The organism is Paenibacillus sp. cl141a (assembly GCF_900109305.1).
Classification (GTDB): Bacteria; Bacillota; Bacilli; order Paenibacillales; family Paenibacillaceae; genus Paenibacillus_AQ; species Paenibacillus_AQ lautus_A.
Window position 1 is genome coordinate 57672 of record NZ_FNZO01000009.1, and the last position, 57671, is coordinate 115342.

Sequence of the window (57671 nt, forward strand, 5' to 3'; positions counted from 1 at the left end):
GTCGTAGCCTTCATTCTTGAAGTATTGCCAGATGGCCTCGGTATCGTAAAAATTGACTTTGCAACCCAACGTATAAAACGCTACGGATGGCATGTTCAAACGCCCCCCATTTCTCCAGATTCGTATAGTGCGCAGGCCAGCGCCGTCATGCCGGCGGTTTCGCAGCGAAGGATCCGCCTTCCGAGTCCCACGGCTACGGCTCCCGCAGCTTCGGCCGCTCGGCATTCCTCTTCCGTAAAGCCGCCCTCGGGCCCAACGACCAGCAGCAAGCTGGCAGGCTTGGCCGATTCACGCAGCGCCTGCTCTGCAAAAGGCTTCATCACGTCCCTCAGCTGGGACCCCTGCTCTTTTTCATAACAAAAATATACGGCATCATAGCCGGAAAACGCTGCAAGCAGATTTTTCCACGTCAGAGGCTGTTCAACCGACGGAATCCGGTTGCGATGCGCCTGTTCAGCCGCCTCCTTCGCGATTTTGCGCCAGCGCTCCAGCCGCTTTCCTTCCTTTTTGGCATCGTATTGAACGATCGTTCTTTCCGACAGGAAGGGAACAAAGGACACCGCGCCGATCTCGGTGCACTTTTGGATGACGGTCTCCATCTTGTCGCCTTTCGGCAAACTCTGGGCAATGCTCACTTGCAGACGCGGTTCCTGCGACATCTCCATGGGTTCAATCACGACGGCAAGCACGCTGCCTGCATCGATGCGTTCAATCTCCATCAAGGCCTCGCGGGATACCCCGTCGCTCACGATCAATTTATCGCCAAGCCTGCCACGCATGACCTTGGCAATATGACGGGCATCGTCGCCCGTAATCTCAACACGATCTCCCTCGAATTGCGCGGGAGCCACAAAATATCGCTGCATCTCTATCCTCACCTAACTCAAAAATCGCCAAACCCCATCATACAACTTTTCGCGCAAACTGACCAGAGTAAATCAGAGCCGGTAACCGCCGGTCATCATAATGAACATGTCCAAAAATTTGGAAGACAGCGCATGTGCCGCATCGTACAGGGGGTTGATCGTATAATCCTGGAACACAGGCAACAGTATGATCAACAGGAAGAAAAGGATCGACCATTGCTCAAACTTCTGAATCCTCGCGCTAAGACGCGGCGGCAGCGCATTCTCTAGAATCCGGTAGCCGTCGAGCGGAGGCAATGGAACCAGATTGAACAGGCATAGAAAGAAATTGAGCAATATAAAGATATTAAAGAACAAATGCACCGCTTGATCCGTCTTGGTTAATCCGACAGGAGGAATCACTCCTGTTTGATACAGAACGGCATAAATGAGCGCCCCCAGTATCCCCAGCAGAAGGTTGCTCAGCGGACCGACCGCCGCCACGATGATGCTCATGCGGCGCGGGTTGCTGAAGTTCTCCCGGTTGACCGGTACGGGGCGTGCCCAGCCAAAACCTGCAATCAGCAGGAGAAGAATCCCCAGAAAATCGAAATGCACCGCCGGATTGAGCGTGACCCTGCCCAGCAGCTTGGCCGTCGGGTCTCCGAATTTATTGGCAAAATAGGCATGCGAGAACTCATGCACGGTAAATGCAATAATTAAAGCAATCAAGTAAAAAGGAAGCTGCTCCAACGGGTAAAATAGCAGTTGGTCCAAAAAATCCATAATCAGTTCTTCCTCGCCACGAATGCAACCCAATCATCCTCGCGGCAAATATCCGCAATTTCAAAACCGGAAGCAATCAAAGCCTTCTCCACGATCTCTTCCTTGTTCTTGTAAATGCCCGAAGCGATATAAGCGCCTCCCGGCTGAAGAGCCTGGTATACGTCGTCCACGAACAGCAGAATAACCTCGGCCAAGATGTTGGCCACCACGATTTGTACCGGCAGTCTCACGCCTAGATCCGAGTCATCGGACGAATCCGTGAGTACGGAGAGCAGATCGCTCTCCTTTACCGTAATCCGGTCTTCCAGGCCGTTCAGGCGGGTGTTCTCCGTCGCGCTGGATACCGCGACCGGATCCAGGTCGAGAGCCAGAATTCGTGAAGCGCCCAGATGCGCTGCGCCGATGGAGAGAATGCCTGAGCCAGTCCCGACATCGATGACTTCCTCTCCGCCCTTGATCACCATCTCCAATGTACGCAAGCATAACGAAGTCGTCGGATGCGTTCCTGTGCCGAAGGCCATGCCCGGGTCCAGCTCGATGATGGACTCGTGCTCGGATTCCGGGGTGTACTCTTCCCACGTCGGTTTGATGGTCAGCCTGTCGGAAACGCGGATCGGTTTGAAATACTGCTTCCAGGCCGTAGCCCAATCATTCTCGTCCACCGTCTTCATATCATACTGAACTTCGCCGGTTTCGATACCGAATTCCTTCAGCTCGTTGACGCGCGGCGTTATTTCATCGAGGATCGCTTCCAGCGTCACCGTTTCGTCGAAGTAACCTTTGATGACGGCCTGGCCTTCAGGAATATCGTTAAACGGAACGATCTCGTCAAACCACTGTCCCAGAGAGGTGTCCCGCTTTTTGTTCGTAGTACCGGACTCCTCGATCGAAACGCCTCCGGCTCCCGCTTCATGCAGGAAATTCGTAATCATCTCCACGGCTTCCTCCGTGGTATGTATCGTTAATTCACGCCATAACATGTGCAATTGTTCCTCCTCATTCATACGTAAGTATCATTGTACTATATTGAGGACCCCGGATACAAAGTTTGCACTAAAATACCATGATAACTTTTCAAAGACATTCATCAAACTCAAAAAAGCCCTGCTGCACCTCCATTAAAAGAAGGCAAGCGGGCTTTTCCACATTCCACATCGGTAGCGATTAATCTACATTTTTGCTGGTTTCATCCAAAATTATCTTCAATTGGCGTTCATCCGCTGCCTCGCTTCGGCGCAGCGCTTCCACATCATCGTGATCGGCTTCCATCGCCGAAAACTCAACATCCTCCGCCTTGGCGGACTGCAGCGCAATCATCTTCTCGGTTTTGCTCGAGATCTTCCCTTTTTTTACGCGTCTCATCATGGGTGTTATTCTCCTTTCCGATATCAACACTCAGAGCGGTGACTGGAACCTTAAATCATGCCGCCGGATTCTTCGATTAACCGCATGGCTTGCGGGAAGACGTTTTCGTCCAGCACAACCGTCAGCAAAATATCCCGGCCTTCGGTTCCATCCTCGCCGCCGGTGCTCATCCCGCTGGCCGATGGGTCCGCAGCTCCGAGAATTCCGGCCCCCGGCCCTGAAATATCCGCATTTAAGGTCATCGTTGTTAAGCTTGCGATGTTGCCTGTCAATGGATTCATCGGATTGTTGAGCTCCCCGCCGGGATCGGCGCTAAAACGGTCGATGGACATATCGGCAACGCGCAGCGACTGCAATTTGCGGGCCGCATGCCGGGCTTCTTCCGGACTTTTGAAATAGGCCAAAATGTTTTTCTCTGCCACTTCATTCACCTGCATTTCCTATTCAAGATTGCATCTTCCGAGATGGAACTATCCTAGGTTGCTTCATTGTCAAACCTTTTATTCTTGAGCGATACGAACCTGTTAAGCAGCGGGACATCCCTGCTGCTTCTTCTGCCACAAACCAAAAAGCAGCAGGCCAAAGGTAGGGAAACCTTTAGAGCCTGCTGCTTTTTGTTATTTTGCTATGCTATGAGGGAATTACCCCTATCGTGAATTAATCTCCGCGGAAAGCTTTTTTTACACGGTCAAAAAAAGACTGTTCCTGTTCATGGGTCTGTTCGCCATCAAGCGAAGCGAATTGACGAAGCAGCTCTTTCTGTTCATCGCTGAGCTTGCTAGGCGTAATGACCACAACCTTGACATGCTGGTCACCCTGTCCCATGCCGCGCAGCCGTGGCACCCCTTTGCCTTTCAAGCGGAAGAACGTCCCCGTCTGCGTGCCGGCCGGAATCTTCAGCTTCACTTTCTCGGTGAGCGTCGGAATCTCGATCTCGTCGCCAAGCGCGGCTTGGGCAAAGGTAAGCGGCACTTCGCAATAAATGTCGTCCCCTTCGCGTTCAAAGAAGTCATGCGGCTTCACGCGGATTACGATATACAGGTCGCCGGCCGGACCGCCGCGGAATCCGCCTTCGCCTTCGCCCGTCATGCGCAGCTGAGCTCCGTCATCCACGCCTGCAGGCACACGAACATGAATCTTGCGCTGTTTCTTCACCTTGCCGTTGCCGTTACAAGTCGAGCAGCGGTCTTTGATGATCTTCCCGGTTCCGTTACAGTTCGAGCAGGCGCGGCGGTTCACCATACGTCCAAACGGCGTATTTTGCACGACCTCCTGCTGCCCGCTTCCGTTACACACCGAGCAGGTATGCGGCTGCGTGCCCGGCTTCGCTCCTGAGCCGTGACATGTATCGCATGTCTCCGTTCTCGGAATGGTAATGTCCGTTTCCTTGCCGAATACGGCTTCCTTGAATTCAACCGTCATCGTGTATTGCAGATCGTTCCCCCGCTGAGGCGCGTTCGGATCACGGCGTCCATTGCCGCCAAAGAACATATCGAATATATCTCCAAAACCGCCGAAATCACCGGAGAAACCGCCTCCGCCCATGCCTTGGTTCGGATCTATATGACCGTACTGGTCATAACGCGCACGCTTCTGACCATCGCTCAATACATCGTAAGCCTCTTTCACTTCCTTGAATTTGGCTTCCGCGTCCGCCGCTTTGTTCACGTCCGGATGATACTGGCGGGCCATTTTGCGGTACGCCTTCTTGATCTCATCGTCCGATGCATCCTTGCCGACACCGAGCACCTCATAATAATCACGCTTATCAGCCACGGTTTCACCCCAATCTCTTTATTACTCTTTACATAAGGAAAGCCAAAGTGCGAAGATGCGCAGCTTTGACCTTCCCATACAATCTATTCAGATTAACCTTTGTTTTTATCTTCGTCAACAACCTCGTAATCTGCATCCACGACGTTGTCTTTCTTAGGAGCGCCGGACTCGGCACCTTCAGCACCTTGTTGTTCTTGTGCCGCTTGCTCATACAGCTTCACGGACAGCTGCTGTACGATTTGAGTAAGCTCCTCTACCGAAGCGTTAATCTCTTCCAGGTTATCGGATTCAAGCGCCTTCTTCACTTTGTCTTTCGCTTCGTTTGCTTTTTCCACTTCGGAAGCATCGACTTTGTCGCCCAGGTCCTTGAGTGTTTTCTCGGTCGTGTACACGAGTTGGTCGGCATTGTTGCGAGCCTCCACCAGCTCTTTGCGTTTACGGTCTTCTTCGGCATGAAGCTCAGCGTCTTTCATCATTTGTTCAACTTCAGCGTCGCTCAGGCCGCTGGAGGACGTGATGGTGATCTTCTGGCTCTTGCCGGTGCCTTTATCCGTTGCCGACACGTTTACGATCCCGTTGGCATCGATATCGAAGGTAACTTCGATTTGCGGAACGCCGCGCGGTGCAGGAGGAATGTCTCCGAGCATGAAGCGTCCAAGCGTTTTGTTGCCGGCTGCCATTTCGCGCTCGCCTTGCAGCACGTGAATTTCCACGCTCGGCTGGTTATCCGCATAAGTGGAGAACACTTGGGATTTGCTTGTAGGAATCGTCGTGTTGCGGTCGATCATTTTGGTGAATACGCCGCCTGCGGTTTCGATACCGAGGGACAGCGGGGTCACGTCGAGCAATACGACGTCTTTAACGTCACCAGTCAATACGCCGGCTTGAACCGCTGCTCCAAGCGCAACCACTTCGTCCGGGTTAACGCCTTTATGAGGCTCTTTGCCCGTCAATTTTTTGATCGCTTCCTGTACGGCAGGAATACGAGTGGAACCGCCGACAAGGACGATTTTATGAATATCGTTCGCTGTCAAACCTGCATCGCTGAGCGCTTGACGAGTCGGTCCAAGCGTGCGCTCTACAAGGGAAGCGGACAATTCTTCGAATTTAGCGCGAGTCAGGTTGATCTCAAGGTGCTGAGGAACGCCGTCTGCAACCGTGATAAACGGCAGCGAGATTGTTGTTGTCAGTACGCCGGACAATTCCTTTTTCGCTTTTTCCGCTGCGTCTTTCAGACGTTGAACGGCTGCTTTGTCTTTGCTCAGATCGATGCCTTGCTCTTTCTTGAATTCGGCTACCAGATAGTCGATGATCACTTGGTCGAAGTCGTCGCCGCCCAGTTGGTTGTCCCCGCTGGTCGCTTTTACTTCGAAGAAGCCGTCGCCCAGTTCCAGAATGGAAACATCGAATGTACCGCCGCCAAGGTCATATACCAGGATGGTTTGGTCTTCGGATTTCTCCATGCCGTAAGCCAATGCCGCAGCCGTCGGCTCGTTGACGATACGCAGAACTTCAAGACCTGCGATTTTGCCGGCATCCTTGGTCGCCTGACGCTGGCTGTCATTAAAGTATGCGGGAACCGTAATAACCGCTTGGGTTACAGGCTGGCCCAGGTATGCTTCCGCATCGGATTTCAGCTTCTGCAGAATGATGGCGGAAATTTCTTGCGGCGTGTAGTCTTTGCCGTCGATGGATTCTTTGTGATTCGTGCCCATATGGCGCTTAATGGAAATGATGGTGCGATCCGGGTTGGTGATCGCTTGGCGTTTGGCCGTATCCCCAACGATGCGCTCGCCGTCTTTCTTAAATCCGACAACCGACGGGGTTGTGCGGGCACCCTCCGGATTCGGGATAACTACCGCTTCCCCACCCTCCATGACGGCTACGCAGGAGTTGGTTGTTCCTAAGTCGATACCAATAACTTTGCTCATGTAAAATTTTCCTCCTTATTCATTCATGCGAATCCCCGCATGACATTCATCATTTTTATATGATAAACGACTATCGAAAGTCGTTTACATGCTCACTTTAACCATGGCAGGTCTCAATACTTTATCTTTTAACATGTACCCTTTCTGCACTTCCTCAACCACGATGCCTTCCTCGTACTCATCGCTCTCCACCTGCATGATCGCTTGGTGGTACTCCGGATTGAACGGCTCGCCCACACTCTTCATTGCGCTCAAGCCTTCGGTAGCAAGAACGGATTCCAATTGACGGAAGATCATGCTGACGCCCTTGGAGAAGGATTCAAATTCCGGGTTCTCCTCGGATGCCTGGAGGGCACGCTCAAAGTTGTCGATGACGGGCAGAAGCTCCGTAATCAGCTTGGAGGAAGCATATTTGCCCAGATCCTCTTTTTCCTTCTGCGTGCGGCGGCGGAAATTATCGAAATCCGCCTGTACCCGCAGGGTACGCTGCTGCTGCTCCTGCAGCTCGGCCTGAAGCTTCTCAAGCTCGGCCGAACCTGCGGCTTCATCAGCCGATTCCGTTACGGGAATCTCCTGCTCGGGATTCACGGCCTCCTCCGAAGACCCGCTCTCATCCGTGTTTGGCGTGTTTTCCAAAGTTTCATCGATCGTTTCTTCTGTAACTGTATCTTGAACGGCATCCTTGTGCTCATTATTCAAGACGCCTTCACCTCCTTCATATTCTAAACCAGACGGTCTATAACTCATCTATCATAGCGTTATTCGCCTATTTCCTTCATCTTGATCACATGATGAATCCGCAGCACGGCAGCCGCAACCTCGCCGGCTGCCCGCAGGCCGTGAAGTTTGACCGGGGCCGGATCCAGCACGCCCAGCTCTTCATAGTCGACAACCCGCCCACTGTCGCAGTCAATGCCCATGCAGTCGGAGTCGGCTCGGATTTGTGCGGCTCGGACCTCCTCCATCTTCTCAAGCGGATTATAACCGGCGTTCAGAAGAATCTGCGACATCGGCTTTCGCAGCGCGGCGGAAACTGCCTCCATGCCGAAGGCTTCCATGCCTTTCTGGGCTTCCCGGATTCGTTCCAGCTCATAAGACACGGCCAGTTCGCTTGTCCCGCCGCCTGGAAGCACCCCGCCCGATACGGCAGCCTGCAGTGCCGAAGCGGCATCGCCCGCAATCCTAGCGGCCTCCCCTACCACTTCCGAAGTGCTTGCCCCGACGATCACCGTCACAATGCGGTCCTTGCTGCCGCAGGACAGGCGGATTTTTTCGATGCCTTCATCATAAGCGACGCGCGGGGTATGACCCAGAAGGGCCGCAAGCTCTTTCGAGTCTTTATGTAACGCCTTGCGGCGTATCGGTGTAGCTCCCGTCATGTCGCTTACCTTGCGGAGATCCGCACGCGATACGCGCGGTACCACCATCATCCCGTGATCCAGGCAAAACTGCTCCGCATCCGGATGAATGCCCTTTTCGAGGAGGATGAGTTTTACGGATAGTTCGGACAATCTGTCCAAATCCGACGCGAACACTTTTCGCAGATCCATATACTGCGCAAATCCGGCTTCGGTTGTAAGCGCCTCTTCGTCGATGTCGTCGGGCTCCAGGGAATCATACAGCACCAGCACTCTGGCATCGTCGTATGACTTGGACTCCCTGGCGAAGATCGGCCGCTGCCGGAGCAGAACCCCCTCGAACACTTCATTCTCGGCATTCTCCAGGGCAATTATACTGTCTGCGAGCGAGTAGGAAGGATCTTGCAGACGGTCGATTCCGGCTTTGCGCGCGGCTTGCATAACCAGCTCCACGATGTCCTTCCGTTCACGCCCGGCGACATGCACCGTCCGTTCCAGCAGCGGATCATCCAATCCGCCGATCAGCCGGACACGCTTCGACAAGAGCTGCATCGACTTCTCGATTCCCTGGCGCAGGCCCTCAACCACCTTGGAAGCGGGCACCCCGCGCGTGATGCGGGATACCCCTTCCTGCACGAGGGCGCCCGCAAGCACGGTTGCCGTTGTGGTACCGTCGCCGATTTTCTCCTGCTGCGCCCGAGCCACCTGAATCAGAAGGCGCGCGGCGGGATGGGTGACATCCATTTTGTCCAGAATCGTCACTCCGTCATTGGTGATGACCACTTCGCCGCGCGGGCCAACCAGCATGACGTCGAGCCCCTTGGGGCCAAGCGTGCCTTCTACGGCGGACGTAACTGCGCGGACGGCATTGCTGTTGTTCAGCAGCGTGGAATAGCGCTCGTCTCCGTCCACTTGGCTATGTTGTCCTTGGCTCATCTGTCTCACTCCTTTATTTGTACCAGTGTGACAGCAGCTTCGTCAGGTCATGGGATAACACATTCAAGATGCCGATCACCCGTGCATATTCCATTCTTGTAGGACCGAGAATGCCGATCGAACCAAGCGCTTTGCCGTCGATCGAATACGTCGCAGTGATCAAACTGCAGTTCGAAATGGCCTCATGCGTATTCTCCGTGCCGATCTTCACTTGGACACCATGCTCCCCGGGAGCAGGTGCCATGAGTTTCATCAGTGCGGGAGTCTGCTCCAGAAGCTCGAATATTTCCCTTACCTTATCAACATCCTTGAACTCCGGCTGGTTCAGCATGTGGGTCGTGCCGCTCAGATATACCCCCCGGTGATCCGGTTCGTTGTTGAGAGCGATATCCAGCATACTCATCAGATCCTCATAATGTGAAATATGCCGCTGCATTTCCTCGGCAATTTCCGAATACAAACGAGTCTTGAGTTTATATAGAGGCACATTGACCAGCTTCTTGTTCAGAAGATTTACCACTTGCTCCAGTTCCGTTACGGACACGCCCTGCGGAATCGAAACAACCTTGTTCTCGACTTGCCCTGTGCTGGTAACGATGATGGCCACCGCTTGATCCTCATGGAGAGGAAGAATCTGGAAATGGCGCAAAGACGTATGAAAAACTTCCGGTCCCAGCAGGATGGAAGTGTAATTAGTCATTTGAGACAGAATGCCGGCTGTATGCTGTATCATCTGCTCCATCACGTTCAGCTTTTCTGCAAAAAATGATTTCATCATATGCAGTTCCGCAGGGTTCAAGGAAAACGACGACGTGAGATGATCAACATAATATCGATATCCTTTATGCGACGGTATTCGTCCGGCTGAAGTATGGGGCTGCTCCAGAAACCCGAGCTCCTCCAGATCAGCCATCTCGTTACGAATGGTTGCCGGGCTGTAGCCGACGTCCCCTCGCTTGGAAATGCTTCTTGAACCAACCGGCTCGGCAGAACGGATATAGTCATCCACAATGGCATTCAAAATCATGCGCTGACGATCTGTTAACATGTCGCTTCCCTCCTTGCTGACTGCTCATTTTCGCTTTCGTTAGCACTCATCGTCATCGAGTGCTAACCGATATAACAAAAATACCAAACCGACCTGAGGATTGTCAAGTCAGTTCAGTACTTTAAGAACAGCTATTTCGTCACAAGCATGCTGCTTCTTGCAGTGGATGCAGTCGGTCCATACCTTCTCCGGAAAAATCTCCTTCTCTACGACGGCAAAGCCGTTTTTGATGAAAAAGGATACCTCATACGTCAAGGCCATCACTTTCGGAAGCTCGCGGCGTTTCGCTTCTTCCAGAAGGGTATCCACCAGCATGGAGCCGATGCCTTGCCCTTTATATCCTTCCGAGATGCCGAGCGAACGGATCTCGACCAAATCGCTTCCCAGCTGACACAATGAACCGCAGCCAATGACGTGCCCTTCGGATTCAGCTACAACGAATTCTCCGATTTGTTTCTCCAGCACTTTTTTGGACCGGGGGAGCATAATCCCCTTCTCGGCATAACCCTGAATCATCTGATACAGCGGCTCGACATCCTCTAACTTTGCTTTTCTGCATACCGCCGACATGTTGTCCGTCTCCCCTTTACACGCTCCGTCATGTTATGAATAAATATACAACAGAGCGCATATAAGTTCAATAGATTAATTTGTCGTCAGGCTTCCTATGAATTCGCCAAACACATCGTTGCCAAACAAAATGCCTTTGCTGCTCAGCTTATACCCGTCTTCGGTGGCATCGAGTAGGCCCGCGCCTACCATTTTATTCAGCGGACCGGCAAAAACCTCCTCCATGGAGATCCCGAACTGCTCCCGAAACCGGCTGCGCGAGACGCCGTCCAGCACGCGGAGCCCGACCATCAGGAAATCCTCCATCGCTTCTTCCCTTGATATCTCAAAGCTCTCCAATCTGGGAAGGCCTTTATTGGCTGCCTCATTATAGGGATTGACCCCTTTGATGTTCACATGGCGCTGACGGCCGACATATCCGTGCGCTCCCGCGCCAAGGCCGTAATAATCTTCGTTCCGCCAATACGTCATATTATGCCGGCTCTCGAAGCCTGGTTTCGCAAAATTGCTGATTTCGTACTGTTTATATCCGGCAGCCTTCATCCGTTCCATTAAAAGAAGGTACATATTCAGCTCGTCCTCCTCGTCCGGAAGCGGAAGCTGGTTTCGCTGGTACATCGTATGGAACAGCGTATTCTCTTCAACCTTCAGGCTGTAGATTGAATAATGCGGCAGTTCGAGCTCCAATGCCTTATCCACGCTTTCCGCAAGCATGTCCAAAGTTTGATTGGGGAGACCGAACATCAGATCGATGGACATGTTGTCAAAGCCTGCTTTTCTGGCGTTATCGAGACTCCGGTATACGTCATCCGTATCGTGAATTCTGCCGATGCCGGTCAGCAATGTGTTCTGGAAGGCCTGTACCCCGAAGCTGATCCGGTTCACCCCGCCTTGGCGCATGACGGACAGCTTCTCCAGATCCGTGGTGCCGGGATTCGCCTCCATTGAAAATTCGATGTTATCGGACCATTCCGGAAAATGGCGCTTTACGCTCTGCAAAAAGTATTCCATTTCGTTCGGCTTCAGCACGGTTGGAGTCCCGCCGCCTACAAAGATGCTTTTGATTCGTCCCGGCGGATTAGCCTGAACGGTCAGCTCCATTTCCTTATCCAGCGCTCGCAGATAATCCATTACCGGCTGATCCTTTAACACGTAGGAATTGAAGTCGCAGTAAAAACATTTATTGGTACAGAACGGAATGTGGATGTACACCGCTTCCGTCCGTTGATCGTTTGCCGTCATTCTTCTCTTGCCCCCTCATATACCGCTCTGGCATGACTTACTTTAAGTAACTCTTGAAAGTTCCTTCTCTACTATAACGCTATGCCTCTTGGAATGAAAGAAAGGAAAGCCGTGAATCGGCTTTCCCATCATTTACATCGTAAAGGCTATACACGCTAGGAGCGGCTCTTTAACTCAAAGCCTTCCCCTGCATTGGTTCCTATTACTTGTCGTCGATTTTCAGAACGGCCATGAAGGCTTCCTGCGGCACTTCGACACTGCCCACCTGCTTCATCCGTTTCTTACCTTCCTTCTGCTTCTCCAGAAGTTTCCGTTTACGGGAGATGTCGCCGCCGTAACATTTGGCAAGCACGTTCTTGCGCATCGCTTTAACCGTTTCGCGGGCCACAACCTTGGTACCGACCGATGCCTGAATCGGCACCTCGAACATTTGGCGAGGAATCAGCTCGCGCAGCTTCTCGCAAATCGCCCGGCCGCGGTGGTAGGCGCGGTCCTTGTGCACGATAAAGGACAGGGCATCCACCTGCTCGGCATTAAGCAGAATGTCCATTTTGACCAGATTGGACCGGCGGTATCCGGACAGCTCATAATCGAATGAAGCATATCCTTTGGTGCTCGATTTCAACTGATCGAAGAAATCGTACACGATTTCCGACAGCGGAATTTCATAGGTAATGGTGACGCGCGTCGTGTCCAGGTATTCCATGTTGACGAATTCGCCGCGTTTGTTTTGGCAAAGCTCCATGATCGCTCCGACATAATCATTCGGCACGATAATGGCTGCTTTAACATAAGGCTCTTCGACATAATCGACCTTGCCGACCTCGGGATAATGGGAAGGGTTATCGATTTGAATCTGCTCTCCGTTCGTCTGCGTGATGCGGTAAATCACGCTCGGCGCGGTCGTAATCAGCGGTATGTTAAACTCGCGTTCGATCCGCTCCTGAATGACGTCCATGTGAAGGAGGCCCAGGAATCCGCAGCGGAAGCCGAATCCGAGCGCGCTGGACGTCTCCGGCTCAAAGCTGAGCGATGCATCGTTCAGCTGCAGCTTCTCGAGCGCCTCGCGCAGATCGTTGTAGTCCGATGTCTCGATTGGATACAATCCGCAGAACACCATCGGATTGATTTTGCGGTAACCCGGGAGCGGCTCGGCCGTCGGACGCTTGGCATCCGTTACCGTATCCCCGACCTGCGTATCGCCAACGCTCTTGATGCCCGCCACGATGAAACCGACATCGCCGACGTTAAGCTCGTCCACGATGGACATGCGCGGCTTAAAGGCACCCACCTCGATCACCTCGAAGGTTTTGCCGGTGGCCATCATCTTGATCTTGGAGCCGGCCTTGATGCTGCCGTCAATGACGCGAACATATACGATAACGCCCTTGTAAGGATCATAATGGGAGTCGAAAATCAGCGCTTTCAGCGGTTCTTCGGAATTACCCGTTGGCGCAGGCACTTTCTGAACCACCTGCTCCAGGATTTCCTTGATTCCGATGCCCGCTTTCGCGGAAGCCAAAACGGCATCGCTGGCATCGAGCCCGATGACATCCTCGACCTCCTGCTTCACCCGTTCGGGATCGGCGCTCGGCAGGTCGATTTTGTTAATGACAGGCAAAATTTCAAGATTGTTATCCAATGCCAGATATACGTTGGCCAATGTCTGCGCTTCGATTCCCTGCGCGGCATCGACAACGAGCAGCGCGCCTTCGCAAGCGGCCAGGCTTCGGGATACCTCATACGTGAAGTCGACGTGTCCCGGAGTATCGATCAGGTTCAATATATACTCCTCGCCGTCATCGGCTTTGTAATTCAGGCGAACCGCCTGCAGCTTGATGGTAATTCCGCGCTCTCGCTCCAGATCCATCTGATCCAGTACCTGCTCCTGCATTTCACGCGAAGTTAATGCGCCCGTAAATTCCAAAATACGGTCGGCAAGCGTCGATTTCCCATGGTCTATATGTGCAATGATACAGAAATTGCGAATTTTTTGTTGTCTTACTTGTACGTCTGTCATGCCTAACCCCCAACAACCACCAGATGTTTGAATCAACTTATTATACCAGTTGAGGGGATGCACAGCAATGCTGAGAATAAAGGCGAAATTTATTCCGTGATCGATCCGAACATCGACACGACCCAGCGGATGCTTTGGTCGGAGAGCTGCTGAAGCAGTCCGGCCGTTTTGTCGGCTAGCACATCGGCAGGCGGTTGGGAGCGTTCGGGGAGCAGGATGTCGCTGGGCGACGGCTCGTATTCGGGCACTGCCGTCTTGCGGGCGTCCGGTTCCTGGTCGACGGATTCAGGGGCGGGAGGATGCTTGCGCGTCCCTCCCCATCCATTCCCCTGGGCCGTTCCGCCTTGCGGATCCTGAACATGGCCTTGCACCACGGTCTGCGTTCCCCCGGTACCGTCGGCAGGCACTGGCCCTTTGGCCCCTCCAAGCTGCATGCCGACCAATATGCCGATGCCTGTCCATATGATAAGCGCCACAAACCGTTTTCCCAATCTCGACATCATAAGCCCCTCCTTGATTTACCCCTTCATTCCTGCTCCGTTCATGACCCTTTCCTTCAACCTTCAACCTGCTTTGGACGCTTTATCCTACGCGCCTTTTTCGCTGCCGTCCTTGGCTGCTGAAGCCGACTGCTTCTTCGCTGGATCACTCTCTTTTTTCACACTGGCCTTCTCGGCTTCTTGTTCCTGCCAGTAAACTTCGGCGATGATGTCGGCCAGCGCTTCTGCCGTTCGCTGCAATTCTTCCTTCGTATTGTCGATGCCGCCGATTTCGATCAGGATGCTGTTCGGGGACAAGGATTGGTTGTACTCTCCGTTCCCTTGGTCCGCCGATTTGCCCCACACGCCCCGGGAAACGCCGGGATAGGACTTCTCCAGCTTGGCATTGATTTTGCTTGCAAACGCCTCGTTCTGTCTCCAGTTCTCGTTCGCATGTCCGATGATAAAGTACACCTTGGCGTAATTGACGCCGTTTACGGCAGCCGTCGTTTTGTTGTAGCGCTGCGAATCCCGGTGGATATCGATCAGATAGTTGATGCCGTCGTTCTGGGACATGGCCTCCACGACCATCTGGCGCGAGTATTTATAAGAATAGTTATAGTTATATCCTTCAACGATAGATTGATAGTCGCTCTTGTCGTGAAGGGTGCCGATTCCGTTGGCTTCAAGCCTTTTGCTCAGGAAGCTGCCCACCAGCATGACGTTCTTGGTCGGTGATACCGCCCCCGGATTATCGGATGGATGCGAGAGCAGCGGGTTATAGGCTTCCTGCGGGTGGGAATGGTAGATGAGCACGGATTTCTTCCCGTTCGTTGTCTTTCCGTCCTTGGAGGTGCTTCCGGGTTCATTCTTGCTGCCGGGCTCGTCCTTCGCGCCCTGATCCGGAGCATCCTCGCCCTTTCCTTCATTGCCGCTGTTCCCTTGTTCGCCTTGCGTCGGCTCTTCCCTGGTCTCCGCGGGCTCTCCCTCCGCCTGCTCTTCTGCCGGATCCGGCCGGTAATCGGCCGGCGCCTCGCCATCCTCGTTACCGGAGCCGTGCGACAGCTGAACCGGTTGATTAGCCTTCATGCCAGGAAGCTCTCCCGCAAGGAGGCTCTTCGGATCCTTCGGGTTTACGCTCGTCAGGAGCTCAAAGACGAACGTGGACATTTTCTCGCCGGAGAAGCTCGAGGTCTCTTTGGAAGCCGTCATATGCGGCATCTCCATGCCGATCATATCGATGAAAAAATGGCTGGATAACGAAGCGGCCAATCCTTTCATCGATGACACGGGCGAGGAATTCATCCGCTGTTCCGCCATTCCCCCGAGCCCTAGCAAAATAAAAAATATAAGAGAGCCTAGCATCAGTATAACTAACGTACGTCCCATGCTCAGACCTTCCATGACCTTCCGTTTCATTCTGGCGATATTCCAGATGCGAAACTTGCGATTGTTCATAGCGATGTCCTCCTCGGTTCGACGGGAGATGCCGACCTCATTCAGCCGTTCCCGCGACTCTGTAATCTCTTATACTTCAAATCTATGAACCGGGGAGATTCGATAGAACTAGATCCTGGAAAAATATAAAAGCTCCGATAGATTCGGAGCTTTTACTATGGGTCAGTGGGTATACGCGCCTACATTGCCTGGATCCACGGCTTCATGGAGCGCCGCGTTCAGGCCGGTCGCCACGATGTTGGCGATATCTTCTATAAATTCGTCAATTTCCTTAGGCGTTACGATAAGGTCATGGCCCAGCGGCTCCAGAACCTCCTTCACCAGGGCGAGGCGCTCGCCTTCGGGGATATCGTGCAGCATCCCCATAATCTTGCCCGTTTCCGGCGCGCCTTCCCCAAAGTGGGATTTCATCAGCTCAATCGCATTATTGACGATGGTGGAAGCGTAGCAGACGGTCGGAACGCCGATCGCAATGCAAGGGACTCCAAGAATCTCCTGAGTCAGTCCCTTCCGCTTGTTGCCAACGCCGGAGCCGGGATGGATGCCGATATCCGCGATCTGAATGGTCGTATTCACCCGCTCCAGCGAACGCGAAGCCAGTGCGTCGATGGCGATGATCAACTCGGGGCGCGTTTGTTCCACGATGCCTTGGACCGTTTCGCTCGACTCAATCCCCGTCAGGCCGAGCACACCAGGTGCCACAGCGCTTACTTGGCGATAGCCCGGGGCCACCCGATCCGGCATGAGCTCGAAATACTGGCGGGTCACCATCACGTTCTCCACCACCAGCGGTCCCAGCGAATCCGGCGTCACGTTCCAGTTGCCGAGCCCGACAATAAGCACGCTTGCCTTGGGTCCAATCCCGATTCGGGACATGAACGCTTCAAACTCGCGGGCGAAGACAACGGACACCTGATCCTGAAGCCCCGTATCGCCCTTGCGAAGATCGGGAACCTCCAACGTGACGTAATGCCCCTTCACCCTTCCGATCTGCTGAGAGGCGGCATCATTCTCCACATCCAGCCTTGTAATCTTGATTCCGTCCTCCTGCACCACATCCTCCATAACCCCGGGAATGGGCGCGCTTCCTGTACCTCCAGCCAGTTCTCTTGATTCCACGGCCAGATCCGTTCGGACCGAGTATTTTTGCAGATCCAGATCCATCTAAATTCACACTCCTCCTCATATTGTTAGTAGTGTGCGAGAGTATGGGAGAGATTATGCAGAAGTCCGAATGAGTATTGCTTTTTGTCCACCCCCATGCTAAAATATTTTAAGTTGTGAATCATTTCGCTCTATTGAAATGCCTTACAGGAGGTGAATGTAATGCCAAACATCAAATCCGCGATTAAACGTGTAAAGACAAATGACAAACGCCACGCGCTTAACATTTCTCAAAAATCCGCGCTTCGCACAGCTGTTAAAACTGCTGACGTAGCGTTGAACGGTACAGAAATCGAAGCTGCTAAAGTAGCTTTCCAAGCTGCTTCCAAGAAGCTTGATAAAGCCGTAACGAAGGGCCTGATCCATAAGAACGCAGCTGCCCGCAAGAAATCCCGTCTGGCGAAAAGACTAAACGCTCTTACATCCCAAGCGTAAGAAACGTTTGTTGAATACGACATGGAAAAAGCCCTGAACAGTTCACGCTGCTCAGGGCTTTTTGTGATTAGAAAAACGTTCATCGATGCACACTCTTCGGAGGATTGACCGCTTATGGCGGATGTTTTTCTTGCGAGATCAAGTTGGTTGACCTCCCCAGGTCATACTTTCTGATCTCTAGATGAAAAAGAGCGTACGGCCGCTCGCGCGTCCCTGTACGCTCTTGAGTTATTTTGGTTCGCTTACGCGCCAAGCCGCAGCAGAAACAACTCGATTCCGAGCACCTTATCCACGGCCCCGGTCTTCATCTGGTAATCCAGATTGGCGAGATGGTTCAATATGCCTTCAAGACGTGCCGTCTGAAACTTTCGGGCCTGCTCGCCAGCAATCTTCACAGCATAAGGATGCACCCCGATTTGGGAAGCAATCTGCTGCTGCGAGTAGCTCTGGGTGGATAACGTCTTCACCTGCAGAATGATTCGGAACTGTCTGGTAATCAGGGCCGCAATCTTGATGGGCTCCTCACGCTGCTTCAGCAGCTCATAATAGATCCCCAGCGCCTTGTCCAATCGGAGATTGGCGATATCCTCCACGAGCGCAAACACATTCTGTTCCGTGCTGCGCGCCACCAGCATATCCACGGTTGCAACATCAATGGCTCCGTCGGCTCCCGCATACAAACACAGCTTCTCGATTTCACCCGATAAAGCCTGAAGGCTGGTTCCCGCATTCCGAACAAGCGCTTCCGCCGCGCCTGCGCGCAGCGTGCAGCCGCCTTTCTTCACCTGCTTGTCCACCCAGCGAAGAAGTTCATCCCCGCCCAAAGGCATGAAGGAGAGGGCAACCCCCGACTTCTTGACCGCCTTGACTACCTTCTTGCGCTCATCCAGCTTTTCCTGCCCCACCATAAAGACAATCACGCTATAATCTGCGGGATCGGTCAAATAATCCAGCAAAGCCTCTGGACGATGATCCACTTTCCCGTTATCTTTTGCAGCCGTAAAAAAAGCCGTATCCCGGACGAATATCAGTTTTTTCTGAACCATAAAAGGAACCGTCTCCGCTTCCTCCACCACGGTTTGTATCGGAACTTCCCCTAAATCCATGTGAACCAGCGCAAAATCCCGGTCTTCTTTCGGGATCAGCTGGGCTTCCAGAAATTCCGCGAACTCCTTCATCTGAAATTTCTCGCTGCCGTACAGCAAATAGACGGAAGACACGTCTCCCTGCTTGACTGCCTTGGCCGCCGCTTTGGCATCCATCGGCGTCCCCCCTTTCTACTCTGTACACTATACCAAAAAACATTGCCCGAATGCGATAGACGTCAATCATAAAAAACGAAATCGCCCACGCGAAAACAAAGAGACCTCGGCTTAGGCAGCGGCAAGGTCCCTTCGTCCCAACACATCTATATAAACGCCGGCAAGCATGCTCTAGAAACACCTCGCCGCCGGTCATACGACGGTAGTTGGTATAATGCTCTCTCTAATATATTGTATTCATATCTCCCGGCATTGGTGCGCCGAATGTATTTATATCTGTATAATTCTATGGTTTAGGCTGTTTCTGCCCCGCAGACGCCGGTGGCTGAGCCTTCTCTATGGAGTAGACGGATTCAACCAGCTCTTTGTTCGTCTGTACCTTGTACTTGAATGTTAAGCCGTCCTCGGACCATTGACCGGATACCCAGCTTCCGCCAAGCGGAATCCTCTCGACCGTTTCCACTGCTTCAGCTGAGGTCTGGTCTCCCGACGGCAGGCGATAAATCACCAGATATTCGGCCTCCAAAGAGGCTCTGTACAGACCATCCGGGGACGGCCATTGTTCCGGCACCATCGCCAGCCCTTGGTACGATCCCGTGGAACGGTCGGAAGATTCCGCGCTTCCAGCGCCTGCATCGCCCGCAGGGTCGCTGATCGGAGGCAACTTCTCGGTTTGGACGTCCATGGCTTCATAATCATTAGGCGAAGTCTGGATGCTCATGCTCTCCGAGTTCTGCCCAGGCTCGTCGACCGGAGGGTTCGACTGGCTTGCGTCATTTTTTTTGGGTACCTCATTGCTGCTTCTTGCAGGTTGGTCTGGCACTTGAGGCTCCCCGTCATTGTTCTTCTGAACCGGAGTATTAGAGGCTGCTGCATCTTCCCTGGTGTCTTTAGCCCCATCCGATGGATCTGTCTTCTCCTTCGATTCGTCGTTCGGGCCCGGACTCGGATCGGATTCCGACGATTCCGGCGGCGAACCCCACAAACCTGCGGAAGGATCGCTCCCCTCGTTCGCCGTACTGCCAGTCTCCGCGCCGCCATCGGCGGCAAACGGCTGAACCATATCCTGAATCTCCGTCTCGGCCGAATCCTCGTTTGCTCCCGCGCTGGTCGTGCTCGCCTCTTCATACGGAATCTCCGCATCGGACAACATCTTCGGTTCATAATTAAAAATTGCGACGCCGAGAATCAGTACAGCGGCGGCAGCCCCGATCGCCGTTCTTCCGCCAACCGTGCTCCACCAGCTGCCCGCACGCCGCGGACGCCGAATGTCCGGCATCATTTCGGCAGGCTCCTGGCTTTTCACGGCCGGAGGTGCGACAAGGCTCTCGCGATCACGGTCGATGGCATCCAGTTTAGGCATGATAGCGTCTACCAGACTGACAGGCGGGGTAACGGCCGGAAGATCTTCAAGCTCTCTGTTTAATGACTTTAATATGTTAAAGGTCTCCGCACACTCGGGACACACGGCAATATGCTGATACATTTGGGCCGTCTCATCGGTAGTAAGGTCTCGGTCCAAATAGCGGTGCATGCGTTCCACCACCTCTTGGCAATTCATCCTGATACACCACCTTTCTGATGCTCTTGGAGCATATTCTGCAGCTGCTGCCTGGCCCTGAACAAATAGGATTTCACCGTATTGAGCGGAAGGTTCAGACAATCAGCGATTTCGTTGTAGGACAGGTCCTGCAAATACCTTAAGACAATGACCGTGCGATGATGATCCGGCAATTGGTTAATGGCCTCCTGGATATCCTGGGCCAGATAGCCCGACATCACTTCCCTTTCCACGTCGAGATGATCCCGAAACACCATGTCATGCTCATCGATGGAAACCGTCGGCTTCGTTCTGCGGAATTTATCGATGCATATGTTGGTAACGATCCGCTGGACCCAAGTCTTGAACTGGGCTTTCTCCTCATAGGAGTTGATCTTCGTATATACGCGAATCAGTGCTTCCTGGGCTGCATCCATGGCATCCTGTTCATTGTTTAAAATGTAATAAGCAGTTCGGTAAACATGTTGCTCAATTTCTCGCAATAGGGTGATTAGAGCGTCGCGATCGCCCGATTGAGCGGCTCTTATGAGTCCCTGCTCCACCACAGTGGATCCCCCTCTCCCTGCATACATACAGACGGATAGAATTAAAAAAATGTTGCAGTATGTAACCTATTAATTTTTTCAGGAAACTTCATCTAACTATACCAAATATAAAGATTATAGTCATCCGCTGCATTTTCCTATAAAGATCATACTACGAAACCCGGTCCCAGGAACAGCGGGCGTCTTCATGGAATCTTCGTTCGCGTCTCAATATGCCCGTTCTTGATCCTCATCTGGATTTCGCCATGAAGGTTGGTTTGATAGATGACGGACCGAAAACGTTCCAAGCGGCCGACCACGTCCGGATGAGGATGACCGTACATATTGTTGACGCCGGCAGAAATTACCGCGGCCGTCGGCTTCCATGCATTCAGCCATAGGGCGGATGTGGATGTCTTGCTTCCGTGATGGGCCACCTTCATGACGTCGATCCGGTCTTCGGCAACAAGCGGTGAGACTGCCTCATCTTGGGATTGCCCCTCCAGGTGCTGCAGTATTTTCCGTTCGGCTGCTTGATCCGTATCCCCGGTAAATAAGACCCGGCTGCCGTTCATCTGAAGGACAAATACTAGTGAAGCATGATTTTGCTCCTTAATCAACGGTAATGGTTTGATGACTTCTCCACTTTCTGGGAAAAGAGGGGATAAAAATCGGATCTCCGTGTGACCGTCAAGTTTCCATACGGAATCCACTCCTGCCCGATATACGGGAATGCGCTGTTCAACCGCGGATAACATCAGCTTCCGGAAGGAAGCGGATTCGGTCAAGGTCCCATTAAACACGACGGATTTCACGGGGATTTCCTGCAGAACAGCCAGAAGTCCCCCTATGTGGTCCTGATCCCCGTGGGTCATGATGACGGCTTCAAGCTGGTGCACGCCCCGTTTTTTCAACAAAGGCACTACCACTTTCGCTCCTACCTCGTACGGAGCTTTCCTTTCCTTCCAGGCATCCTTCTCCTTGCGAAAATTCACCGTCCCTCCACCGTCAATGAGAACATGCTTGCCCGAAGGCGTTGTGACCAATATCGAATCTCCCTGTCCCACATCCAGGAATTGCACCAGTCCCGCCCCTTGCGTAGACGGCGACTGATAGCCGCTGTACAGCAGCACAATCAAAACCCCAGACAGCAGGGCTATCGCAGTTCCCGGGGCATACCGTTCGATATGATGACTGGCACGAAGGAAGCCTCTCCATCGCAAAGCACCGGCCAATCGACCCACGATCGGCAGCGTGTCCACGCCGGACAAGTTTGCTCTACCGCCCCATGGCGGGCGTCCGTCCAGTGGCTCCGTATCATTCGAACCGTTCTGCCCTCCCTCGGGATTCTTGAATCTCTTGTTCAAGATGGACAGCAAAGCATACAGGACAACGAAATAACACAGTATCCAGGCTAACGACGGGGACGGCCACAATGTCATAAAAACCGAAGAACCATTCATCCATTCAACGATCCGGAACGTGATATGGTTTAACCATTCGGTCACGGCGGCCAGCCAGCCCGCCCCGCGCATCCATACCCACCCCATCAACAGAGACACCATGCCTAAAGGCAGGACGACCAGGCTAATGACCGGAACGAGGATCAGATTGGCGAAAACTGAAATAAGCGAGACCTGGTTGAAGTAATAGATGGTGAGCGGAAAGGAAATCAGCTGCGCCACGACCGTTATGCCGACGGTTCCCCCCAGCCAGCGGGGCAAGAATGTCAGCAGCGGCATCAGCTTCGGCACGAATATCATCAAACCCGCCGTCACGATGAAGGACAGCTGAAAGCTGACGTTCACGAGAAAATACGGATTCCACACCAGCATGGCAAGCGCGGCCACGCTGAGGATATGCAGCCCATCCTTCAAAAGCCGCCGCCGCGCAGCATACAAACCGATCATTCCCATGATGCCCGCGCGCACGATGGAAGGACTCGCCCCGGTTAGCAGGACATATACCGGAATCAGCCACATCACCACAGTCAGCGAGGCCTCCCTCGTCATTCGAAGGGTTGTGCATACGAATAGCAGGCAACCTACAACCACGGCCACATGCATGCCTGATATCGCAAGAATATGAGTCAATCCCAGACGCGAGAACTCCATGAATGTATCGGGATCCAAGTCATCTTGATTGCCAATGACGAGTCCCTTCATATAACCAGCATGGATGCCGCCGTACAATTGATCCAGCTTGCTTCCAAGCTTGTCGCGAAGGGCATCATTCCATCTGAGAATATGGCTGAATTTCCAGCTGTCGGGCGGTTCGACCACCGCTTGGTCCGAGCCCTTCACTTTGACGATCCAATGAATCTTCTGAGTACGCAAATACTGAAGGTAATCAAACCCGCCAAAATTGCGGGCTACTCCAGGCTTTTGCATTTCCCCGCTCAGCTGTATGCGGTCCCTCCGCTGCCATTGCTTCACAATCTCCAGCTCCGATTTATCCAGCAGTTTTACTTGAACCATAACGATATCATCTGTATTCAGCATCATGCTGTCGTTCGGATCGGTTTGTTTTTGCACCGCCGGATGCTTGGCTTGGATCATCAGATCTGCCCGCTGCAAGGTTACCTGGAAATCTGCCCGGTCGCCATCCACCTCGATAGGTGAAGAAATCACCCCGAACGCAGTAACAGGAATGGCTTCAGTCGACGCTTCCGCTGCAAGGACCGACTCGAAATCACTTACATTCGCCGCATCATGCCATTCCCAGTATACGAGCCCGATACGCACAATGAGAATAGCATGCAGATCGTATAAAGGCGCCCTGCACCCACCCACTGGCATACAGCTAATAGTAGAAGAATTAGCCCGACCGCAATCATGGCGAGCTTCCATCCGTCATACAGGCATGCAGCACCGCTGCCGATCACCCATAACACGGTAAACACAAGTAATGGCCTTCGCTTCATCATTGAATGTATCCCTTCTTGACAAAATAAAAAAGGAACCCTTGCCTGCAAATCGCAGTCAAAGGTTCTTCCTCCATAACTTTCTATTCCTATCATTCGCAATCGTCAATGCATGAATTATTCCGCTACCGTCATCAAGGTTTCGCGCGGCGGCTCGTAAGCTTCAAGCTGCCGGAACGAAATCCCCTTCTGCTCCATCATGCGGGACACCTTGCCGGAGTCCTTGGGATAAGGGCGATGGAACACAACCTCGACAATGCCGCTGTTGGCCAGCATGTTCGCACAGGTCCAGCAAGGCTGATCTGTCACGTACACCGTGCTACCCTCCCTGTCGATCCGGTCCGTGAACAGCAGCAGATTCTGCTCAGCATGGATCGTGCGGATGCAGCGCTGCTTCTTCACCATGCTTTCCTTGCCGTCCTGCACGACTAATTCATAATCCTCCGCGATCATACAACCTGCTTCCGAGCAATCAGGCACCCCCATCGGCGCGCCGTTATAAGCTGTCCCGAGCAGCTTCTTGCCCTGCACCAGCACCGCTCCCACATGACGCCGAGGGCATTGAGAACGGGTAGATACCATAAAGGCAATATCCATGAAATAAGTATCCCAATCTTTACGTTGATCTGCACTCATCATCTGTCACCTGTTCCTTGTCAATATCTCCTTTATTGTAGCACATAGCTAAAGTCCTACGTAAGGCTTCATCTTCTCCAGCATTTTGGGCCCGATGCCCTTTACGTTCAGCAAGTCGGCTTGACTTCGAAATGGACCAAACTGATTCCGGTAATCGATAATGGCCTTGGCTTTCGCCTCGCCTATGCCGGGCAGCTCCATCAGCGTGGCTGCATCCGCCGTATTCACATTGATCAATCCGGACGGATCCGGAATGGACGGCGGCAGCGCTGGAGGTTCATTGGCAGAGACCGGTTGACCGACAGCCTCCGTCGGGGATGTAGCCGGGGAAACGGCTGCCTGATTAGAAGCTGAAGATGGTGAGGTTTCCGCACCTTGGCCATCCCCGGCCGCAGCAACCAAGTCCAGACTTGGCACCGGTTCCTTCGCGTTCGTGACGGGTTCGCTTTGTCCACCCTGAGCGGTCTTTGCAGCATCAGAAGAATCCGTTCGAGCGTCAGCAGGAGCTGCGGCCCCTCCCGCATCCTTATCCCGTGAATCGGAAGCAAGCGCCTTCGTACCGGCGCTCTCCTCCATGGTCATGACTTGCTCCAGCTGTTCGTTTAACGGCTGCCAGCCTTCGATCCCCTGTTCCGTACCGCCGGCAAACAAGATGAGTCCGCAGCCCGCAAGCGTTGCGGCAAGACTCCAACCTAAAGATATCCGTTTCATCCAAGACCTCTCCTTTACTTCAAAGTTCAATTCGTACAATCTCTGGAATAATCTTCGGTTATTCCCCCTCCGAAATCGCATGAAAAACCGTCATGAATCGGCATCTTCCCGGCATACATTAGACGTAAGGACGGTACATTTCTGCCGTAAAGCGCGAAAGGAGGGAACATACACATGAAGGTCGGTTTTATCGGTACGGGCAGCATGGGTAGTCTGTTGATCGATGCCTTCATTCAATCGGGCGCACTCCTGCCTGAGCAGATTCGGGTCAGCAACCGAAGCCCTGAAAAGCCGCTGCAGCTGGCAAAACGTCATCCCGGTCTGACGGTATGCAGCTGTAACACGGAGACGGCTTCTCAAAGCGACCTGCTATTCCTATGTATCAAGCCGCTGGAATTCAAAGCGGTCATCGGCGAAATCAAGGATCGGCTCGAACCCCGGCAAATCGCCATATCCATCACGAGTCCGGTCCAACTGATCCATCTGGAATCATCGCTGCCCTGCAAGGTAGCGAAAATCATACCGAGCATCACTAACATCACCGGAGGCGGAGCATCGTTATGCATGTATGGTTCCCGAATAAAAGAAGAAGACAGGCAGCTTATAGAAAGCCTCCTGTCTTATATCAGCAGGCCGCTCAAGATACTGGAATCGCACACGCGAATCACTTCCGATTTCTCCAGCTGCGGGCCTGCTTTTTTAAGTTTATTCATGGAAAAATGGATCGATGCTGCCGTTGAAATGACCGGAATCGACCGCAGGTCCCTCAATGCATTAGCTGGCGAAATGCTGCTTGGCACCGGCAAGCTGCTAACGGAGGAGGGCTTCTCCCCCGAAGAGCTGCAAAAGCGGGTGGCGGTTCCCGGAGGCATCACGGCCCAGGCTCTGGCACTGCTGGAATCGAACCTGGACGGGTTGTTCTACCAATTGATCCAAACCACACACGAAAAGTATGAGGAGGATTTGGCCAAACTGGATGCTGCCTTCGGTTTTACGATTAACCGGCCACGATATTGACCAGTTTACCCGGTACGGCAATGATTTTGCGAATACTCTTGCCTTCCAGCGCCTGCTTGACATTTGGAAGGGAGAGGCTATGTTGTTGCATGGCTTCTTGGTCCATGTCTTTCGCGATTTTGGCGCGTTCCACGATTTTGCCGTTGACTTGCACCACGATCTCGACTTCTGCCTCTACGGTCCAAGCCTCGTCAAACTCAGGCCATGGCACGTAGGTCACGCTCTCCGTGTAGCCTAAACGGCTCCACAGCTCTTCAGCCAGGTGAGGGGCAAGCGGGGAAAGCAGTTGGACGAAGTTCTCCATCGCCTTGCGAGGAAGCACTTCGCTCTTGTACCCCTCGTTGATGAATATCATCAACTGGCTGATCGCTGTGTTAAAACGCAGATGCTCAAAGTCGTCGGTCACTTTCTTAATCGTTTTGTGCAGCGTGCGTTTGAATTCGTCCGTACCCTCGCCATCCACGATTTTAGGATTCAATTGACCGTCGTCTCCGATGAACAGACGCCATACGCGGGAAAGGAAACGGTGCGTTCCTTCAACGCCGTTGGTGTTCCATGGCTTCGTCGCTTCCAGCGGCCCCATGAACATCTCGTATACGCGCAGCGTGTCAGCGCCATACTCGTTCACGATATCGTCCGGATTGATGACGTTGCCGCGGGATTTACTCATTTTCTCATTGTTGTTCCCCAGGATCATGCCCTGATTTACCAGCTTCTGGAAAGGCTCCTTCGTATCGACGACGCCCAGGTCATACAATACTTTGTGCCAGAAGCGCGCATACAGCAAGTGAAGCACAGCATGCTCCACGCCGCCGATGTACAGGTCAACCGGCAGCCATTCCTTCTGCTTCTCCTTGGAGCACAGTTCGTCCTGGTTATCCGGATCGATGTAACGCAGGTAGTACCAGCAGCTGCCGGCCCACTGCGGCATCGTATTGGTTTCGCGGCGGGCTTTCATGCCCGTTTCGGGATCAATTGTTTCCACCCACTCCGTCACGTTGGCCAGCGGCGATTCGCCGGTACCAGACGGTTTAATCTGATCCACATCCGGCAGGAGCAATGGAAGCTGATCTTCCGGCACGGTCTTCATCGTTCCGTCTTCCAGATGCAGAATCGGAATCGGCTCGCCCCAATAGCGTTGACGGCTGAACAGCCAGTCGCGCAGACGGTAGGTTACCTTCTTCTTGCCCTTGCCCTCTTTCTCCAGCCATTCATTCATCGCCTGAATAGCCGCTTCATTATCCAGCCCGTTCAAGAAGCCGGAATTCACGTGCGCGCCGGTGCCGGTATATGCTTCCTCCTCGACGTTTCCGCCTTGAACGACTTCAATGATCGGAAGACCGAATTGCTTCGCAAACTCCCAGTCCCGGCTGTCATGTCCCGGAACCGCCATAATGGCACCGGTGCCGTAGCCGGCAAGCACGTAATCCGCGATCCAAATCGGTACCTTGGCGCCGTTTACCGGATTGACGGCATACGCGCCGGTGAATACGCCGGTTTTATCCTTGGCCAGATCCGTCCGCTCCAGGTCGCTTTTACGTGCTGCCTGATCCTGATAAGCTTTCACCGCTTCACGCTGATCGGCCGTCGCAATCTTGTCCACGAGGTCATGCTCCGGTGCCAGGACGCAGTAGCTTGCGCCGAACAGCGTATCCGGACGAGTGGTGAACACCTCCAGATGACCATCATACCCTTCGATGTCAAAACGGACCTCGGCGCCCGTGGATTTGCCGATCCAGTTGCGCTGCATATCCTTCAGGCTTTCGCTCCAGTCCAGCTCGTCCAGATCCTCCAGCAGGCGATCCGCATATTCGGTAATGCGCAGGATCCATTGGCGCATCGGCTTGCGTACGACCGGATGGCCTCCGCGTTCGCTCTTGCCGTCGATGACCTCCTCGTTCGCCAGCACAGTGCCGAGCGCTTCGCACCAGTTCACCGGAACCTCGGCCACATAGGCCAGGCCGCGTTTATAGAGCTGGATAAAGATCCACTGCGTCCATTTGTAATATTCCGGATCGGTGGTGCTGATCTCGCGGTCCCAATCATACGAGAACCCGAGGGATTTGATCTGGCGGCGGAACGTATCGATATTCTGCACGGTGAACTCCCGAGGATGTTTGCCCGTGTCCATCGCATACTGCTCTGCCGGCAGGCCGAAGGCGTCCCATCCCATCGGATGAAGCACGTTGTATCCGCGCATCCGCTTGTAGCGGGACACGATGTCCGTTGCCGTGTATCCCTCCGGGTGACCTACGTGCAGGCCTGCGCCCGATGGGTACGGAAACATATCCAGCGCGTAAAATTTAGGTTTGGACGAGGCATCTTCCGTTTTAAAGGTTTTGTTCTCATCCCAATACTGCTGCCACTTCGGTTCGATGGCCTGCGGCTGGTAGCCGTGGCCGGTTGGTTGATTGTCCGTCATACTTCATTGCTCCTCCTTCACAGTCGAGAGGCAAGGCTTGCGCCATAGCCCAAAAAAACAAAAAAACCTCATCATCCATAGCGTTGATCGCTAGGGACGAGAGGTTTGATTCCCGTGGTACCACCCTAGTTAGCCAAAGGCATGCTTTGCCTTTCGCTCCCTTTGCATCCTTATCGCGGATAAGACGACGATGCTTCATCGGCCGATTCTGCCGGAATACAGCCCTCCGACGGCCGGGTTAACACCATTGCTCCGAGGCGAGTTCATCCCTATCGTCAACCGGTTTTCACCAGACACCGGCTCTCTGCATGATCGAAATTGGAACGATTGATCCTCATCATCGCGTTCATATTACCGTTTTAATGTGGCTATTATACCCAAAAAGCACGATCAAGTCAACGAAAGCTCTTCTCCGCTTCTACGGTAATGTTCCGGCGTCGTCCCGACCATGGCCTTGAACATCCGGCTGAAATGGGCCAAATGCTTGAACCCGGACGCCTGGCTGATCTCCGTTATGCTCAGATGGGGGTGGAACCTGAGCATGATTTTTGCCTGGTTGATCCGCCGATGATACACATATTTGAACACCGTCGTTCCGGTCACTTCCTTGAATAAGGAGGATAAATAGTGTTTCGTGATATGCATGTCGCGGGCGATTCCCTCCAGCGTCAGATCCAGCATATAATTCTCCTCGACAAACGATACGACATGCTGGACATGCCGCTCCTTCTCCGAGATCGAGTCGTGATCCTGCACGGCGGCCTGGCACCAATCGGCGATGACGTACATCATCTCCTGGATTCGAAGGGTCATCCGCTCCTGACCAAAGCCGGCCGTGGAGGACGACAGGCGGTGTATATCGGCCAGCATCCCTTCGAATTCTTCCCGGTTCTCCCCCGTCAGCGTCATGCGATGATTCCGCAGCGTTTCGAAGGGGTCAAGCAATATCGATTTGGCCGTCTCCGAAAGCCCCTTGCAGATCCAGGCCGGATCAAAATGCAGAATGCTCCTGACATATCTGGAATCGGGTTCAACGTTCGGACAGTGCAGCGTAAGCCCGTTCATCAGGAGCAGATCCCCCGGTTTCAGGGTGAACACGGAATCGCCGATCAAATACGTGCAGCGTCCCTCATGGAAATAATAAATTTCATAAAAAGCATGCGAGTGAAACTGGCCTCCCGACAGCGGCTGATCATTGTAATAGGTCAGATCGAACGGCGCTTGAAGCTGCATGCGGTCAAAGCCTGGCATCATATCGACAGATGAGGTCATCTAGAGAGTCGCCCCTTTAGCGATTTTGGAGTCGTCTAACCCCCAACCCTCAACGTAACGGGGTTTTCTCTATTATAAATGATTTTAGGGAATGCGCACGGCTTCATTTTGGGCAATCACGCACAATTCTCCGGCCTTGAAGGCATGCTCCTGGGACATGGCATGTTCCGTGCGTTCCAGGCAGTCCAGGATAAGCTCCCCGAAAAACGGATAGCCCACTTTCCCCTGGAGTTCCATATGAAACTCTCCTTCACCGTTAACCAAGTACAGATGATCCCCATGCGGATGCCTTGCGATATCGATGTATTTGCGAAGCTCGATGTATCCTTCCGTTCCCAGAATAAAGGTTCTGCCATCGCCCCACGTGCCAAGGCCTCCGGGCGTCAGCCAATCGACGCGGAAATAATTGGTGGCCCCATTGTCTCCCACAAGCGTCGCATCCCCGAAATCCTCCAGCTCGGGGTATTCCGGATTCGCATAATTGCCCACCTTGCTGCTGAGCACCTTGGCATCGCGGCATCCCGCATAAAACAAAAATTGTTCGATCTGGTGGGAGCCGATGTCACACAGAATGCCCCCGTACTGTTGATGACGGAAAAACCAGTCCGGGCGGGAGGACGCATTTAAACGGTGCGGTCCGGTTCCCATCACTTGCACCACTCGCCCGATCGCCCCGTCCTGAATCAGCTTCCCGGCATGGACGGCACTCTCCACATGCAGCCTTTCACTGTAATAGACCATGTATTTCTTGCCCGTCTCCGCGGCTTTCGCGCGTGCAGCGTTCACCTGCTCCAGCGTGGTGAACGGCGTTTTATCCGTGAAATAATCCTTGCCGTGCGACATGACTTTCAGCCCAAGCTCGCACCTCTCCGAAGGAATGGCGGCAGCCGCCACCAGATGAACTTCGGCATCTTCCAGCACCTGGGCCTCGGAGGAAGCCACGGCTGCCTCCGGGTATGCCTTGCAAAAAGCCGCAACCTTGGCGGGGTCTGGGTCATACACCCACTTCAGCGTCGCCCCGGCCTCAATCAAGCCGTTGCACATGCCGTATATATGGCCATGCTCCAGCGACATGGCTGCAAAAATAAATTCTCCGGGCTTGCACACCGGCTGGGCCTTGCCCACCGGCGCATAGAGCATTCCATTACTGCGATCCATACCAAGAGCCTCCCGATTGTAATTTAATAAGCGCCAAACGTCTTGCTCATATCCACCGGCCCGATCTCCTTGACCGTTTTCCGGGTGGACGAATTCGCTATCCGTTCTTGCAGCATCTCGTAATACAGATCTTCGTCCAACGGCAGGTCGACCCAATTGTCGGTCCAGGTGGACAGATGCATGGCATTGGACAGGGTCAATCCGTGGATGCCCTCTTCGCCCGGCGCAATCAATGGCGTCCCATGCAAAATGGCGTCCGCAAAGTTCTGGATGATGCCGTTATGCTGCGGATTGTCCCCCGAAATCGGCACTTCGCATTTCCAGCATTCCGGCTCGCCGAAGCCCCCGGTATACTGCTGATTGAACTCCGGTTCAGGCACCCTTAGACGCCAGAAGGTAAGCTTGCCGTCCTCGATGACGATTTTACCGCGGTCTCCCGTCACTTCATACCGGTTCGTGCCCGGCGCTTCCCCCGTTGTCGTAATGAAGACGGCCGTGGCGCCGTTCTCGTATTCCGCATAAGCCGTCACGTCGTCTTCCACTTCAATGTTCCGGTACTTGCCGAAGGAACAAAAGGCGCGGATTCTCTTCGGCATCATGCCGGTTGTCCACTGCCACAGATCCAGCTGGTGCGGAGACTGGTTAATCAGGACGCCTCCGCCTTCTCCCGCCCAGGTAGCACGCCATCCGCCTGAATCGTAATAACTCTGTGAGCGGTACCAATTCGTGACGATCCAATTCATCCGCCGCACTTCGCCGAGCTCGCCGGCCGCGATGAGCTCTCTAAGCTTTTTATACAGCGGATTGCAGCGCTGATTGTACATGATCGAGAACACTTTGCCGCTGCCTTCGGCCGCGCGGTTCATTTCCCGTACCTGCTTCGTATACACGCCCGCCGGCTTCTCGATCAGGACATGGAGTCCCTGATTCAGGCACGCGATCGCCACTTGAGGATGAGCATAATGGGGCGTTGCAATAATCACCGCATCGATCTCTCCCGAAGAGATCATAGCGTCCGTGTCACTCCAAATTTTCACGTCCGAAGGGAGCGTAGCCCGCGCTTCTTCCTGCTTGGCCGGGTTGAGGTCGCATATGGCGCTAAGCCGCGCCCCCGCAATCCGCCCAGCGGCAAGCGATTTGGCATGCGAAAAACCCATCCCCAGTCCGATAACCCCTATTCTTACCTGTTCCATATCATCTATCGCCTCCTTCATAAGTGTCTTATACGCTTTGTTTATGGTCTGCCCACATGTTTATCTGCTCGGCAAAACGAAGCAGCATCTCCCTGGATTCAAACGTCCCGCTAAAATCCTCAATTCCGTAGTACCCTTCATAGCCGACCGACTGCAAATCCTGTATGACCTGCTTCCATGGGACGGCCCCTTGGCCAAGCGAGACCCATTCTCCGGACCAGGATGCCGAGCTTCCATCCTCGGAAGGCGTTTTTCGATATCCCCCGTTTTTCACATGGACATGAGCCAGGTAGGGACCGAGAAGCTCCAAGCCCATCCGGTAGTTCTCGTAACCTTCATGGACCATGTTCCCGGGATCATACAGCACGCCGATATGCTGCGGGTTGAAGTGGGATACGAGCCGGTGCGTCAGTCCGGCGCTCGGAGTGATCGTAAGATGATGGGTTTCCACCACGGCTTTAACCCCGTAAGCGGCAGCGAGATCCTGCACCTCATGGAGGTAACGGACCGCCTGGTCGTACAGCTCGTTGTAATTGCGCGTTCGGTCATATCCCGGAATCCCCACGCGAATGAAAGAGGCTCCGATCAGCTTGGCCGCTTGCATGACCTTCTCCGTCGCTTCCACGTCGCCGCAGGTCAGATAAGGAACGACCGCAAGACTGCGTCGGCCATGCTTGTCGGCTGCTTGCTTAAACTTGAGCCAATCTTCCTGCGTGCCGTTCGGATCGATGGAGCAGCGGTTATGCCGCCAGAAGGAAGGCTTCTCTTCGGCAGCCTCTGCCGGAATCTCCTTGAAGCGCCACTCGATCCCTTCGATACCGGCATCCGCCGCCGCTTGGGCCAATTCCTCCGGCAGTAAATCAGGAGTGGCGACCGTAAATACGGACAGTTTCATAATCATTCATCCTCTCTCGACCAAATTTATTAGCTTATGCATCATTTGACCAACGTTGAACTCATATGATGTCATTCAGTGCGTTCCGGATGGTTAAAAGCCTCCCGAAAGATAGCGCTCTCATATCTGATCATCCTATCTATCCCCCATCGTAGCACAGTCCCGAAAGCAAACCCATATCCCTTCCCATGAACCTTAACCACAGTCAAATAAAGCCGAAAAGAAATGTCTTTGAATATAATGAATCTCCGGCCCGGACTCGAAGTATAGGCACTCTTATATAACCAAAAAGGCACCTCCTCCGTCCTGAATAGACGAAGAAGCGTGCCTTCTCCTAAAGGTATTCGTTTATTTTACGGCAACGTAGAACAGCCTGGATGCATCCTGACCCGCTTCGGTCCACTCAAAATCGGCATAGCATTTCACGTCCCGGAATCCGGCCTTAATCAGCTCAACCTTCATCCATTCCGGGTCGTATCCCCGCTGGACATGCGTTTCTTCAAAGCGGCGGTAGATCGTTCGGTCTTGGTCATCCCGTGCAAAAATGGAGAGATGGTGTTCAATCTCCATCCGGCGTTCATCCAGGTCGCATGTCCATATATAGGACACTTCCCGTTCATCCAGAACAAATGGCTGCTCTTCCTCGTATCGCAGCAGCGTATTGGGGTGATGCACGTCAAACAGGAACGTGCCGCCTTCCTTGAGACCGTTGTAGGTCCTTGCGAAAGCGGAGCGGATGTCCTTCTCCTCCAGCAGGTAGTTCACACAATCACAAAATGAAATGACGGAATCCACCTGCTCGGGCAGCTCCCAGGAACGCATGTCCTGCTGCACCCAGCGGACGCTCCCTTCCCGGAACAAGCGATGTCCCTGAGGCGTGCCCTCCAGCTTGCGCCTGGCAACCGACAGCATATCCGCTGACAGGTCAATCCCCGTTACCTCAAAACCGGAGTTGACGAGCGGTATGGTGATGCTGCCTGTCCCGCATCCGAGCTCGACGACGCTTTTTGGCATTCCGTGCTTCTCCCAGGCGGTTCTCGCAAAGCGGATCCAGTCCGGGTACGGCATGTCTTCCATGAGTTGATCATATACGTAAGCAAACTTGCGGTAAGACAACATGATGACACCACTTTCTTAGAAGCTTCCCCTGCGTTGCCGGGTTATTCGTTTAAACCGGAGTTCTCCTCTTTTTTGACCATATACGTCCAGCTGTCCTTCTGCGTAACCATGCCTTCCTTCATCAGCTTGCCAAGTGCGCGTTTAAAAGCGGATTTGCTGATGCCGAAACGCTGCTTGATGATGTCGGGCGGCGTTTCATCCGAATACGGCATCGCATGGCCGGGACGCTCCTTCAGAAAAGCCAGCAGCCGGTCTGCATCATCCGTCCGTCCGATCTCTTTTTGCGGTACCATGGACAGGTTGACCCTGCCATCTTCCCGGATATGGCTGACCCGAACCTTCACCTCTTCGCCAAGCCGCAGCATCCGCGTCCGTTCCGATGAATGGATCATGCCGATTGCGCCGAAGCCGACCACGCCGCCATTGATGATGACAAACGTGCCCATCTGGAGCGGTTTATACACGAGGGCAGTAAACCATTGGCCTTTCCACGAATCCGGCGCATGGAACGCAAGCGGAGCTAGCTCTTGTTCCCCGGCGAGTTTCGCTCGCAGCCGGCCTTGCTTATCATGCTCCATGATCACAAACACGTGGTCTCCCACTTGCGGGTGAAGCTCCCGCAGCTCCGGCAATTCCCGGATCGGAAGCAACAGCTGCCTGCCAAGTCCCATCTCAAGGAAACAGCCGAGGCGCGGATGGACGTCGGCCACTTCAAGCTTCGCCGTTTCGCCCAGCGTTAGGTACGGCTTCTTCATCGTTGCGGCCAGGCGGTCTTCCGTATCGAAGAATATAAAGACTTCTACCGTATCCCCCGGCTCGATTTTACCCGTAAGCTCCGAATAGTGAAGAAGCACATCCCGATCTCCGCCATCCAGAAAATAACCGTAAGGGGACACTTCCCTGGATACAACGAGTTTCGTTAATGTGCCGGCAATCAGACTCATACGTTCTCCACCACTTTGGCATCCGACCACAGACGCTCGATGTTGTAGTATTCCCGCTCATCGCGGTGAAAAATATGAACGATCACGTCGCCAAGGTCCATCAGCACCCAACGGGCAGCATCCATTCCTTCCAGTCCGCGCAATGCCACGCCTTCGTCATGAGCCCGTTTGCGGACCTCGGTCGCGATCGCTTGAACCTGGGTATCCGAGTTACCGTGGCAAATAACAAAATAGTCGGCGATCAGGGAAATCCCTCTGAGATCCAGGACCACGATATCCATCGCTTTTTTATCTTCAGCGGCAGCTACTGCCACATTTAACAATTCATTCGGTTTCAACGTCATGAATTCGCCTCCAATTGCTTAATTAGATCGTTGCGGGCTAGCACCGTCAACGGAAAAATGATTTGTCTGCGCGAGAGCAGATATCCAATCGTCGAATCAAAACCGGCTGCAAGCGCCTCTTCAAGGCTATGGTTGGCCAGTTCGCGAATATTATTCACGCCGGGGAAATCCCGCCCCGGTTCCATATAATCCGCCAGGCAGACCACCTTGTCAAGGAGCGTCATGCCGATGCGCCCCGACGTATGGTACCTGATGGCGTCCAGCACTTCGGCATCCGTTACGCCGTATTCGTGCTCCGCTACGAATGCCCCGACTTCAGCATGCCAAAGCTGTTTGTCGTAATGGAGCAACTCGTCGGAGAGCTTATGCTCCACCATCATCTGATGAAGCTTTTGCACGGGCCAGTATTTGGCCACGTCATGCAGGATGGCGGCCAAGTCCGCCTTAACCGGGTCGGCTCCGAACCTGTCGGCAAGGATGACCGCGGTTTCCATGACGCCTTGGGTATGCCCCCAGCGCTTGGCCGGCATCTGGGAGGATACGGCTTCTATGAGTTCATCACGGCTGTAATCCATAAATACCGCTCCTAACAATATAATCGTATACTCGGTCCGGCACCATATAACGGATGGACGAACCCGATGCCGCCCGGCTCCGAATGATGGTGGAGGAGATTTCGATCAGCGGCATCTCGGCCGTGACAACCGCCTTTTGCAGAAAATCAGGCAGATCATCCACCGATAGTTCGGTTCCGGGACGGTTAAGCCCGATAAAAGTCAGCATTTCCGCCAGTTCGCCGATCCGGTTCCATTTGGGTAGATACGCAACCATATCCGCACCGATAATGAAGTAGAAGTCATGCTCGGGGTACGCATCGCGCAGCTCTCTGACCGTATCTACCGTGTAGGAGACGCCGCCGCGTTTCACTTCCCAATCCAACGTGCGAAACGACGGATGACCGGCTATGGCTTCAGCGGTCATCTCCAGCCTCATCAGGCCCGTTACGCCGGCATCTTCCTTATGCGGCGGGATGTGGCTTGGCATAAACCACACCTCTTCCAGATCGTAAGCGTCCCGCGCGCATTCGGCTGCGAGCATATGCCCGATATGAATGGGATCGAAGGTTCCGCCCATTATCCCTACCTTCATCCGGGTTCACCTCCCCTAATAAGAGAGTTATTAATATCCGCTAAGCTGGAGCCGTCCGGCCCCCCTACGGCAGTTCGATGGTTTTGTGGTCTTTCGATTCTTTATAAAGCACGATCGTCTTGCCGATCACCTGCACCAGCTCGGCTCCGGCTCCTTCAGCAAGCTCCTGGGCGATTTCGCGCGGGTCTTCAAGACAGTTGTTGAGCACGGATACCTTCATGAGTTCCCGCTTCTCGATCGCCTCGGAAATATGACGGATCAGATGCTCATTGCTGCCTCCCTTGCCTACCTGGAACAGCGGATCCAGATGATGGGCGAGCGAGCGTAAATGTCGTTTTTGCTTTCCTGTTAACATGCTTGGTCATTACTCCTTAAACATTCAATTATTAAAACCTGGCGCTTATCGAAAGCTATATTGTAGCTTTTGCATAAGCATTAATCAATAAACAAAGATATTAAGACTCGGATTGGAAGCTGGTCAGAACGGCTTCCTTCATGGCCTGCACGGGTGCCGTCAGACCCGTCCAATATTCGAATGCATAGGCACCTTGATTAATGAACATGCCAAGCCCGCCGTGTATGGTGCACCGCCGAAGCTCCCCTTGCCGCAGCAGCTCGGTCTTCAACGGATTGTAGATCAAATCGCTGACAACGATCCCTTCGCGTATGGACTCCGGCGGAATGGGAAGCTCCGAAACCCGGGGAAACATGCCGACTGAGGTCGTGTTAATGATTACATCGGCATCCGACAACGCCTCTCCGGCCTGTTCCTCTCCGTACCCTCTCAAGTCCGCAAGCGAGCCCCATTCCTCGGCAAGCGCCAATGCTTTGGCGGACGTCCGATTTACAATGGATATCTTCTCGGGCCCTTCGCCGATGAGGGCATAGATGATGCCTCTTGCGGCACCGCCCGCACCGATGACAACGATGCGCTTTCCCTTCAAGTCGGGACAGGCTTCATCCTTTAATGAACGAACGTATCCGATGCCGTCCGTATTGTAACCCGTCAATTTGCCGTTGTCATTGACGATGGTGTTCACGGCACCGATGCGCTGCGCCCCTTCATCGACGACGTCCAAATACTTCATGACTTCCACCTTGTGCGGGATCGTTACGTTCACCCCTCGAAATCCCAATGCTTTGACGGCCTGGATGGCGTCGCCCAGGCCCTGCGGGCGAATATGAAGGGGCACGTACGCTCCTGACAAGCCCAGGGCGTTAATCGCCGCATCATGCATGGCCGGTGATTTCGAGTGGCCGATCGGATCCCCCATTACGCCAAGGAGCAAGTAATCACGCTCGTTCATTGGATTCACTTTCATTTCTCCTCTGCCTCTCCCATGATAGCCGGACGGCTACCATTGGGATATATCACTTATATCAGGGATGGACGCGACAGGACTTTGATTCCTTTAGGTACATGAACCGCTACGAGCGCTCCCTGCTCACCGTTGATCTTGATCCAGCCGAGTCCCGAGATAAACACGTCTTGGCGCGCACCCTTAGGAATACGGATTTCGTGTCTCGTCCATTCCGGAAGCTCTTCAAGCCGTTCCTTGGTCGGCGGGGACAGCAGCTCCCCGGCATGCTCCGCAAATAACGAATCCGCCCGCTCCAGCTTGGTCCGATGAATGCCGAGCCGACCGCTGATGAAGCAAGTAAAGGATTGATGCTCCCCTTGCAGAAAATCAAAGCGGCCGAAACCTCCGAAGAAGAGGGTCTGCCCTTCGTTCAGCTGATATACCATCGGCTTCAGCGGATTCTCCGGCATGACCGTTCCCAAATCCTCACGGCTCACGAGTTCGCTGTAGCGCCATGGGTATACAATGCCGGGCGTATCAATAATATACCGGCCGTCATCCAGCGGAATATTGACCATATCGAGCGTCGTTCCCGGATAACGGGAAACGGTCAGCTCCTGGTCCAGATCGCTGTAGTCGCGGATCAGGCGATTGATCAAGCTGGATTTCCCCACGTTCGTGGCGCCGACCACATAGACATCCCGGTCGCCCCTGTAATGCGCAACCGTCTCCAGCAGCCGCTCAAAGCCTTGGTTCTTCTTCGCGCTGCAGAGCACGATGTCTTCCGTTCTCAAACCATGCTCCTTGCACTGCTTCTGCACCCAATTCAGAACCTTGTTCCAATTGGTCACCTTCGGCAGAAGATCGGTTTTGTTAACCGCCAGTATCACCGGATTGTTGCCGACAAACCGCTGCAGCCCTGAAATCAGGCTTCCTTCAAAATCAAAAAGATCCACGATGTGAATGACCAGCGCATTCTTGCCGCCGATCTGTCCGAGCAGCCGTAAAAATTCATCCTGGTCTACGGCCACCGAAGAAGCCTCGTTGTAATTCTTGATACGGAAACAGCGCTGGCAAATCACCGGGTCACGGTCCCAAGCCTTCTCCGGCAAATAGCCCGGCTTGTCCTGTGCAGCGCTCTGAAGCGGTATGCCGCAGCCGCTGCACTTCTTGATGTCGTCTCCGCCTGTAGGCAACGTCATGATTTCGGTTCCTCCTCCATCCATAATCCTTTTTTGCGCAAACGGGTCAAGGCGATGCGTTCCACCCGACGATTGACAAGGCGGGTAAACCATCCTTCATCATTGATGGCGATTGGCATAACCAGAACCGTATACAAGCCGAGCCGATTCCCGCCGTATACGTCGGTCAGCATCTGGTCGCCGACAACAACCGTTTTCTCCGGAGTAAGCTCCATCATGTTCATCGCTTTGCGAAACGGAGTATTGCTTGGCTTGCGGGCTTCATGCACATACTGGATGTCCAGCGGCGTCGCGAATTTAGATACGCGCTCGAGCTGATTATTCGAGACGATGATGAGCTGGAAACCGATCTCCTTCACTTTTTTGAACCAAACGACCAATTCCGGCGTAGCAAGCGGCGCCTTGGCCCCAACAAGGGTATTGTCCAAATCGGTAATGATTCCACGATACCCCTGCTCATATAATTCCTCCAGGTTAATATCAAAAACCGTGTTGACACGGAGCTTTGGGATTAACATTTCAAACAAATTCGTCACCTCAATTTCATACGACAAACTATACCATATTCCGGTTCCTTAGTAAAAATAATCACGGCCGATGCCTTCCTGCTTTCCGGATTGCAATCTTTACCAGCAAAAGACCACCCGGCAGCCGTCGAAGCGGACCGGGCGGTCTTGAAAATGACCGATATCAGAACGTATTCATATCAAGCTATCCTGATATCGCAAGAACAACCACTTGTGACGCGGTCTGTCTTCTTGGATTACGTTGATAGACGTTTGTCCGGCACAATGCGGACCTTCTTGATGGACCTCTTCAGCTTCTCGGCATCCTGTTGGACCGAGCGCCACTGCTCTTCCTTCACTTCCGCAGGGCTGTAACGGGCAGCCTCGAACTGCTGCAGCAGCGGTCTCAGCTCTGTTTCCAGTTCAGGATGCGCATGTGCCCAGCGGCGAACCGATTCGCGGAGGGTTTCATGTTCTTGCCTTACCAATCCCTTGCGCTGCACGGAACGGATCCAGCGTTCCGTCTCGGCAATCACCTTATCCGCTGCCGTCAGCGGCTTGCCTGCCCGAATCCGCGCCCCGGCGAAGCGCAGGCTGATGCGCATTCTCCACAAGATATACAGAATCCACAGCACGATGACAACCACCGCTGCCGTTACTATGACTTTAACCCATCCGGATGATGGATTATCAGAAGTTTGGGCAGGAGTCACTTCGTCCTCGGCCTTTTCTTCCTCTTCCACTTCCTCCTCGATGACGGGCTCAGCCTCGGCGTCGGCCGTCAGAATCGGCATGCTGAATCCCGGAGTCGCTTCGATCGGAACCCAGCCGTACTCGCCGAAGTATACTTCAACCCAGGAATGAGCGTCGGCGTTCGTGACGGTATAGTTATCAGGCTCGATCGAGGCTTGACCGTCGACCGGAACGTATTCCGAAGCCGTCATCCTGCCGGGGGCGTAACCCTTGACCCAGCGTGCAGGAATATCCAGCGACCGAGTCATCATCACCATGGACGTGGAGAAGTAATCGCAATACCCTTCCATGATTTCAAACAAAAAGGCATCGACGAAATCGTCGCTCTTTTTGAGCGTAAGGTCGGGGGTGTTGGTATAGGTATAGTTGCTCGTTAAATATTGTTGCAAAAGCATAACCTTCTCATACGGCGTGTCTCCGTCCGCCGTAATTTCTTCGGCCAGATCCGATACGCGGTCCGGGAAATTTCTCGGCATCTGGACATAGGCTTCGTCGAACGAGCCGGAATACAGCTCATCGTAAGTTCTGGCGCTCAGCTCATCGATCGGGATGACGGGAACTTCCGACGTTACGGTATAACTCTTCGGATAGTCCGCATCGCGAACGTCGTCCAAATGCATCTCCGCGCCTTCGGTCACCCAGCTGAGTCGGTCCGGATCGATGTCCTCATCCAGGCTATCCAGCTGACGAACGCTGTAGGCCCCGAACAAGACCGGATACACCGTGTCGCTCAGCATCGTTACCGATTGTTCCAGCTTTTTGGTAGGTACGGATGTGCCGGCTTCTCCCGGCAAGGAGTCGCCGATGTCGACTCCCGTCCCGGATCGACGGCTGCTGGCTCCGTCAGCCCAGCCCGTGCCCGAGTACACGGCTCTGGTTTCGCCGCGCCAATAGCTGCGTTCTTCCGAGGTGATCGACATCACCGGCGAATAATCAAAATTAAAACCGCCGCCAAGATCGTTATCCTCTCTTCCGTAACCGGACATGCTTTCGGACGCTGACTCGATAAGAGTTCCGGTCCCCGATATGCCGACCCCGGATAACGGTACCCCGTTCCACTCTCTCCATGCCGTATAAGGATCGGTCAGTGTCGGCTTCACGTGAGGCATGTTCACGCCGGCCACGATAATCAAAGAGAAAATGACCAGAATATTGGCGATAATCTTAAACGGATACTTCGATAGATTGACCCATCCTTGAGGAAAGCGTCTGCGGAACCGGTTGAAGTGGCTGGATACGAGCCAGCCCATTCCGGCCCCGACGACCCAAGCAATCTCATCCCACAGCACGATTTTCGTGAAGGAATCCAAAATGGCAAAACTAATGACGTGGATTCCGACTACAAGAAGCACGCGTCCCTTGGTTTTGGCCCAGCGGGCAAGAAAGAGGAACATGGCCCAAGCAGCGATAGCAAACCATAAATAAGGAAAGAGATACAGGAGTTCTTCGGTCAGGAAACCTTCCGCTCCGAGGACAGGAACCGGGTTACCGGAAGTTTTCAGCAAACTGTATACGCAATACAGGATCAATAGAAACTGGAGAACCGCTCGGTAACCCTGCTTGATCGGCAGCAGCGCTTCAGTAACCGCCGTAATCGTTAAAGCCGCGATAACGATGGCGGTCGTTTCCGACAGCCATATCGTTTCCGTGAAGGATATCCACTGCATCCCCATGATCCAGATCCACAGCATCGTTAACGTGCTGAAGAAGGTCGTCGATAGTTTGTCCAGCCATAACTTCATCATGCACCACCTCCCAGCGCAGCCGGAAGCTCGTCGAGGGAAGCAACCGAATAACTTGAGATCCCCCGGGATTGGAGGAGCGAAATCGATTCATCGCGTTTTGTTGTTTCTTTGGAAGGAGCGATTTGCAAGAAGCAAGGGTTCATCCCTCTGGTCTCCACCCAGCGCATGATCTCTGAAGCCTTTTTGCCGCTCATCGGGCTGATCAGGAGGAACAAGGCCCCTTTTGGGAAATGGCGATAGGATTTCTCAAGGGACGCAATCAGCTTGCTCTTCCGGTTATAATCCACGTCAACCAAATGCTGAATCATGCGCATCCGTTCCCCGGCGTTATCGGCCGGAGCGAACATTTGAGCTTCCTGGGCTGCCGTGAACAGACCCGTCCCCGCATGCTCCTTGGCCCCGTATTCGATCAGCGAAGCGGCTGCCGATACGGCAAGCTCGAATTGCTGGGCATTGTCATACCCGTCGGCGGCGCAATCCAGAACGATCATCGTTCTGGGGAAGGACTCATGTTCGAATTCCTTCGATTTCCACGAGCCGGTCTTCGCCGTTGCATTCCAGTGAATCCGGGAGATCCGGTCGCCATATACATAATCGCGAACGCCGTTAATTTGCGTGGTTTCCCGTCTTGAAGCCGACACCGTGGTTTGCGTTCCGCCCAATCTGGAGTTCCGAATGTTCCGCTGCCACTTTGGAATATAAATGGTTCTCGGCAGAACGCGGAAATCCGTTTCCACCTCGATGCGTCCCTTATGCTCCATCAATCCGAAGATATCTTCGCTTATGCATTCCGTCTTGGAAAAAGCATATCGCCCGCGTTCGAGCGGAGGCGTCTGGAATACAAGCTTGCCTGCCCCCCTAAGGTTCGGAATGACGCTGTCTTCAAAGGACCAGGAGTCGCCGTTATGCCTCTGCAGCACTTCGCGCACGATCATGTAGGGCATCGGCAGCAACCCCGGGACATGGACCTCGAGCTTCACGCGCACCTGCTCGCCGGCACGAAGCTGTTCTCCACCGCGCTCCGTTCCCCCAAGGACGACCCGGTGCGCTTTGACGCGATTGACCCCGCCAAAACCCGCGCCGATCAGATAAACCGTCAGAAGGCTGACCATGGAGAAGAGCATGAGCGAGGTTTTCCCTCCCTGGAATAAAACATACAAAAGACATAAGCACCATACCGCCAATACCGCTGCCAGTCTGGACGGCTGCATGCCATTCAAAAATAACGAAACCGCGCGGCGCATGCCTATCTCCCCATCTGAACAGGCACTTTAACCTGACGGAGTATAAACTCAAGCACCGACTCCGGACTCGCATTGTCGAGCCTGGCTTCCGGACGCAGCATAATCCGGTGCGAAAGTACGTAGGGAGCAAGCGTCTTCACGTCATCTGGCAGAACGTAATCCCGCTCTTGCAGGAAGGCGTAGGCTTTAACCGCATTCATGAAGGACAGCGTGGCCCGTGGACTAGCGCCCAGCATAACGGAAGGGTGCTCACGGGTCGAGCGGGTGATATTCAGCAGGTAATCCGCAACGGGCTCACCGATGAATACATCGCGGATCTCGTGCTGAATGGATGAAATCTTATCCATATGCGTTACAGGCTGAAGCTTGTCCGACAGTTGCCCGTCGCGCGAACGGTACATCAGCTGCTTCTCCGTGGCGGCATCAGGGTAACCCAGGCTCAGCTTCAGCATGAACCGGTCCAGCTGCGCTTCAGGAAGCATATAGGTGCCTTCAAAATCAATCGGGTTCTGGGTCGCGCACAACATGAAAGGATGCGGGAGCTCGTGGGTAGCCCCGTCCACCGTTACGCTGCGCTCCTCCATCACTTCCAGCAGGGCCGACTGCGTTTTGGTTGTGGCCCGGTTGATTTCGTCCGCAAGCAAAATATTGGTCATGACCGGACCCGGTCGGAAGTAAAACATTTCATCTCGGGGGTGGAAAACGGAAACGCCTGTTATATCACTCGGGAGGATATCCGGGTTGCATTGAATGCGGCGGTAATCCCCCTGCATGGATTTCGCTAGTGCTTTGATCAGTTGGGTCTTTCCTGTGCCGGGCACATCTTCGATCAGTACATGTCCGCCAGCGAGCAGCGCCGTAAGGAGCAATTGGATCTCAAATTCTTTGCCTAGTAGGCACGACTCCAGATTGGTTCGTACCGAGGTAATGACTTTCATGGATTCTTGGCTTACGGGCATGTATGACTAACCTCCTGTAAGGGAATAAATACTTAATTTAGTACTATTGTACATGATCGAAGTCCCGGAGTACATTCGTAGCGATATTTTGGTTATTCTCCTTCCTACAGGCCCTTTAGGGAAGAAAAAAAGACCCCGGCATAAAGCCGAGGTCTTTTGCTTCTGGATGTTCACGATGTTATCCCTTCGGACGAACGAACAGCGCTGCCAGGAAGGAGAAAATGATCGCCGAGGATATCCCCGCGCTGGTTACTTCGAATATCCCCGTCACGACCCCGATCCAGCCGTCCCTCCCCAGCTCCGTCAACGCGCCGTGCACAAGCGAGTTGCCAAAGCTCGTGATCGGTACGGAGGCACCCGCTCCCGCGAATTTCACAAGCGGCTCGTACAATCCAAAGCCGTCCGCGATGGCCCCAGCAACGACCAGCGTACTCATCGTATGCGCCGGCGTCAGTTTAATAACGTCCATCATAATTTGCCCAATGACGCAAATCAATCCGCCAATAATAAACGCCCATAAAAACTGCATCTTGTTATCCTCCCATCTCTAAGGCTACGGCGTGAGCGATACACGGAATGCTCTCACCCTGCTGGTAAGAAAGGGGCGACAGCAAGGCACCGGTAGCAACGACCAGCACCTTTTTCAATTCGCCTTTGCGCATCCGTTTCAAAATATGGCCGTAGGTGACAACCGCCGAGCAGCCGCAGCCGCTCCCCCCTGCGTTGACGTACTTCTGTTTTTCCATGTCGTAGATCATTAAGCCGCAATCGGCAAATACCGTGCCGTCCATGATCACATCGTTCTGCTGCAGGAGGTCCTTCGCAATGGGAAGCCCGACCGAGGCCAGATCGCCCGTGACGATCAGATCATAATCCTTTGCCTGCCGGCCCGTGTCCTTAAAGTGCTTCGTGATCGTGTCGGCCGCCGCCGGAGCCATCGCCGCCCCCATATTGAACGGATCCTTGATGCCCAGATCGACCACCTTGCCGATGGTGGCATACGTCACGGCAGGTCCGTCTCCCTTGTCCGAAACGACGGAGCAGCCCGCTCCCGTGATTGTATATTGCGCATAAGGCGGTTTCTGCGATCCGTATTCCGTCGGATACCGGAACTGCTTCTCGACGGTACAGTTATGGCTGGCCGTACCAGCCATGACATACTGGGCTCCGCCCGAATCAACAAGCATGGAGGCGAGTGCAAGGCTCTCCATCGATGTGGAGCAAGCACCGAACACCCCGATATACGGCACGCCCATCTGTCTGGCGGCAAACGAACTGCTGATGATCTGGTTCATCAAATCCCCGCCCACGAAAAACTGCAGCTGGTCTTCCTTAATGCCTGCCTTTTCGACGGCTTTTCTCGACGCGTCCTCCAGCAGCTTCCGTTCCGCCTTTTCCCATGTTTTTTCGTTGATCTCAATATTGTCGTAGACATAGTCGAAATCGTTAGCCAGCGGACCTTCCCCTTCTTCAGGCCCAACGATCGTTCCCGTGCCGATGATGACGGGTTTGTTCTCGAACTGCCATGTTTGACCGATCACCTTCATGATCGCGTTACCTCCCCTCGATGCCGAAAATAGCGTAAATGATACCGATAATGAACGCAGCCACGGTACCAAATACGATCACGGAGCCCGCCAGCTTAAACATGCTGGCTCCGACCCCGAGCACCAATCCCTCTGCACGATGTTCAAGCGCAGCGGAACACATGGAGTTCGCAAACCCCGTGACCGGCACGGCGCTGCCCGCTCCGGCCCATTGCGCGATTTTGTCATATACGCCGAAGCTCGTCAGAATGACGGAGAGGATGATCAATACGGCGACCGTAGGATTGCTCGCTTCGGTGGTGCTCATATCGAATACGGACATAAAAAAACGCTGAATGCATTGGCCGATCAAACAGATGAGGCCTCCCACCAAAAAAGCGCGCAAGCAATTTTTAAGAACGGCGCGGGGAGGCTCATGCTTTTTGGCAATCGTCTGATATTCCGCCGAGCTCATAGTGGTGATATCAGACTTAGGCTTTTGGTTGGAGCCTGACATTTCAATACACCTCCGCAATTGGTTAAGTATGGAATCCCTTGAACAAACGCTGAAAAGCCGCTATGGAATATCGCTCACATATCATTATGCTTTGAATGATCTCCCTTTATGTTTGGAAAATCATCCTTCTCGCCTACGCATCAGGACTTGTCCGGTCATAGTGACGTCAACGCGAAAATCAGCTTCCAGGAGCATCCTGAAAGCTGAAATTTATACTCGCTGACTTGATTCGTTTGGAGCCGGCCGTTAAATAAGAATGTATTTCAATAAAATGACGAGTAGGATGAACAAGACCATAATGAGCAGAAGTTCTCGGACTTCGGCATGATAGTCGTATCCATCAATCCCATGGCGGTTCATATTCTGCCCCTTCCCGCTGACAACAAACATCCACATGTTTTTCTATATCGTATTCCCGTCCAGGATAGGGGGTGCTTGTTCCAGTTACATTTATATAACCCAGCCTGACGAAGCCGTCTTTGTAGACTTTTCGGGTTTATAGGGGCATACTAGAAAAGGAAAAACTCTTACATACCTTTTCTAAAGGAGCGATTTCGTCATGAATGAATCAACACTGGAATTATTCCGTACATTAACGGAATTCCCTGCTGCACCGGGCTTTGAGAGGGAACTCCGTTCTTGGGTAAAGAATGCCCTCTCTCCATATACAGATGAGTTCGTGCAGGATCGGCTGGGCAGTCTGTTCGCCGTCCTTCGCGGTAACGATGAAGGTCCGAAAGTCATGGTGGCCGGGCACATGGATGAAGTGGGCTTCATGGTAACCGGCATTACCGAAGCGGGCATGGTCCGTTTCCAGCCGCTCGGCGGCTGGTGGAGCCAAGCCGTGCTTGCCCAGCGCCTGCAGATCATCACGGACAACGGCCCGGTCGTCGGGGTTGTCGGCTCCATTCCTACGCATCTGCTGGATGAAGCGCAGCGCAGCAAACCGGTCGACATCAAAACGATGTATATCGATATCGGCGCCGACAACAAGGCCGAAGCGGAGTCGTTCGGCATTCGTCCCGGCCTGCAAGTCGTTCCGATCTGCGAATTCACGCCGCTGGCCAATCCGAAAAAAATCATGGCCAAGGCATGGGATAACCGCTACGGCGTAGGCCTTGCCATCGAGCTGGTTCAGGCGCTCCATGGCGAGAAGCTTCCCAACACGGTTTACGCCGGTGCGACTGTCCAGGAAGAGCTGGGCCTTCGCGGAGCCCGCACTTCGGCAAACCTGATTCAGCCGGATATTTTCTTCGGCCTGGACGCCAGCGCAGCGAACGACATGATGGGCGACAAGAGCCAGTTCGGCCAATTGGGTCAAGGCGCGCTGCTCCGGATCTTCGATCCGACGATGCTGACCCATCGCGGCATGGTCGAGTACGTTCAGGATACGGCGGAGACAAACAAAATCAAGTACCAATACTTTGTGTCGCCGGGCGGTACGGACGCTGGCCAAGTGCATTTAAGCGGCATCGGCGTTCCGTCCACCATTATCGGCATTTGCTCCCGATACATCCACACCTCTTCGTCCATCATCCATACGGACGACTACGAGGCAGCCAAAGAGCTTCTGATCAAGCTCGTGAAGGGCTTGGACCGTACGACGCTCCAGACGATCCTGGACCGCGCGTAGGCCAAACGGAAATGGAAAAGGGTATCCTGCAGATCTTGAACAGACTGCGGGATACCCTTTTCTTCAACTTTCTGCCTTTACGAAGAGAACGTCTCCTTATGCCTGGCAAAGCGAAACGATATGAGCATCGTGACATAAACAATGACAACCAGCGCCGTATTCAGCACAAATATCATGCGAAATCCGGTAAGCCCTCCTGTCGCTTGAAGCGCCAGCATGGCACCTCCCGCCGCCGTGCCAAACATCATCCCCAGATTTCGCGACAGCGCCAAAATGCTGCTGATCAGTCCGAGGTCCGTTTTGGACGTCCTGCCCATCACCAGGGAATTGTTTGGCGGCGTGATCAAGCCCATGGAACCGCCGAGCAGGACGATAAGCAGAATCAGAAAGAAGATCGGATACGCAGGAGATACAAAGCCCAGCACGATTAGCGCCGCCGTCATGACCAGCAAGCCGGCAGACAATAACGGGAATGTTCCCAGCTTGTCCGACAAGCTTCCGCTCAAGGGAGAGAATATGATCAGCGACAACGGGTACCCCATCATGATCAGCCCTGCCGTGGCAGGTTCGATGCCCAGCTCGCTGAGTAAAAACACGGGCAGCACAAGCTGCGCCGAGAAAGCGGCCATATAGGTAATGATGGTAATGAGGATCCCGACGCTAACGCCTGCATCCCGAAACAGATCCAGCTTCATAAACGGAAGATGACCCTTCCCTTTTCGCTCCCAGCGCGAAGACAGGCACCACCCGATGAATGCGGCGGCTCCGGCTCCGAACATCATGAACATCACCGTAACCTCCCAGGAACCCCATCCCCACTGAGCCCCCAAATTCACGGCTGTAACCAGTCCGGTCAAAGATATCGCAAAAAAGGCAGCTCCCGGCACGTCCAGCCGGCTCACGCCTTGATCCGGCTCGTCCTTCGGAATGAAACGCTGCGCGAATACCCATGCAATCAGCGAGATCGCTGTTAGCAGCCAAAAGTTGCTCCGCCACGAAAACCATTGAATCAATATGCCGCCAAGGCTCGGACCGATCATGGAGCCCGCAGCCACGAAGGTGCTGATTAAACCCAGCGCTTTGCCGCGTTGTTCCTTCGGAAACACGGAGATAATGAGTGCCATATTCGTGGCTTGATACATGGCCGCTCCGATGCCTTGAAGAATGCGGGAAGATATCAGCCCGTTTAAGGAAGGAGACAATGCGCAGCATAGCGCACCGGCCATAAACACGAAATAGCCGATATTGTGGATTCTCCGCCTGCCCACCATGTCCCCCAGTTTACCCATGACCGGAAGCAGGATGGAGATGACAAGCAAATATGCGGTCACGATCCACTGTGCCGCGGGGATACCGGAATCGAATGTTCTTGCGATATCTACAAGCGCGATGTTGAACATACCGGCCGACAGATTGGACAGAAATGCCCCTAAACAAATGGTGTATTGAACAATCATCCTTGATTTGCTGTTCATGCAGGAATCACCCGCTTTATCCATGAATTTCGGTGCCGCTCAGAGAAAAAGCCCTCCATGCGGAGAGCTCCACTCTGCTCGAACCTGGTAACTTGCAAGCTAACCGATGGCCGGCTGCGCCGCCGATAGCGGGCGCACCGGTTCCTCGGCTTTTTTATCCATCCAAATATCGATAAGCCGTGCCACTTCACTAACTTTCCCGAAATAACCCTCGATATTCTCCAGCGTCATGTCATGGGCCGTCTGCGAATACGACGCGCAGGCATCCGACGCAAGCACGATATGATAATCCAGCATGAAGCCGTCTCGGGCCGTCGATTCCACGCACACATTGGTGCTGACCCCCGTCATGATCAAGGTCTCGATCTTCAGCGTCTTTAATACCGAATCCAGTCTAGTATTCACAAATGCGCTGTACCGGTGTTTATTGACAATGATATCGTCCGCCTCCGGCGTGATCTCGTAAAATTCCGCTCCCCAGCTCCCCTTCCGGCACACATGAGCCGAGCGTCCAGAGGACCTGGTCGTCCAGGCCTCGGAATCCGTCGCTCTCTCATGCAGCGTTTGGATGAAGATAATCGGCACATTCAGCTCCCTGGCGGAATGAAGCAGCTTATGCAGCTGCGGCATCATCTCTGCCACCCCGCTAACATCGCAGCCTGCTCTAGACAATGCCCCCTCCGGATGGCAATAATCGTTTTGCACATCCACCACGATCACCGCCGTTTTGCTTCCCAGCATCAGTTGATTCAAAGATTTCATCGTAACTCTCCCCTTCACGCCCGTATATTTGGAATCACGTTCCAACGCTTACTTCTTGGATTGGTTCACAAACTGCATATCCACCAGGGCATCATAGGTATAATCCCCTTTAAAAATTCCAGTCTCTATCATGACGTCCATATCATGCTTCAACGCTTCTTCCGAAATCATCCCGTCCAAGCTCCACAGATTGTCCGCATAGGCACGGTCCAGCGCAGATTGAATCGCATCCTCGGATAATGTGGGGAATTCGACTTTCAGATTCTTCTTGGCCAGCTCCTTATCCGACTGGACGACTTTAAGCGCTTCGATGATGGCATCGGTAAAGCTTTGAACGGCTTCCGTATCTTTCTCGATGGTAGACTTCTTCACACTGAGTACCGAATACGAGAAGTCCCCGAGATCATGAAATTTGTAAAAAGGCTCCCCCCACACGTTCTTCGAAATTCCGTCGCTGATTTGCGGTTCGGCTCCATTGGCGATATCGGCTGCGCCCTGTTGAACCATCGTCACCACCGTGGAGCCGTCCGACGGCTCCAGCAGCTGCACATCCTTCTCCGGATCGAGTCCCAGCTGGATCAACAGATAGCGGGTTAAGAGATTCGGTGTCCCGCCATGGCGGCCGGCGTTAATCTTTTTTCCTTGCAAGAATGCCTTCAGGTCTTCGGGGGAATCGCTCGCAGGCGCGGTGCCTTTCTTAGCCATTAAATACACGTTCGCCCGATTGACGACATTGACGACCGAGATGATCGGGTCGGAATTGTTGTTGTTCGCCAAAGCATTGGACTCCGTTCCGCCGATAACGCCCCAAGCATCACCGCTGACCACGGCGGTTACATGCGCTCCCCCTGCCGCTTGGATAATCTCGACGTCCAGCCCTCTTTTCTCGAAATAGCCTTCGCGCTGTGCGACGTACAGGGGAAGATAGCCCGTGGAGTGGAGCGGCTCGGCGATCACGATTTTCTTGAGCTTCCCGTCGCCGGAAGCGGAGACGGTGCTGCCGTCGCTTTTCTCGTTGCCGCAGGCGCCAAGCAGGGCGGTGACCATGACCAGTGCGAATAGCAGTGAACGTTTCCTCATTTTTTTGTTCATATGAATTCCCCTTTTTAATAGAAATAGTTCGTTTTTGATGGATGTGTCTATTGCTATTGCTTGGTCAAGCCCTTGGATAACCACTTCTCCAGGACGACGACGCCCCAGTACATCACCATGGACAGCAGTGACAAGACGACGACGCCCACCCACACGAGGTTGATATCCAGTATCGTTCCTGCATACATAATCATCCGACCGACGCCCTGGCTTGAGGCGATGAACTCGCCCACGATGGCACCTGCCAGCGCAAGGGCAATATTGATCCGTAAACTGCTGATGATCCAGGGCATGGACCACGGTACAACAACCTTGGTAAAGACCTGATGCCGCTTGGCGCCCAAGGAGTACATCAGCTTTTCCATGTCCGGGTCCACGCTCTTCACGCCGCTGTATGCCGATAAGGCTGACACGACAACCGTCATGGAGAACGCCAGAGCCACCTTCGAGAAGAATCCGATTCCGAGCAGAATGACGAGTACAGGCGCTAAGGCAAGCTTGGGCATCGCATTCAATATGATTAGGTACGGTTCGCTGATCCCTGCATACGATTTCGACCACCAGAATGATAGCCCGAGCAGAGCACCTAGGAAGGTGCCGAACACAAACCCGAGTATGGTTGAGCCGGACGTGTACGTAATATCCCTTAACAAGGTCCCCTCGGTGATTTGGGTCCAGGTTGTGCGAAGGATCGCGCTGGGGCTGCTCCAATAATAGGAGTCCAGCAGGCCGATTCGGGTGAACACTTCCCACACCAGAAAAACAAGCACGGCTACAGCGGCCCTTCCCCAAACGATCCGCCTGCTCCTGCGGCGCTCCAGTCCCTCTTCATCCAAAATGTACGGCACTACCTCCGGCCGTTTGGACGAACCCGCGGCAGACTCCGCGGGTGTCACGGCATGTACGATAAAAGCCTCTTTGCGTGCAGTTTCCATCAGGCTCCCTCTCCTTTCGTTCTTCTCGCTTTACGATATTTGCTCTTCCTCGTGCCCAGCCGACAGCAGGTCCATGAGATGATGCTTCAGCTCCATGAATGCCGGCGACGTCATGTCTTCCGTTTTGCGCGGACGCTCCATCGTCACGGTGATTTTGGACTTGATCCGCCCGGGCCTGGACGAGAATACGTAGATGTCATCCGACAGGTAAATCGCTTCATCGATGTCGTGGGTGACAAACAGCACCGTTTTGCCAAAGTCCTCCCAGATCTGCAGCAGCCAGTTCTGCATGGTCAACCGGGTCTGTGCATCCAGCGCACCGAACGGCTCGTCCAGCAAAATGATGTCCCTGTCATAGAGCAGCGTCCGCAGCAGGGCGGCACGCTGTCTCATCCCTCCCGAGAGTTCCCTCGGATAATGCTTGTCAAAGCCCTTCAGACCGTATTTTTCCATCAAGGGCAACGCCCTCTCCACGGCTTCCTTGTAGGGAACGCCCCGAACCTCCATGCCCAGAATGATGTTATCGAGAATGGTGCGCCATGGCAGAAGCATGTCCTTTTGCAGCATATAGCCCACATAACCGGTCGTACCGACGATATCCTTTCCGTCGGCCATCACTTTGCCCGTGGATGGAGGCATCAGGCCGGCGATAATATTGAACAGGGTGGATTTGCCGCAACCGCTGGGACCGATTATGCTGACAAAACGCCCCTCCTCGATCGCCAGACTCGTCTCCCGCATGGCCGGAATCTCTTCCCCGTTTCTGCGAAACCATTTGCTGACGCCCGAAATTTCGATTTTGTGAGTCATGGCCCTTCCTCCTCTTCTTTGATTTACATGTTTTTTTCAGTAACAACACACATTTATTTTCAAAAGCGGATGTAACAAAAAATCGCCAGTCCAGCCCCAAGCCGCACACCAACGTGTACCTTGGTACCAAACTGACGATCGGCCCGCTCTCTACCCGAGTTCCGGCATGTCGTTCAGATATGTTTCTATCTCCTTCTCCAAGAATACGATGGTACCGGAATACTCGGTCTCAGCATCATAGTCTTTAAGAATGGAAATGATTTTAAACGGAAATTTCTCTTCCAGGCTGGCTTTAATCTCCTGCTTGAACACCTGGAATAAAAGGTGGTCCAACTGCCGGGTAGAGAGGGGGTAATTCTCATCCAGCAGTTTCAGGACGGGGACTCTACTATTCCTCGACACAATGATGATTTTGTTGCCGACGAAATCGACTTTTTGCTGCTTTACACCCACGTTAAATATTTTCTTATTTATCGCGTTGTAAACCCTCAAAAGATCCTGTTTGAGTTCGCCTGCTGTCATCATGGTTCAACATCCCTTTGTGTAAATTATTATTACATTGACCGGGGTAGGTATAGGGTGTTTATCGAGTTCGTTCTGTCCTTGGGTTTAATTATAGGCAAACACAGAGGATTGTCAATACATTAACGTCAAAAAAGTTAACAACATTTATTTTCACGTTAATTTATATAACATATACATTACACTTTGACCTGCGATATTAACGTTCGTGCGTGATCTCTATTCACATTTTCACACATGCTAGAACGGGACAAAGGCCCGTTTCCCCGTTCCGTTCATTTGTCTATCTCCGGTTAAATACCCGCTTCAGGAACAAAACGCCTTCCCGCTTCTGATACTCACTGACTTCATGGCCGGAGAACGGATAATCCCTGATTTCTTTTGCCGCCTCGATCCGGTTGTAAGCCGCATAGATGGTCTCCGGCATGCAAACCGCATCCTTCCATCCGACGGACACCATGATCGGCGCCTGAATTCGGGGTGCGAGATTCAGCATGTCAAAATGCGCGAGATGTGCCAAAATCTGATCCAGTTGCTCCGGGTACCGCTTTATGTATTGGGCGATTTCGTTCAACGAGCTGACCGAATACAAAATGCCGTAATCCATCCTGCACATGTTAGGAATGTCGGCTACGATGGCCGCAACCTTGGGGTTCAGCGCCCCTGCCAGCATCGACAGTCCGCCGCCCTGGCTCCCGCCCACCACGGCGATTTTTGCAGAGTCTACTCCCGGCTGCTGTGATGCCGCATCCACGGCTCTCACGGCATCCATGGCAATGGCCATGTAATAGGAGCGATGGATATCCGTAATCCCCTGCGACACCCAGCCTTTAACCACGCCGCTGTCCAGCTGCAGCAAATTCCCCGTCTCCCCGCCCTGACCCCTGACGTCAACGGCAAACACCGTATACCCCAGCATCAGCCAATGAGTATACCGTTCAGGAAATCCGCGATCTCCGGTATAACCCGGGAAGGTTACGATACATGGCCTGGCCTCTGCTTTCGAAGAATGATTAGCCGGCGCTATATGCCAAGCGTTGATAGGAGTATCATCATATCCATGATAGGTTACCCGAGATACCTCCATATAGGGGTATGGCGTTGTTTCCGGTTTACGAACCATGCGAAGTGGTCTGTCCCCATGCGACTTTAGCACTCCCTCCCAAAAAACATTCAAAACCTGCTCGTCGATCGTTGGTTCCGGACGCAAGTTGCCAAGCTCTTTCTTACGCTGCTCAATGGTATTCATTCTGTGTTAAATCTCCTTTTCGCGTGTAAAGTGAAAGTTCATATGACATGGTTATTTCGGCATAACGCCCTTCATCCCCTTCGAAACGGCAGGAATTCATGCCGGTTTATTACAAATTCCCCTCAAAACAACGAATCGGCTGCGGCCACCATCGTTGTCTTTCTTCAAAAAAATTAAAAAGCGATCATAGATTTATAGAGTTGAACATATCATAATAGAAACTATGAAATGCCAAACAGGTTGATATAAACAAGCACCCGCCTCTAGCAATACGACATCAAATAGCGAATGGAGACGATGAATATGCTGCAAGGTTTAACAGGCGCAGGGCTCGGAAAACTTGAAAGCGATTTACAGTTTATCGAGCTTGCGGCCAAATATGAATTCCACTGCGTCGATATCGATGCCAAAGGTCTTGTGGACCGGCTTGGCGCGGAAGCGGCTGCCGAAATGCTGCAATCCCGCCAACTGGAAATCGGGGCGATCGGTCTCCCGGTGGAATGGAGAGGGTCGAACGAGCAGTTCCTTAGCGGACTCGAAAAGCTGCCGGCCGCCGCGGCCGCCGCCAAGGCGCTTGGCTGCACCCGCTGCTGTACATACATCCTTCCTTCCACCGACGCGCCTGCAGCCCATTTTATGGCGCTGGCCACTTCCAGGCTGCGGGCCTGCGCCAGCATTCTGGGAGCATACGGAATCCGGTTGGGCCTGGAGTTCGTCGGTCCGCACCATCTGCGCACCCAATGGAAGAACCCGTTCATATGGACGGTACAAGAGACGTTGGACTGGATCGATGCCATCGGGGAGCCGAATGTCGGGCTGCTGTATGATGCCTATCACTGGTACACCAACGAGATGACAACCGACGATATCCGGCAGCTGCGCGCAGACCAGATTGTTCATGTCCACATCAACGATGCCAAGGACATTCCAATACGGGACGTACTCGATAATGACCGCCTTTACCCGGGTGAGGGCGTGATTGATTTGCCAGGCTTCCTTCAGGCGCTGAACGATATCGGCTATAAGGGCCCGGTAACGCAAGAAATTTTGACGCCTTCCACACCGGCGGGCACTCCAGAGGAGCTGGCTGCCAAATCGCGCCAAGCCTTCAACAACGTATTCGGCGCTGCAGGTCTGTAATATTTAGTTTGCACTCGGTGCCACGCACATATCGGAATGATTCCTCGTGTACAGGGTACACTGAAAGGGTACGTTTAGCACCTTTGCGGGAGGACTTCAGCATGAACGGATTTGAGAAGGAAAAACGCGCAGAGTCCACGGATTTGTCTACCGTTGAGTCCCAGCGGAACGATCTGGTGGCAGAGGAATTTCCCGAGGGACCCTACGGCTCCGATCTTCGCAGCGATTCCCTCGGCAAGAGCACGCCTTGGCGCAAGGATCAGCGGCCTCCGAATCGGTTCGATTATGAGGATCGCCAGCTGCATATGGGCATCGAGCGGGAGTATCCCGGCGAAGATGAGAGCATGCAAGCAGATCCGGGACAAAAGAAGCCTGAATAAGAATTTAAAACCAACCGTCGTCCTTTGGACAAGACGGTTGGTTTTTGTCGTAACAGGGCTTGTATTCACCCGCACCGGATGCATAATGGCCTATAAAAATACATAAAATGGCATGTGAAAAAACGCGGATCAACACACGATTCCCAGGAAGAAGAACTATTGGCTGCGTTGTTAAAAGACATGGAGGGAGCGGGGGAGTATACCATGCCCATTAAGAAAGAGAAGGATGAATTCGTGATTTATGTCGTCTCGTTATCCAATGTCAAGCGCTACATGTCCATCGAATTTATCGGCGGTTCTTGCGGTTATCTCATCGCTCAAAGAGCGCTTCAATCCGATCTGCTCGGCATGATCGGCAGCATCATCGCCCCGATGGCGATCCGCCGCGTGCTGCAATGGCAGCAGCTCAAATCCGGGCGTCATGCGCGCCTGGATCTGCGCTCACTCTTCAAGCAGAGCGCGCCGAACCCTGCATAACCCCGTGCATCATGATTTTTGACTGAGCACACCTAATTTCCGAAGCCTCTTGCCGAGCGTCGTTTTTTTCTAACCCGAAACAACTAAGATGAAAGCCACTCCCATCATGTGGAAGTGGCTTTATCTTTCTTTATATAGACAACCCTTCGATCCTTTTGATGTGAGAACAGCCGCTTTTTATCGTTTCTGCTTGTAAAACTCATGATACAGCTTCATCAGTGCCCGCTTCTCAATACGCGACACATAGCTGCGGGAAATTCCCAGTTCCTTGGCAATTTCCCGCTGCGTCCGTTCTTCTCCTCCGGCTTCCAGTCCAAACCGTCCTATGACAACTTCCTTCTCCCGGTCGTCCAATATGTCCAGATTTCGATAAATTTTGCTCTTCTCGATTTTCAGCTGCACTGCATCCACAATGTCATCCGCTTCCGTTCCGAGGATATCGATTAGAGTAATCTCATTCCCCTCTTTGTCCGTTCCGATCGGATCATGCAGGGATACGTCCTTGCGCGTTTTCTTAAGCGAACGCAAGTGCATCAATATTTCGTTTTCTATACAACGGGCAGCAAACGTCGCCAGCTTCGTCCCCTTGTTGGGCCGAAAGCTTTCAATGGCTTTGATCAGACCGATGGTGCCGATGGATATGAGATCTTCCAGATCCTCGCCGGTGTTATCGAACTTTTTGACGATGTGCGCGACCAGCCGAAGATTATGCTCAATCAGTTTATTCCGCGACTGAGGATCGCCTTCGGCCATTCGCTGCAGATGTTTAGCTTCCTCCTCCTCGGTCAGAGGCTGGGGAAACGCGTTGTTTTTCACATACGAAACGAGCAGGGTCAACTCTTTAATGAACAAAGCAATTGCGGTAAACAATCCAGGCACTTTAGGACACCTCCTGCGAAG

58 protein-coding genes and 1 other annotated feature (1 of these 59 only partly in view) are annotated in these 57671 nt (G+C 53.3%); of the genes, 6 read left to right on the plus strand and 52 right to left on the minus strand.

What is annotated here, in order from left to right; translation table 11 throughout:
• From mtaB to gpr, 17 genes are all read right to left on the minus strand, one after another.
• On the minus strand, positions 1–93 hold the beginning of the coding sequence (gene mtaB, locus BMX45_RS22020) for a tRNA (N(6)-L-threonylcarbamoyladenosine(37)-C(2))-methylthiotransferase MtaB (RefSeq protein ID WP_090911857.1). Its footprint begins 1251 nt before the window's first position; the window shows 93 of its 1344 coding nt (coding positions 1–93); the start codon lies at positions 91–93; the stop codon falls past the left edge of the window.
• Positions 94–95: 2 nt separating this feature from the next.
• Positions 96–866, minus strand: a complete 771-nt coding sequence (locus BMX45_RS22025) for an RsmE family RNA methyltransferase (RefSeq protein WP_090911859.1) — start codon at positions 864–866, stop codon at positions 96–98.
• 72 nt (positions 867–938) lie between these two features.
• Complete coding sequence (locus BMX45_RS22030) at positions 939–1631, minus strand: site-2 protease family protein (protein ID WP_090911861.1); 693 nt, start codon at positions 1629–1631, stop codon at positions 939–941.
• A gap of 2 nt (positions 1632–1633) precedes the next feature.
• The gene (gene prmA / locus BMX45_RS22035; protein WP_090911863.1) at positions 1634–2611 is read right to left on the minus strand and encodes a 50S ribosomal protein L11 methyltransferase; all 978 of its coding nucleotides are present in this window, start codon (positions 2609–2611) and stop codon (positions 1634–1636) included.
• 184 nt (positions 2612–2795) lie between these two features.
• Positions 2796–2996, minus strand: a complete 201-nt coding sequence (locus BMX45_RS22040; RefSeq protein WP_090911865.1) for a YfhD family protein — start codon at positions 2994–2996, stop codon at positions 2796–2798.
• Positions 2997–3046: 50 nt separating this feature from the next.
• Positions 3047–3418: a hypothetical protein gene (locus BMX45_RS22045; RefSeq protein WP_175495185.1), complete on the minus strand. Its 372-nt coding sequence runs from the start codon at positions 3416–3418 to the stop codon at positions 3047–3049.
• A 235-nt stretch (positions 3419–3653) separates the two neighbouring features.
• Positions 3654–4772, minus strand: a complete 1119-nt coding sequence (gene dnaJ / locus BMX45_RS22050) for a molecular chaperone DnaJ (protein WP_009590783.1) — start codon at positions 4770–4772, stop codon at positions 3654–3656.
• Between the two features lie 92 nt (positions 4773–4864).
• On the minus strand, positions 4865–6703 hold the full coding sequence (dnaK, locus tag BMX45_RS22055) for a molecular chaperone DnaK (protein WP_009590812.1): 1839 nt from the start codon (positions 6701–6703) through the stop codon (positions 4865–4867).
• 84 nt (positions 6704–6787) lie between these two features.
• The gene (grpE, locus tag BMX45_RS22060) at positions 6788–7402 is read right to left on the minus strand and encodes a nucleotide exchange factor GrpE (protein WP_090911867.1); all 615 of its coding nucleotides are present in this window, start codon (positions 7400–7402) and stop codon (positions 6788–6790) included.
• Between the two features lie 59 nt (positions 7403–7461).
• Complete coding sequence (locus tag BMX45_RS22065; RefSeq protein ID WP_015734181.1) at positions 7462–8997, minus strand: TCP-1/cpn60 chaperonin family protein; 1536 nt, start codon at positions 8995–8997, stop codon at positions 7462–7464.
• Between the two features lie 13 nt (positions 8998–9010).
• Positions 9011–10045, minus strand: a complete 1035-nt coding sequence (gene hrcA, locus BMX45_RS22070) for a heat-inducible transcriptional repressor HrcA (protein WP_090911868.1) — start codon at positions 10043–10045, stop codon at positions 9011–9013.
• Positions 10046–10153: 108 nt separating this feature from the next.
• On the minus strand, positions 10154–10615 hold the full coding sequence (locus tag BMX45_RS22075; protein ID WP_036666086.1) for an N-acetyltransferase: 462 nt from the start codon (positions 10613–10615) through the stop codon (positions 10154–10156).
• A gap of 75 nt (positions 10616–10690) precedes the next feature.
• Positions 10691–11857: a radical SAM family heme chaperone HemW gene (gene hemW / locus BMX45_RS22080; protein ID WP_090911870.1), complete on the minus strand. Its 1167-nt coding sequence runs from the start codon at positions 11855–11857 to the stop codon at positions 10691–10693.
• Between the two features lie 202 nt (positions 11858–12059).
• On the minus strand, positions 12060–13877 hold the full coding sequence (lepA, locus tag BMX45_RS22085; protein ID WP_015734177.1) for a translation elongation factor 4: 1818 nt from the start codon (positions 13875–13877) through the stop codon (positions 12060–12062).
• Positions 13878–13966: 89 nt separating this feature from the next.
• Positions 13967–14380, minus strand: a complete 414-nt coding sequence (locus tag BMX45_RS22090) for a hypothetical protein (RefSeq protein WP_090911872.1) — start codon at positions 14378–14380, stop codon at positions 13967–13969.
• 84 nt (positions 14381–14464) lie between these two features.
• Positions 14465–15814 (minus strand): stage II sporulation protein P, encoded by a 1350-nt coding sequence (locus tag BMX45_RS22095; protein WP_090911874.1) that lies wholly within the window; start codon positions 15812–15814, stop codon positions 14465–14467.
• Between the two features lie 162 nt (positions 15815–15976).
• Positions 15977–16978: a GPR endopeptidase gene (gene gpr, locus BMX45_RS22100; RefSeq protein WP_015734174.1), complete on the minus strand. Its 1002-nt coding sequence runs from the start codon at positions 16976–16978 to the stop codon at positions 15977–15979.
• 162 nt (positions 16979–17140) lie between these two features.
• Here gpr and rpsT point away from each other — a divergent pair, with 162 nt between their 5' ends.
• Positions 17141–17413, plus strand: coding sequence for a 30S ribosomal protein S20 (gene rpsT, locus BMX45_RS22105; RefSeq protein ID WP_009590780.1), 273 nt, complete (start codon positions 17141–17143; stop codon positions 17411–17413).
• 242 nt (positions 17414–17655) lie between these two features.
• Here rpsT and holA read toward each other — a convergent pair whose 3' ends face one another.
• The 7 genes from holA to BMX45_RS22135 all read right to left on the minus strand — a co-directional run bounded on the left by holA (position 17656) and on the right by BMX45_RS22135 (position 25030).
• On the minus strand, positions 17656–18675 hold the full coding sequence (holA, locus tag BMX45_RS22110; protein WP_015734173.1) for a DNA polymerase III subunit delta: 1020 nt from the start codon (positions 18673–18675) through the stop codon (positions 17656–17658).
• 286 nt (positions 18676–18961) lie between these two features.
• A complete protein-coding gene (locus BMX45_RS22115) occupies positions 18962–20236 on the minus strand; it encodes a zf-HC2 domain-containing protein (RefSeq protein WP_090911876.1) in 1275 nt (424 codons plus the stop codon).
• The gene (locus BMX45_RS22120; RefSeq protein WP_009590814.1) at positions 20233–20781 is read right to left on the minus strand and encodes an RNA polymerase sigma factor; all 549 of its coding nucleotides are present in this window, start codon (positions 20779–20781) and stop codon (positions 20233–20235) included. The genes BMX45_RS22115 and BMX45_RS22120 overlap by 4 nt, the downstream gene beginning before the upstream one ends.
• 185 nt (positions 20782–20966) lie before the next feature.
• Positions 20967–23504: a ComEC/Rec2 family competence protein gene (locus tag BMX45_RS22125; RefSeq protein WP_254778184.1), complete on the minus strand. Its 2538-nt coding sequence runs from the start codon at positions 23502–23504 to the stop codon at positions 20967–20969.
• On the minus strand, positions 23456–23686 hold the full coding sequence (locus tag BMX45_RS31960) for a hypothetical protein (protein WP_254778185.1): 231 nt from the start codon (positions 23684–23686) through the stop codon (positions 23456–23458). The genes BMX45_RS22125 and BMX45_RS31960 overlap by 49 nt, the downstream gene beginning before the upstream one ends.
• Before the next feature lie 114 nt (positions 23687–23800).
• Positions 23801–24319, minus strand: a complete 519-nt coding sequence (locus BMX45_RS22130) for a deoxycytidylate deaminase (protein ID WP_090912139.1) — start codon at positions 24317–24319, stop codon at positions 23801–23803.
• 48 nt (positions 24320–24367) lie between these two features.
• Positions 24368–25030 (minus strand): ComEA family DNA-binding protein, encoded by a 663-nt coding sequence (locus BMX45_RS22135; RefSeq protein WP_090911878.1) that lies wholly within the window; start codon positions 25028–25030, stop codon positions 24368–24370.
• A gap of 174 nt (positions 25031–25204) precedes the next feature.
• On the opposite strand from BMX45_RS22135, the gene comER reads away from it, so the two are divergent.
• Positions 25205–26047: a late competence protein ComER gene (gene comER, locus BMX45_RS22140; RefSeq protein WP_090911881.1), complete on the plus strand. Its 843-nt coding sequence runs from the start codon at positions 25205–25207 to the stop codon at positions 26045–26047.
• Here the strand turns inward: comER and leuS are convergent.
• The 20 genes from leuS to spoVAC all read right to left on the minus strand — a co-directional run bounded on the left by leuS (position 26028) and on the right by spoVAC (position 46296).
• Positions 26028–28469 carry a leucine--tRNA ligase gene (leuS, locus tag BMX45_RS22145; RefSeq protein WP_090911883.1) on the minus strand — a complete coding sequence of 814 codons (2442 nt, stop codon included), beginning with the start codon at positions 28467–28469 and terminating at the stop codon, positions 26028–26030. The genes comER and leuS overlap by 20 nt on opposite strands.
• A gap of 89 nt (positions 28470–28558) precedes the next feature.
• Positions 28559–28819, minus strand: a binding site (T-box leader).
• 40 nt (positions 28820–28859) lie between these two features.
• Complete coding sequence (locus tag BMX45_RS22150; protein ID WP_090911885.1) at positions 28860–29741, minus strand: AraC family transcriptional regulator; 882 nt, start codon at positions 29739–29741, stop codon at positions 28860–28862.
• An 84-nt stretch (positions 29742–29825) separates the two neighbouring features.
• Positions 29826–30899 carry a Gfo/Idh/MocA family protein gene (locus tag BMX45_RS22155; RefSeq protein ID WP_090911887.1) on the minus strand — a complete coding sequence of 358 codons (1074 nt, stop codon included), beginning with the start codon at positions 30897–30899 and terminating at the stop codon, positions 29826–29828.
• Positions 30900–30922: 23 nt separating this feature from the next.
• Positions 30923–32092: a Gfo/Idh/MocA family protein gene (locus BMX45_RS22160; RefSeq protein ID WP_090911888.1), complete on the minus strand. Its 1170-nt coding sequence runs from the start codon at positions 32090–32092 to the stop codon at positions 30923–30925.
• Between the two features lie 28 nt (positions 32093–32120).
• Complete coding sequence (locus BMX45_RS22165; protein ID WP_090911891.1) at positions 32121–32987, minus strand: sugar phosphate isomerase/epimerase family protein; 867 nt, start codon at positions 32985–32987, stop codon at positions 32121–32123.
• A gap of 348 nt (positions 32988–33335) precedes the next feature.
• Entirely contained in the window at positions 33336–34106 is a 771-nt protein-coding gene (locus tag BMX45_RS22170) for a class I SAM-dependent DNA methyltransferase (protein ID WP_090911893.1), read from the minus strand.
• 41 nt (positions 34107–34147) lie between these two features.
• The gene (locus BMX45_RS22175) at positions 34148–35050 is read right to left on the minus strand and encodes a CvfB family protein (protein WP_090911895.1); all 903 of its coding nucleotides are present in this window, start codon (positions 35048–35050) and stop codon (positions 34148–34150) included.
• Positions 35047–35394: a ribosome silencing factor gene (gene rsfS / locus BMX45_RS22180; RefSeq protein WP_009592160.1), complete on the minus strand. Its 348-nt coding sequence runs from the start codon at positions 35392–35394 to the stop codon at positions 35047–35049. Before rsfS ends, BMX45_RS22175 begins: the two co-directional genes overlap by 4 nt.
• Positions 35391–35969, minus strand: coding sequence for a bis(5'-nucleosyl)-tetraphosphatase (symmetrical) YqeK (gene yqeK, locus BMX45_RS22185; RefSeq protein WP_090911898.1), 579 nt, complete (start codon positions 35967–35969; stop codon positions 35391–35393). Before yqeK ends, rsfS begins: the two co-directional genes overlap by 4 nt.
• Entirely contained in the window at positions 35953–36543 is a 591-nt protein-coding gene (gene nadD, locus BMX45_RS22190) for a nicotinate-nucleotide adenylyltransferase (RefSeq protein WP_090911900.1), read from the minus strand. The genes yqeK and nadD overlap by 17 nt, the downstream gene beginning before the upstream one ends.
• A 64-nt stretch (positions 36544–36607) precedes the next feature.
• A complete protein-coding gene (gene yhbY, locus BMX45_RS22195; protein ID WP_009592173.1) occupies positions 36608–36898 on the minus strand; it encodes a ribosome assembly RNA-binding protein YhbY in 291 nt (96 codons plus the stop codon).
• A gap of 100 nt (positions 36899–36998) precedes the next feature.
• Positions 36999–37865 carry a shikimate dehydrogenase gene (locus BMX45_RS22200; protein WP_036666109.1) on the minus strand — a complete coding sequence of 289 codons (867 nt, stop codon included), beginning with the start codon at positions 37863–37865 and terminating at the stop codon, positions 36999–37001.
• 53 nt (positions 37866–37918) lie between these two features.
• Entirely contained in the window at positions 37919–39046 is a 1128-nt protein-coding gene (gene yqeH / locus BMX45_RS22205) for a ribosome biogenesis GTPase YqeH (RefSeq protein ID WP_015734157.1), read from the minus strand.
• Complete coding sequence (locus BMX45_RS22210) at positions 39043–39573, minus strand: YqeG family HAD IIIA-type phosphatase (protein ID WP_090912141.1); 531 nt, start codon at positions 39571–39573, stop codon at positions 39043–39045. Before BMX45_RS22210 ends, yqeH begins: the two co-directional genes overlap by 4 nt.
• Before the next feature lie 236 nt (positions 39574–39809).
• Positions 39810–42050 (minus strand): transglutaminase TgpA family protein, encoded by a 2241-nt coding sequence (locus BMX45_RS22215; RefSeq protein ID WP_090911901.1) that lies wholly within the window; start codon positions 42048–42050, stop codon positions 39810–39812.
• Positions 42047–43294 (minus strand): DUF58 domain-containing protein, encoded by a 1248-nt coding sequence (locus BMX45_RS22220; RefSeq protein ID WP_090911903.1) that lies wholly within the window; start codon positions 43292–43294, stop codon positions 42047–42049. The genes BMX45_RS22215 and BMX45_RS22220 overlap by 4 nt, the downstream gene beginning before the upstream one ends.
• Positions 43295–43296: 2 nt before the next feature.
• Positions 43297–44253 (minus strand): AAA family ATPase, encoded by a 957-nt coding sequence (locus BMX45_RS22225; RefSeq protein ID WP_090911905.1) that lies wholly within the window; start codon positions 44251–44253, stop codon positions 43297–43299.
• A gap of 178 nt (positions 44254–44431) precedes the next feature.
• Complete coding sequence (gene spoVAE, locus BMX45_RS22230) at positions 44432–44782, minus strand: stage V sporulation protein AE (protein WP_015734153.1); 351 nt, start codon at positions 44780–44782, stop codon at positions 44432–44434.
• Between the two features lie 4 nt (positions 44783–44786).
• Positions 44787–45800, minus strand: a complete 1014-nt coding sequence (spoVAD, locus tag BMX45_RS22235; RefSeq protein ID WP_090911908.1) for a stage V sporulation protein AD — start codon at positions 45798–45800, stop codon at positions 44787–44789.
• A 7-nt stretch (positions 45801–45807) separates the two neighbouring features.
• Positions 45808–46296, minus strand: a complete 489-nt coding sequence (gene spoVAC / locus BMX45_RS22240; RefSeq protein WP_015734151.1) for a stage V sporulation protein AC — start codon at positions 46294–46296, stop codon at positions 45808–45810.
• Between the two features lie 559 nt (positions 46297–46855).
• Here spoVAC and BMX45_RS22245 point away from each other — a divergent pair.
• The gene (locus BMX45_RS22245; RefSeq protein WP_090911910.1) at positions 46856–47929 is read left to right on the plus strand and encodes a M42 family metallopeptidase; all 1074 of its coding nucleotides are present in this window, start codon (positions 46856–46858) and stop codon (positions 47927–47929) included.
• A gap of 77 nt (positions 47930–48006) precedes the next feature.
• On the opposite strand, the gene BMX45_RS22250 is transcribed toward BMX45_RS22245, so the two are convergent.
• The 7 genes from BMX45_RS22250 to BMX45_RS22280 all read right to left on the minus strand — a co-directional run bounded on the left by BMX45_RS22250 (position 48007) and on the right by BMX45_RS22280 (position 54774).
• The gene (locus BMX45_RS22250) at positions 48007–49428 is read right to left on the minus strand and encodes an MFS transporter (protein ID WP_254778186.1); all 1422 of its coding nucleotides are present in this window, start codon (positions 49426–49428) and stop codon (positions 48007–48009) included.
• Positions 49429–49503: 75 nt separating this feature from the next.
• Complete coding sequence (locus BMX45_RS22255; protein WP_090911912.1) at positions 49504–50166, minus strand: cysteine hydrolase family protein; 663 nt, start codon at positions 50164–50166, stop codon at positions 49504–49506.
• Between the two features lie 48 nt (positions 50167–50214).
• Positions 50215–51258, minus strand: a complete 1044-nt coding sequence (locus BMX45_RS22260; RefSeq protein ID WP_090911914.1) for an ABC transporter substrate-binding protein — start codon at positions 51256–51258, stop codon at positions 50215–50217.
• A gap of 53 nt (positions 51259–51311) precedes the next feature.
• Complete coding sequence (locus tag BMX45_RS22265) at positions 51312–52193, minus strand: ABC transporter permease (protein WP_090911916.1); 882 nt, start codon at positions 52191–52193, stop codon at positions 51312–51314.
• A gap of 30 nt (positions 52194–52223) precedes the next feature.
• Positions 52224–53003 carry an ABC transporter ATP-binding protein gene (locus BMX45_RS22270; RefSeq protein ID WP_090911918.1) on the minus strand — a complete coding sequence of 260 codons (780 nt, stop codon included), beginning with the start codon at positions 53001–53003 and terminating at the stop codon, positions 52224–52226.
• A 150-nt stretch (positions 53004–53153) separates the two neighbouring features.
• Positions 53154–53528, minus strand: coding sequence for a Na-translocating system protein MpsC family protein (locus tag BMX45_RS22275; protein ID WP_090911920.1), 375 nt, complete (start codon positions 53526–53528; stop codon positions 53154–53156).
• A 280-nt stretch (positions 53529–53808) separates the two neighbouring features.
• On the minus strand, positions 53809–54774 hold the full coding sequence (locus tag BMX45_RS22280; protein ID WP_090911922.1) for an acetylxylan esterase: 966 nt from the start codon (positions 54772–54774) through the stop codon (positions 53809–53811).
• Positions 54775–55077: 303 nt separating this feature from the next.
• Between BMX45_RS22280 and BMX45_RS22285 the strand changes: the two genes are divergently transcribed.
• The 3 genes from BMX45_RS22285 (at position 55078) to BMX45_RS22295 (ending at position 56771) form a co-directional block, all read left to right on the plus strand.
• The gene (locus BMX45_RS22285; protein ID WP_090911925.1) at positions 55078–55914 is read left to right on the plus strand and encodes a sugar phosphate isomerase/epimerase family protein; all 837 of its coding nucleotides are present in this window, start codon (positions 55078–55080) and stop codon (positions 55912–55914) included.
• Positions 55915–56015: 101 nt separating this feature from the next.
• Positions 56016–56294 carry a hypothetical protein gene (locus tag BMX45_RS22290; protein ID WP_009592141.1) on the plus strand — a complete coding sequence of 93 codons (279 nt, stop codon included), beginning with the start codon at positions 56016–56018 and terminating at the stop codon, positions 56292–56294.
• Positions 56295–56453: 159 nt separating this feature from the next.
• A complete protein-coding gene (locus tag BMX45_RS22295; RefSeq protein WP_254778187.1) occupies positions 56454–56771 on the plus strand; it encodes a hypothetical protein in 318 nt (105 codons plus the stop codon).
• A 177-nt stretch (positions 56772–56948) separates the two neighbouring features.
• On the opposite strand, the gene sigK is transcribed toward BMX45_RS22295, so the two are convergent.
• Positions 56949–57650 (minus strand): RNA polymerase sporulation sigma factor SigK, encoded by a 702-nt coding sequence (gene sigK, locus BMX45_RS22300; RefSeq protein ID WP_006208952.1) that lies wholly within the window; start codon positions 57648–57650, stop codon positions 56949–56951.
• Between the last annotated feature and the right edge of the window lie 21 nt (positions 57651–57671).

Bases quoted from the DNA above. Each gene is read 5' to 3' on its own strand.
- BMX45_RS22065 (WP_015734181.1), bottom strand. From the start codon at position 8,997: ATGAGCCAAGGACAACATAGCCAAGTGGACGGAGACGAGCGCTATTCC.
- yqeK (WP_090911898.1), bottom strand. From the start codon at position 35,969: ATGGATTACAGCCGTGATGAACTCATAGAAGCCGTATCCTCCCAGATG.
- BMX45_RS22265 (WP_090911916.1), bottom strand. From the start codon at position 52,193: ATGGAAACTGCACGCAAAGAGGCTTTTATCGTACATGCCGTGACACCC.
- rsfS (WP_009592160.1), bottom strand. From the start codon at position 35,394: ATGACGTTGAAACCGAATGAATTGTTAAATGTGGCAGTAGCTGCCGCT.
- BMX45_RS22175 (WP_090911895.1), bottom strand. From the start codon at position 35,050: ATGAGTCTGATTGCCGGCACATTAACGAAACTCGTTGTATCCAGGGAA.
- BMX45_RS22160 (WP_090911888.1), bottom strand. From the start codon at position 32,092: ATGGAACAGGTAAGAATAGGGGTTATCGGACTGGGGATGGGTTTTTCG.
- BMX45_RS22040 (WP_090911865.1), bottom strand. From the start codon at position 2,996: ATGATGAGACGCGTAAAAAAAGGGAAGATCTCGAGCAAAACCGAGAAG.
- hrcA (WP_090911868.1), bottom strand. From the start codon at position 10,045: ATGTTAACAGATCGTCAGCGCATGATTTTGAATGCCATTGTGGATGAC.
- BMX45_RS22165 (WP_090911891.1), bottom strand. From the start codon at position 32,987: ATGAAACTGTCCGTATTTACGGTCGCCACTCCTGATTTACTGCCGGAG.
- spoVAD (WP_090911908.1), bottom strand. From the start codon at position 45,800: ATGAAGGTGATCGGTCAAACATGGCAGTTCGAGAACAAACCCGTCATC.
- BMX45_RS22215 (WP_090911901.1), bottom strand. From the start codon at position 42,050: ATGATGAAGTTATGGCTGGACAAACTATCGACGACCTTCTTCAGCACG.
- spoVAC (WP_015734151.1), bottom strand. From the start codon at position 46,296: ATGTCAGGCTCCAACCAAAAGCCTAAGTCTGATATCACCACTATGAGC.
- comER (WP_090911881.1), top strand. From the start codon at position 25,205: ATGAAGGTCGGTTTTATCGGTACGGGCAGCATGGGTAGTCTGTTGATC.
- BMX45_RS22260 (WP_090911914.1), bottom strand. From the start codon at position 51,258: ATGAACAAAAAAATGAGGAAACGTTCACTGCTATTCGCACTGGTCATG.
- BMX45_RS22130 (WP_090912139.1), bottom strand. From the start codon at position 24,319: ATGAGTGCAGATCAACGTAAAGATTGGGATACTTATTTCATGGATATT.
- rpsT (WP_009590780.1), top strand. From the start codon at position 17,141: ATGCCAAACATCAAATCCGCGATTAAACGTGTAAAGACAAATGACAAA.
- BMX45_RS22245 (WP_090911910.1), top strand. From the start codon at position 46,856: ATGAATGAATCAACACTGGAATTATTCCGTACATTAACGGAATTCCCT.
- lepA (WP_015734177.1), bottom strand. From the start codon at position 13,877: ATGACAGACGTACAAGTAAGACAACAAAAAATTCGCAATTTCTGTATC.
- BMX45_RS22115 (WP_090911876.1), bottom strand. From the start codon at position 20,236: ATGAATTGCCAAGAGGTGGTGGAACGCATGCACCGCTATTTGGACCGA.
- yhbY (WP_009592173.1), bottom strand. From the start codon at position 36,898: ATGTTAACAGGAAAGCAAAAACGACATTTACGCTCGCTCGCCCATCAT.
- BMX45_RS22135 (WP_090911878.1), bottom strand. From the start codon at position 25,030: ATGAAACGGATATCTTTAGGTTGGAGTCTTGCCGCAACGCTTGCGGGC.
- BMX45_RS22225 (WP_090911905.1), bottom strand. From the start codon at position 44,253: ATGCCCGTAAGCCAAGAATCCATGAAAGTCATTACCTCGGTACGAACC.
- BMX45_RS22155 (WP_090911887.1), bottom strand. From the start codon at position 30,899: ATGGATCGCAGTAATGGAATGCTCTATGCGCCGGTGGGCAAGGCCCAG.
- holA (WP_015734173.1), bottom strand. From the start codon at position 18,675: ATGGATGCCAAAGCGGCGGCCAAGGCAGTCAAGCAGGGAGACGTGTCT.
- BMX45_RS22275 (WP_090911920.1), bottom strand. From the start codon at position 53,528: ATGATGACAGCAGGCGAACTCAAACAGGATCTTTTGAGGGTTTACAAC.
- BMX45_RS22285 (WP_090911925.1), top strand. From the start codon at position 55,078: ATGCTGCAAGGTTTAACAGGCGCAGGGCTCGGAAAACTTGAAAGCGAT.
- spoVAE (WP_015734153.1), bottom strand. From the start codon at position 44,782: ATGCAGTTTTTATGGGCGTTTATTATTGGCGGATTGATTTGCGTCATT.
- hemW (WP_090911870.1), bottom strand. From the start codon at position 11,857: ATGACGGCAAACGATCAACGGACGGAAGCGGTGTACATCCACATTCCG.
- BMX45_RS31960 (WP_254778185.1), bottom strand. From the start codon at position 23,686: ATGATGAAGCGAAGGCCATTACTTGTGTTTACCGTGTTATGGGTGATC.
- dnaK (WP_009590812.1), bottom strand. From the start codon at position 6,703: ATGAGCAAAGTTATTGGTATCGACTTAGGAACAACCAACTCCTGCGTA.
- prmA (WP_090911863.1), bottom strand. From the start codon at position 2,611: ATGTTATGGCGTGAATTAACGATACATACCACGGAGGAAGCCGTGGAG.
- BMX45_RS22270 (WP_090911918.1), bottom strand. From the start codon at position 53,003: ATGACTCACAAAATCGAAATTTCGGGCGTCAGCAAATGGTTTCGCAGA.
- gpr (WP_015734174.1), bottom strand. From the start codon at position 16,978: ATGGATCTGGATCTGCAAAAATACTCGGTCCGAACGGATCTGGCCGTG.
- BMX45_RS22255 (WP_090911912.1), bottom strand. From the start codon at position 50,166: ATGAAATCTTTGAATCAACTGATGCTGGGAAGCAAAACGGCGGTGATC.
- BMX45_RS22095 (WP_090911874.1), bottom strand. From the start codon at position 15,814: ATGAACAATCGCAAGTTTCGCATCTGGAATATCGCCAGAATGAAACGG.
- BMX45_RS22290 (WP_009592141.1), top strand. From the start codon at position 56,016: ATGAACGGATTTGAGAAGGAAAAACGCGCAGAGTCCACGGATTTGTCT.
- BMX45_RS22025 (WP_090911859.1), bottom strand. From the start codon at position 866: ATGCAGCGATATTTTGTGGCTCCCGCGCAATTCGAGGGAGATCGTGTT.
- BMX45_RS22170 (WP_090911893.1), bottom strand. From the start codon at position 34,106: ATGTTGTCTTACCGCAAGTTTGCTTACGTATATGATCAACTCATGGAA.
- BMX45_RS22150 (WP_090911885.1), bottom strand. From the start codon at position 29,741: ATGACCTCATCTGTCGATATGATGCCAGGCTTTGACCGCATGCAGCTT.
- BMX45_RS22090 (WP_090911872.1), bottom strand. From the start codon at position 14,380: ATGATGTCGAGATTGGGAAAACGGTTTGTGGCGCTTATCATATGGACA.
- BMX45_RS22075 (WP_036666086.1), bottom strand. From the start codon at position 10,615: ATGTCGGCGGTATGCAGAAAAGCAAAGTTAGAGGATGTCGAGCCGCTG.
- BMX45_RS22030 (WP_090911861.1), bottom strand. From the start codon at position 1,631: ATGGATTTTTTGGACCAACTGCTATTTTACCCGTTGGAGCAGCTTCCT.
- leuS (WP_090911883.1), bottom strand. From the start codon at position 28,469: ATGACGGACAATCAACCAACCGGCCACGGCTACCAGCCGCAGGCCATC.
- yqeH (WP_015734157.1), bottom strand. From the start codon at position 39,046: ATGACGTTGCCTACAGGCGGAGACGACATCAAGAAGTGCAGCGGCTGC.
- nadD (WP_090911900.1), bottom strand. From the start codon at position 36,543: ATGAAGGTAGGGATAATGGGCGGAACCTTCGATCCCATTCATATCGGG.
- BMX45_RS22250 (WP_254778186.1), bottom strand. From the start codon at position 49,428: ATGGATAAAGCGGGTGATTCCTGCATGAACAGCAAATCAAGGATGATT.
- BMX45_RS22200 (WP_036666109.1), bottom strand. From the start codon at position 37,865: ATGAAAGTGAATCCAATGAACGAGCGTGATTACTTGCTCCTTGGCGTA.
- BMX45_RS22220 (WP_090911903.1), bottom strand. From the start codon at position 43,294: ATGCGCCGCGCGGTTTCGTTATTTTTGAATGGCATGCAGCCGTCCAGA.
- BMX45_RS22280 (WP_090911922.1), bottom strand. From the start codon at position 54,774: ATGAATACCATTGAGCAGCGTAAGAAAGAGCTTGGCAACTTGCGTCCG.